At 54.6% G+C, this 57,393-nt stretch carries 52 protein-coding genes (1 of these 52 running past the window's edge); 26 read left to right on the top strand and 26 right to left on the bottom strand.

Translation table 11 applies throughout. The features are described 5' to 3' along the window. The 3 genes from nuoL to nuoN form a co-directional block, all read left to right on the top strand. Positions 1 to 850: the final stretch of an NADH-quinone oxidoreductase subunit L gene (gene nuoL / locus ACJ9N4_RS06360; RefSeq protein WP_182272125.1), read on the top strand. It extends 992 nt beyond the left edge of the window; only the last 850 of its 1,842 coding nucleotides appear in the window; the start codon falls outside the window, past its left edge; the stop codon is at positions 848 to 850. Positions 851 to 926: 76 nt separating this feature from the next. Further along, positions 927 to 2,456 (top strand): NADH-quinone oxidoreductase subunit M, encoded by a 1,530-nt coding sequence (gene nuoM, locus ACJ9N4_RS06355; protein ID WP_182272124.1) that lies wholly within the window; start codon positions 927 to 929, stop codon positions 2,454 to 2,456. 7 nt (positions 2,457 to 2,463) lie between these two features. After that, complete coding sequence (gene nuoN, locus ACJ9N4_RS06350; protein ID WP_182272123.1) at positions 2,464 to 3,921, top strand: NADH-quinone oxidoreductase subunit NuoN; 1,458 nt, start codon at positions 2,464 to 2,466, stop codon at positions 3,919 to 3,921. 96 nt (positions 3,922 to 4,017) lie between these two features. Here nuoN and ACJ9N4_RS06345 read toward each other — a convergent pair whose 3' ends face one another. Together ACJ9N4_RS06345 and rnz are read right to left on the bottom strand one after the other, a co-directional pair. Next, a complete protein-coding gene (locus ACJ9N4_RS06345) occupies positions 4,018 to 5,022 on the bottom strand; it encodes a chemotaxis protein (protein ID WP_182272122.1) in 1,005 nt (334 codons plus the stop codon). A gap of 64 nt (positions 5,023 to 5,086) precedes the next feature. Then, a complete protein-coding gene (gene rnz, locus ACJ9N4_RS06340) occupies positions 5,087 to 6,004 on the bottom strand; it encodes a ribonuclease Z (protein WP_182918707.1) in 918 nt (305 codons plus the stop codon). A gap of 71 nt (positions 6,005 to 6,075) precedes the next feature. Here rnz and ACJ9N4_RS06335 point away from each other — a divergent pair, with 71 nt between their 5' ends. The 8 genes from ACJ9N4_RS06335 to menE all read left to right on the top strand — a co-directional run bounded on the left by ACJ9N4_RS06335 (position 6,076) and on the right by menE (position 13,999). Further along, the gene (locus ACJ9N4_RS06335) at positions 6,076 to 6,537 is read left to right on the top strand and encodes a GNAT family N-acetyltransferase (protein ID WP_182918706.1); all 462 of its coding nucleotides are present in this window, start codon (positions 6,076 to 6,078) and stop codon (positions 6,535 to 6,537) included. A gap of 53 nt (positions 6,538 to 6,590) precedes the next feature. Continuing rightward, positions 6,591 to 6,896, top strand: a complete 306-nt coding sequence (gene elaB, locus ACJ9N4_RS06330; protein ID WP_182272119.1) for a stress response protein ElaB — start codon at positions 6,591 to 6,593, stop codon at positions 6,894 to 6,896. Between the two features lie 98 nt (positions 6,897 to 6,994). Further along, positions 6,995 to 8,290 (top strand): isochorismate synthase MenF, encoded by a 1,296-nt coding sequence (menF, locus tag ACJ9N4_RS06325; protein WP_182918705.1) that lies wholly within the window; start codon positions 6,995 to 6,997, stop codon positions 8,288 to 8,290. 88 nt (positions 8,291 to 8,378) lie between these two features. Beyond that, positions 8,379 to 10,049 carry a 2-succinyl-5-enolpyruvyl-6-hydroxy-3-cyclohexene-1-carboxylic-acid synthase gene (gene menD, locus ACJ9N4_RS06320; protein ID WP_182272117.1) on the top strand — a complete coding sequence of 557 codons (1,671 nt, stop codon included), beginning with the start codon at positions 8,379 to 8,381 and terminating at the stop codon, positions 10,047 to 10,049. Beyond that, positions 10,046 to 10,822 (top strand): 2-succinyl-6-hydroxy-2,4-cyclohexadiene-1-carboxylate synthase, encoded by a 777-nt coding sequence (gene menH / locus ACJ9N4_RS06315; protein WP_182918704.1) that lies wholly within the window; start codon positions 10,046 to 10,048, stop codon positions 10,820 to 10,822. Before menD ends, menH begins: the two co-directional genes overlap by 4 nt. Beyond that, positions 10,819 to 11,676: a 1,4-dihydroxy-2-naphthoyl-CoA synthase gene (gene menB / locus ACJ9N4_RS06310; RefSeq protein ID WP_014071092.1), complete on the top strand. Its 858-nt coding sequence runs from the start codon at positions 10,819 to 10,821 to the stop codon at positions 11,674 to 11,676. Before menH ends, menB begins: the two co-directional genes overlap by 4 nt. Then, positions 11,676 to 12,641, top strand: a complete 966-nt coding sequence (gene menC, locus ACJ9N4_RS06305) for an o-succinylbenzoate synthase (protein WP_182918703.1) — start codon at positions 11,676 to 11,678, stop codon at positions 12,639 to 12,641. Before menB ends, menC begins: the two co-directional genes overlap by 1 nt. Next, on the top strand, positions 12,638 to 13,999 hold the full coding sequence (gene menE / locus ACJ9N4_RS06300; RefSeq protein ID WP_182920053.1) for an o-succinylbenzoate--CoA ligase: 1,362 nt from the start codon (positions 12,638 to 12,640) through the stop codon (positions 13,997 to 13,999). Before menC ends, menE begins: the two co-directional genes overlap by 4 nt. Here the strand turns inward: menE and ACJ9N4_RS06295 are convergent, their stop codons facing one another. The 3 genes from ACJ9N4_RS06295 to ACJ9N4_RS06285 are packed head-to-tail and all read right to left on the bottom strand — an operon-like array spanning position 14,000 to position 16,949. Next, positions 14,000 to 15,514: a tripartite tricarboxylate transporter permease gene (locus ACJ9N4_RS06295; RefSeq protein WP_182918702.1), complete on the bottom strand. Its 1,515-nt coding sequence runs from the start codon at positions 15,512 to 15,514 to the stop codon at positions 14,000 to 14,002. It abuts the gene before it with no gap. 11 nt (positions 15,515 to 15,525) lie between these two features. After that, on the bottom strand, positions 15,526 to 15,957 hold the full coding sequence (locus ACJ9N4_RS06290) for a tripartite tricarboxylate transporter TctB family protein (RefSeq protein ID WP_182272113.1): 432 nt from the start codon (positions 15,955 to 15,957) through the stop codon (positions 15,526 to 15,528). Positions 15,958 to 15,968: 11 nt separating this feature from the next. Continuing rightward, the gene (locus ACJ9N4_RS06285; protein WP_182918701.1) at positions 15,969 to 16,949 is read right to left on the bottom strand and encodes a Bug family tripartite tricarboxylate transporter substrate binding protein; all 981 of its coding nucleotides are present in this window, start codon (positions 16,947 to 16,949) and stop codon (positions 15,969 to 15,971) included. Positions 16,950 to 17,090: 141 nt separating this feature from the next. On the opposite strand from ACJ9N4_RS06285, the gene tctD reads away from it, so the two are divergent. From tctD to ACJ9N4_RS06265, 4 genes are all read left to right on the top strand, one after another. Then, positions 17,091 to 17,765 (top strand): transcriptional regulator TctD, encoded by a 675-nt coding sequence (gene tctD / locus ACJ9N4_RS06280; protein WP_182272111.1) that lies wholly within the window; start codon positions 17,091 to 17,093, stop codon positions 17,763 to 17,765. Next, on the top strand, positions 17,752 to 19,161 hold the full coding sequence (locus ACJ9N4_RS06275) for a sensor histidine kinase (protein ID WP_182918699.1): 1,410 nt from the start codon (positions 17,752 to 17,754) through the stop codon (positions 19,159 to 19,161). Before tctD ends, ACJ9N4_RS06275 begins: the two co-directional genes overlap by 14 nt. Before the next feature lie 131 nt (positions 19,162 to 19,292). After that, entirely contained in the window at positions 19,293 to 19,835 is a 543-nt protein-coding gene (locus tag ACJ9N4_RS06270; RefSeq protein ID WP_182272109.1) for a YfaZ family outer membrane protein, read from the top strand. A 94-nt stretch (positions 19,836 to 19,929) separates the two neighbouring features. After that, entirely contained in the window at positions 19,930 to 21,129 is a 1,200-nt protein-coding gene (locus tag ACJ9N4_RS06265) for a nicotinamide mononucleotide deamidase-related protein YfaY (RefSeq protein WP_182272108.1), read from the top strand. 34 nt (positions 21,130 to 21,163) lie between these two features. Here the strand turns inward: ACJ9N4_RS06265 and glpC are convergent, their stop codons facing one another. Genes glpC through glpA form a run of 3 tightly spaced genes read right to left on the bottom strand, consistent with a single transcriptional unit; the run spans position 21,164 to position 25,186 of the window. Further along, entirely contained in the window at positions 21,164 to 22,354 is a 1,191-nt protein-coding gene (glpC, locus tag ACJ9N4_RS06260; RefSeq protein WP_182272107.1) for an anaerobic glycerol-3-phosphate dehydrogenase subunit GlpC, read from the bottom strand. Continuing rightward, the gene (glpB, locus tag ACJ9N4_RS06255) at positions 22,351 to 23,568 is read right to left on the bottom strand and encodes a glycerol-3-phosphate dehydrogenase subunit GlpB (protein WP_182272106.1); all 1,218 of its coding nucleotides are present in this window, start codon (positions 23,566 to 23,568) and stop codon (positions 22,351 to 22,353) included. Before glpB ends, glpC begins: the two co-directional genes overlap by 4 nt. Next, entirely contained in the window at positions 23,558 to 25,186 is a 1,629-nt protein-coding gene (gene glpA / locus ACJ9N4_RS06250; protein WP_411500351.1) for an anaerobic glycerol-3-phosphate dehydrogenase subunit A, read from the bottom strand. The genes glpB and glpA overlap by 11 nt, the downstream gene beginning before the upstream one ends. Before the next feature lie 257 nt (positions 25,187 to 25,443). Between glpA and glpT the strand changes: the two genes are divergently transcribed. Both glpT and glpQ read left to right on the top strand, forming a co-directional pair. Beyond that, positions 25,444 to 26,796 (top strand): glycerol-3-phosphate transporter, encoded by a 1,353-nt coding sequence (gene glpT / locus ACJ9N4_RS06245; protein ID WP_182272104.1) that lies wholly within the window; start codon positions 25,444 to 25,446, stop codon positions 26,794 to 26,796. A gap of 11 nt (positions 26,797 to 26,807) precedes the next feature. After that, positions 26,808 to 27,869 (top strand): glycerophosphodiester phosphodiesterase, encoded by a 1,062-nt coding sequence (gene glpQ, locus ACJ9N4_RS06240; RefSeq protein WP_182920052.1) that lies wholly within the window; start codon positions 26,808 to 26,810, stop codon positions 27,867 to 27,869. An 83-nt stretch (positions 27,870 to 27,952) separates the two neighbouring features. Here the strand turns inward: glpQ and yfaE are convergent, their stop codons facing one another. From yfaE to ubiG, 4 genes are all read right to left on the bottom strand, one after another. Next, a complete protein-coding gene (gene yfaE / locus ACJ9N4_RS06235; protein WP_182272103.1) occupies positions 27,953 to 28,207 on the bottom strand; it encodes a class I ribonucleotide reductase maintenance protein YfaE in 255 nt (84 codons plus the stop codon). Further along, entirely contained in the window at positions 28,207 to 29,337 is a 1,131-nt protein-coding gene (gene nrdB, locus ACJ9N4_RS06230) for a class Ia ribonucleoside-diphosphate reductase subunit beta (protein ID WP_182272102.1), read from the bottom strand. Before nrdB ends, yfaE begins: the two co-directional genes overlap by 1 nt. Before the next feature lie 51 nt (positions 29,338 to 29,388). Beyond that, positions 29,389 to 31,674 (bottom strand): class 1a ribonucleoside-diphosphate reductase subunit alpha, encoded by a 2,286-nt coding sequence (nrdA, locus tag ACJ9N4_RS06225; RefSeq protein ID WP_182272101.1) that lies wholly within the window; start codon positions 31,672 to 31,674, stop codon positions 29,389 to 29,391. A gap of 349 nt (positions 31,675 to 32,023) precedes the next feature. Next, positions 32,024 to 32,752, bottom strand: coding sequence for a bifunctional 2-polyprenyl-6-hydroxyphenol methylase/3-demethylubiquinol 3-O-methyltransferase UbiG (gene ubiG, locus ACJ9N4_RS06220; RefSeq protein WP_411500350.1), 729 nt, complete (start codon positions 32,750 to 32,752; stop codon positions 32,024 to 32,026). Between the two features lie 146 nt (positions 32,753 to 32,898). Between ubiG and gyrA the strand changes: the two genes are divergently transcribed. Beyond that, positions 32,899 to 35,535: a DNA topoisomerase (ATP-hydrolyzing) subunit A gene (gene gyrA, locus ACJ9N4_RS06215; protein WP_182272099.1), complete on the top strand. Its 2,637-nt coding sequence runs from the start codon at positions 32,899 to 32,901 to the stop codon at positions 35,533 to 35,535. A gap of 135 nt (positions 35,536 to 35,670) precedes the next feature. Beyond that, entirely contained in the window at positions 35,671 to 38,517 is a 2,847-nt protein-coding gene (gene rcsC / locus ACJ9N4_RS06210) for a two-component system sensor histidine kinase RcsC (RefSeq protein ID WP_411500349.1), read from the top strand. 91 nt (positions 38,518 to 38,608) lie between these two features. On the opposite strand, the gene rcsB is transcribed toward rcsC, so the two are convergent. Beyond that, positions 38,609 to 39,259, bottom strand: coding sequence for a response regulator transcription factor RcsB (rcsB, locus tag ACJ9N4_RS06205; protein WP_003859405.1), 651 nt, complete (start codon positions 39,257 to 39,259; stop codon positions 38,609 to 38,611). A gap of 16 nt (positions 39,260 to 39,275) precedes the next feature. After that, a complete protein-coding gene (gene rcsD / locus ACJ9N4_RS06200) occupies positions 39,276 to 41,948 on the bottom strand; it encodes a phosphotransferase RcsD (protein ID WP_182272097.1) in 2,673 nt (890 codons plus the stop codon). A 743-nt stretch (positions 41,949 to 42,691) separates the two neighbouring features. On the opposite strand from rcsD, the gene ACJ9N4_RS06195 reads away from it, so the two are divergent. The 5 genes from ACJ9N4_RS06195 (at position 42,692) to mqo (ending at position 48,575) form a co-directional block, all read left to right on the top strand. Next, positions 42,692 to 43,798, top strand: a complete 1,107-nt coding sequence (locus ACJ9N4_RS06195; protein ID WP_182272096.1) for a porin OmpC — start codon at positions 42,692 to 42,694, stop codon at positions 43,796 to 43,798. A 117-nt stretch (positions 43,799 to 43,915) separates the two neighbouring features. After that, positions 43,916 to 44,971, top strand: a complete 1,056-nt coding sequence (apbE, locus tag ACJ9N4_RS06190) for an FAD:protein FMN transferase ApbE (protein WP_182918695.1) — start codon at positions 43,916 to 43,918, stop codon at positions 44,969 to 44,971. A 72-nt stretch (positions 44,972 to 45,043) separates the two neighbouring features. Continuing rightward, positions 45,044 to 46,102 (top strand): bifunctional DNA-binding transcriptional regulator/O6-methylguanine-DNA methyltransferase Ada, encoded by a 1,059-nt coding sequence (ada, locus tag ACJ9N4_RS06185; RefSeq protein ID WP_182920051.1) that lies wholly within the window; start codon positions 45,044 to 45,046, stop codon positions 46,100 to 46,102. Further along, positions 46,102 to 46,755 carry a DNA oxidative demethylase AlkB gene (alkB, locus tag ACJ9N4_RS06180; RefSeq protein WP_182918694.1) on the top strand — a complete coding sequence of 218 codons (654 nt, stop codon included), beginning with the start codon at positions 46,102 to 46,104 and terminating at the stop codon, positions 46,753 to 46,755. The genes ada and alkB overlap by 1 nt, the downstream gene beginning before the upstream one ends. 170 nt (positions 46,756 to 46,925) lie before the next feature. Then, the gene (mqo, locus tag ACJ9N4_RS06175; RefSeq protein WP_182920050.1) at positions 46,926 to 48,575 is read left to right on the top strand and encodes a malate dehydrogenase (quinone); all 1,650 of its coding nucleotides are present in this window, start codon (positions 46,926 to 46,928) and stop codon (positions 48,573 to 48,575) included. 43 nt (positions 48,576 to 48,618) lie between these two features. On the opposite strand, the gene eco is transcribed toward mqo, so the two are convergent. Continuing rightward, on the bottom strand, positions 48,619 to 49,128 hold the full coding sequence (gene eco / locus ACJ9N4_RS06170; protein WP_182272092.1) for a serine protease inhibitor ecotin: 510 nt from the start codon (positions 49,126 to 49,128) through the stop codon (positions 48,619 to 48,621). 204 nt (positions 49,129 to 49,332) lie between these two features. Here eco and ACJ9N4_RS06165 point away from each other — a divergent pair, with 204 nt between their 5' ends. Continuing rightward, positions 49,333 to 49,596 carry a DUF2534 family protein gene (locus ACJ9N4_RS06165; RefSeq protein WP_182272091.1) on the top strand — a complete coding sequence of 88 codons (264 nt, stop codon included), beginning with the start codon at positions 49,333 to 49,335 and terminating at the stop codon, positions 49,594 to 49,596. 136 nt (positions 49,597 to 49,732) lie between these two features. Then, positions 49,733 to 50,938 (top strand): MFS transporter, encoded by a 1,206-nt coding sequence (locus tag ACJ9N4_RS06160; RefSeq protein WP_182918693.1) that lies wholly within the window; start codon positions 49,733 to 49,735, stop codon positions 50,936 to 50,938. Between the two features lie 217 nt (positions 50,939 to 51,155). Here ACJ9N4_RS06160 and ACJ9N4_RS06155 read toward each other — a convergent pair whose 3' ends face one another. From ACJ9N4_RS06155 to ACJ9N4_RS06105, 11 genes are read right to left on the bottom strand one after another with little or no spacing between them, the layout of a single operon-like run. Next, complete coding sequence (locus tag ACJ9N4_RS06155; RefSeq protein WP_411500348.1) at positions 51,156 to 52,334, bottom strand: phage integrase Arm DNA-binding domain-containing protein; 1,179 nt, start codon at positions 52,332 to 52,334, stop codon at positions 51,156 to 51,158. Position 52,335: 1 nt separating this feature from the next. Further along, complete coding sequence (locus ACJ9N4_RS06150) at positions 52,336 to 52,545, bottom strand: hypothetical protein (RefSeq protein ID WP_182061821.1); 210 nt, start codon at positions 52,543 to 52,545, stop codon at positions 52,336 to 52,338. Positions 52,546 to 52,580: 35 nt separating this feature from the next. Beyond that, positions 52,581 to 52,847, bottom strand: coding sequence for a hypothetical protein (locus ACJ9N4_RS06145; RefSeq protein WP_411500347.1), 267 nt, complete (start codon positions 52,845 to 52,847; stop codon positions 52,581 to 52,583). Continuing rightward, positions 52,844 to 53,152, bottom strand: coding sequence for a hypothetical protein (locus ACJ9N4_RS06140; RefSeq protein WP_411500346.1), 309 nt, complete (start codon positions 53,150 to 53,152; stop codon positions 52,844 to 52,846). The genes ACJ9N4_RS06145 and ACJ9N4_RS06140 overlap by 4 nt, the downstream gene beginning before the upstream one ends. Before the next feature lie 2 nt (positions 53,153 to 53,154). Next, positions 53,155 to 53,835: an ead/Ea22-like family protein gene (locus ACJ9N4_RS06135; protein WP_411500345.1), complete on the bottom strand. Its 681-nt coding sequence runs from the start codon at positions 53,833 to 53,835 to the stop codon at positions 53,155 to 53,157. Further along, positions 53,832 to 54,194: a DUF5448 family protein gene (locus tag ACJ9N4_RS06130; protein WP_411500344.1), complete on the bottom strand. Its 363-nt coding sequence runs from the start codon at positions 54,192 to 54,194 to the stop codon at positions 53,832 to 53,834. The genes ACJ9N4_RS06135 and ACJ9N4_RS06130 overlap by 4 nt, the downstream gene beginning before the upstream one ends. Continuing rightward, positions 54,191 to 54,394, bottom strand: coding sequence for a hypothetical protein (locus ACJ9N4_RS06125; RefSeq protein WP_411500343.1), 204 nt, complete (start codon positions 54,392 to 54,394; stop codon positions 54,191 to 54,193). The genes ACJ9N4_RS06130 and ACJ9N4_RS06125 overlap by 4 nt, the downstream gene beginning before the upstream one ends. Then, on the bottom strand, positions 54,391 to 55,116 hold the full coding sequence (locus ACJ9N4_RS06120; RefSeq protein ID WP_411500342.1) for a hypothetical protein: 726 nt from the start codon (positions 55,114 to 55,116) through the stop codon (positions 54,391 to 54,393). Before ACJ9N4_RS06120 ends, ACJ9N4_RS06125 begins: the two co-directional genes overlap by 4 nt. Beyond that, positions 55,103 to 56,137: a chromosome partitioning protein ParB gene (locus ACJ9N4_RS06115; RefSeq protein WP_411500341.1), complete on the bottom strand. Its 1,035-nt coding sequence runs from the start codon at positions 56,135 to 56,137 to the stop codon at positions 55,103 to 55,105. Before ACJ9N4_RS06115 ends, ACJ9N4_RS06120 begins: the two co-directional genes overlap by 14 nt. Further along, positions 56,137 to 56,496: a hypothetical protein gene (locus ACJ9N4_RS06110; RefSeq protein WP_411500340.1), complete on the bottom strand. Its 360-nt coding sequence runs from the start codon at positions 56,494 to 56,496 to the stop codon at positions 56,137 to 56,139. The genes ACJ9N4_RS06115 and ACJ9N4_RS06110 overlap by 1 nt, the downstream gene beginning before the upstream one ends. 58 nt (positions 56,497 to 56,554) lie before the next feature. Then, positions 56,555 to 56,809: a hypothetical protein gene (locus tag ACJ9N4_RS06105; protein ID WP_411500339.1), complete on the bottom strand. Its 255-nt coding sequence runs from the start codon at positions 56,807 to 56,809 to the stop codon at positions 56,555 to 56,557. Positions 56,810 to 57,393: the final 584 nt, after the last annotated feature.

Below are 57,393 nucleotides of genomic sequence, written 5' to 3'. Positions count from 1 at the left end.
GATTTTCCACCTGATGACGCATGCGTTCTTTAAAGCGCTGCTGTTCCTCTCATCCGGTTCCGTGATCCTGGCCTGCCATCACGAGCAGAACATCTTCAAAATGGGCGGACTGCGTAAGTCCATCCCGCTGGTGTATGTCTGCTTCCTGGTGGGCGGCGCGGCGCTGGCGGCATTGCCGCTGATTACCGCGGGCTTCTTCAGTAAGGACGAAATCCTTGCGGGTGCCATGGCGAATGGTCATATCAATCTGATGGTTGCGGGTCTGGTCGGTGCGTTCATGACCTCCCTGTATACCTTCCGTATGATTTTCATCGTATTCCACGGTAAAGAACAAATTCACGCTCACGCAGGGAAGGGGATTACCCACCACCTGCCGCTGATTGTGCTGCTGGTACTGTCCACCTTCGTTGGCGCGATGATTGTGCCACCGCTGCAGGGCGTACTGCCAGACACCACCGAGCTTGAGCACGGTCGCGTTCTGACGCTTGAAATCACCTCTGGTGTGGTCGCTCTTGCGGGCATCCTGATTGCAGCATGGCTGTGGCTGGGTAAACGTACGCTGGTGACATCTGTTGCCAACAGTGCGCCAGGCCGTCTGCTGGGCACCTGGTGGTACAACGCATGGGGCTTCGACTGGCTGTACGATATGATTTTCGTCAAGCCGTTCCTGGGTATTGCGTGGCTGCTGAAGCGCGACCCACTGAACGCCATGATGAATATTCCGGCGATCCTGTCCCGCTTTGCAGGTAAAGGCCTGCTGTTCAGCGAGAACGGTTATCTGCGCTGGTATGTGGCGTCTATGAGCATCGGTGCGGTTGTCGTGCTGGCGCTGCTGATGGTGTTGCGTTGATCGTTAAGTGAATTTTATTCGAATTCGTTGAAAATCAGGCCCCTGTTGGGGGCCTTAAAAAGGAATGTAAATCGCCATGTTACTACCCTGGCTAATATTAATTCCCTTCATCGGCGGCTTCCTGTGCTGGCAGACTGAACGCTTTGGCGTGAAGATGCCGCGCTGGATCGCGCTGATCACTATGGGATTGACGCTCGCGCTTGGTCTGCAACTGTGGTTGCAGGGTGGCTACTCTCTGACTCAGTCTGCGGGTATTCCGCAGTGGCAGTCTGAATTCGTTCTGCCGTGGATCCCACGTTTCGGCATTACGATTCACCTGGCCATTGACGGTCTGTCACTGCTGATGGTGGTGCTGACCGGTCTGCTCGGTGTTCTGGCGGTACTGTGCTCCTGGCGAGAAATCGAAAAATACCAGGGCTTCTTCCACCTGAACCTGATGTGGATCCTGGGCGGCGTTATCGGCGTGTTCCTTGCCATCGACATGTTCCTGTTCTTCTTCTTCTGGGAGATGATGCTGGTGCCGATGTACTTCCTGATCGCGCTGTGGGGCCACAAGGCATCCGACGGTAAAACGCGTATCACGGCGGCAACCAAGTTCTTCATCTATACCCAGGCGAGCGGTCTGGTGATGCTGATTGCGATCCTGGCGCTGGTATTTGTTCATCACAACGCCACCGGCGTCTGGACCTTCAACTATGAAGATCTGCTGAAGACTCCGATGTCTCACGGTGTTGAATACCTGCTGATGCTGGGCTTCTTCATCGCTTTCGCGGTGAAAATGCCGGTGGTTCCACTGCACGGCTGGCTGCCAGATGCGCACTCCCAGGCACCAACGGCGGGTTCCGTTGACCTGGCGGGCATTTTGCTGAAAACCGCGGCCTACGGTCTGCTGCGTTTCGCTCTGCCGCTGTTCCCGAACGCTTCCGCTGAGTTCGCTCCGATTGCCATGTGGCTGGGTGTGATTGGTATCTTCTACGGTGCCTGGATGGCGTTTACGCAGTACGACATCAAACGCCTTATCGCATACACCTCCGTTTCCCACATGGGCTTCGTGCTGATTGCTATCTACACCGGCAGCCAGCTGGCGTACCAGGGCGCGGTTATCCAGATGATTGCGCACGGTCTGTCTGCAGCCGGTCTCTTCATCCTGAGCGGTCAGCTGTACGAACGTCTGCACACCCGTGACATGCGTATGATGGGTGGCCTGTGGGGCAAAATGAAATGGCTGCCAGCGATGTCTATGTTCTTCGCGGTTGCCACTCTGGGTATGCCTGGCACCGGTAACTTCGTTGGCGAATTCATGATTCTGTTCGGCAGCTTCAAGGTTGTTCCGGCAATTACCGTGATCTCCACGTTTGGTCTGGTGTTCGCTTCCGTTTACTCGCTGGCGATGCTGCACCGTGCTTACTTCGGTAAAGCGAAGAGCGAAATTGCTGCACAAGAACTGCCGGGGATGTCGCTGCGTGAGCTGTTCATCATCCTGCTGCTGGTCGTACTGCTGGTGCTGTTGGGCTTCTTCCCGCAGCCGATTCTGGATACCTCGCATTCCGCGATGAGCAATATCCAGCAGTGGTTTGTTAATTCTGTTTCTACTACAAGGCAGTAATTCGCTCATGACTTTAACTCCACAACAACTGATCGCGCTGCTACCGCTGCTGATCGTCGGATTGACGGTGGTGGTTGTGATGCTCTCCATTGCGTGGCGACGCAATCACTTCCTGAATGCGACCCTGTCCGTTCTGGGCCTGAACGCTGCGTTGGTTTCTCTCTGGTTTGTTGGCCAGGCAGGGGCGATGGATGTCACCCCGCTGATGCGTGTTGACGGTTATGCCATGCTGTACACCGGTCTGGTGCTGCTGGCGAGCCTGGCAACCTGTACCTTCGCGTACCCGTGGCTCGAAGGCTACAACGACAACAAAGAAGAGTTTTACCTGCTGGTACTGATTGCCGCACTGGGCGGCATTCTGCTGGCGAATGCGAACCACCTGGCTGCGCTGTTCCTCGGTATTGAGCTTATCTCTCTGCCGCTGTTCGGCCTGATTGGTTACGCCTTCCGTCAGAAGCGTTCTCTGGAAGCGAGTATCAAGTACACGATCCTGTCTGCGGCTGCATCGTCCTTCCTGCTGTTCGGTATTGCGCTGCTGTATGCACAGTCCGGTAACCTCTCCTTCGTGGCGCTCGGTAAGAGCCTCGGCGACGGCATGCTGCACGAACCGCTGCTGCTGGCGGGTCTGGGCATGATGATTGTCGGTCTCGGCTTTAAACTGTCTCTGGTTCCGTTCCACCTGTGGACGCCAGACGTATACCAGGGTGCTCCGGCTCCGGTTTCCACCTTCCTGGCGACGGCGAGCAAAATCGCTATCTTCGGCGTGGTGATGCGTCTGTTCCTGTACGCTCCGGTGGGTGATAGCGAAGCGGTTCGCGTAGTGCTGGGCATTATCGCATTTGCTTCCATCATCTTCGGTAACCTGATGGCGCTGAGCCAGACCAACATCAAACGTCTGCTGGGCTACTCCTCTATCTCTCACCTGGGCTACCTGCTGGTGGCGTTGATTGCGCTGCAGAGCGGTGAGATGTCGATGGAAACCGTTGGTGTGTATCTGGCCGGTTATCTGTTCAGCAGCCTCGGCGCGTTCGGCGTAGTGAGCCTGATGTCCAGCCCGTACCGTGGTCCGGATGCGGATTCACTGTTCTCCTACCGTGGTCTGTTCTGGCACCGTCCGATTCTGTCCGCGGTAATGACCGTGATGATGCTCTCTCTGGCGGGTATCCCGATGACGCTGGGCTTTATCGGTAAGTTCTACGTGCTGGCTGTTGGTGTGCAGGCGCACCTGTGGTGGCTGACCGCTGCGGTGGTTATTGGCTCCGCGATTGGTCTGTACTACTACCTGCGCGTTGCCGTGAGCCTGTACCTGAGCGCGCCTCAGCAGCTCAACCGCGATGCACCAACCAACTGGCAGTACAGCGCCGGGGGGATTGTGGTGCTGATCTCCGCGCTGCTGGTGCTGATCTTCGGTATCTACCCGCAGCCGCTGATCACCATCGTGCAACACGCGATGCCGCTGATGTAAGGCGAAAGCAAAAAACCCGCCTCGGCGGGTTTTTTTATGCTTTTCGCCCTCTCCCTGTGGGAGAGGGCCGGGGGGAGGGCACCAGCCCGCACGAACTTAAGCCAGCTGCTTCCTGCTAATCAGCGGCCCGTCAATCTTCTTCATCGAACGGTCCAGCACTTCCTCAATCACCGATGACAGCTCGTTCAGCTCAAACTTCGCTACGTAACCGTCGGCCTTCACCTTACGAATATGGTCTTCGTTGGCGTTGCCAGACAGAGAAGAGTGGATCACCACCGGAATATCTTTCAGTACCGGGTCAGTTTTGATTTTGCGCGTCAGCGTAAAACCGTCCATCTCCGGCATTTCGAGGTCGGTCAGTACCAGGGCGATTTTATCGGTGATTGGCACACCTTCTGCCTGAGCCTGTGCCGCCAGGACACCGATTTTTTCCCACGCGTCTTTACCGGTGATATGCAGTTGCGCCGGGATTTCCATCGCTTCCAGACCTTTTTCCAGCATCGAGCGCGCCACTTTGGAATCTTCCGCGACAATCGCGACGGCACCTGGCTTAATGTTGAATTTGGTGGTCTTCAGATTGGTGGCGTGCAAATCGTGATTGGCCGGCGTGATGTCATACAGGATCTGCTCAACGTCCAGCACCATTGCCAGATCGTTGGTATCAGTCTTTTCGTCCAGGCAGGCAATACTGGTGATGTAACGTCCGCTGACGGCGGTTTCTGCGGCGTGAACCTGCTTCCAGTCCAGACGCATAATATTTTCGACAGACTCCACGGCAAACGCCTGTACGCTGCGGGCATATTCCGTGATCAGCAGAATGTTCAGTCCGGTTGTTGGCTTGCAACCGGCGACAGCGGCCAGGTCAATTACCGGGATCACTTGATCGCGAATATTGACCATCCCCATCAGCGGTGACTTCATGCCAGCGGGTTTTGTGAACTCCGGCATTGGCACAATTTCTCGCAGCTTAAAGACGTTAATGCCAAACAGTTCGGATTTGTTTTCGTTCAGAGAGGTGCCGAGGCGAAACAGCAACAGTTCAAAACGGTTCGACAGGGTGAGATTCGCCCTGTCATCAATATCTTTCTGGAAATTATCCATTCTACCCTCAAGTGAAATGCTGGCCTTTTAATCGTTATCGGCATCCTGAGGAAAAAATGAAGGACTAAACGCTGACCTGAGCGAAATCTTCGGCCAGCTCACATTCTGAGAACAGCTCCCGGCATTCCGCCAGCAGGCTTTCACAGCCCCGGGCGTCATAGCGCGAGCTGACGTGGGTGACGATCAATTTCCCGACGTCCGCTGCACGGGCAAGCTGTGCGGCCTGACGCGTTGAGCTATGACCGCGACCGTTAGCTTTCTCTTCCATCGCCGTTTCCAGCGTGGCTTCATGCACCATCACATCCACTCCCCGGGCCAGATGGAGGGCGGATGGGCAAGGTGCTGTGTCGCCGAAAATCGCCAGTTTCTTACCCGGCTGTGGCGCGGAAAGGTAATCCCGCCCGTTTACCCTTCGTCCGTCTTCCAGCGTGACGGTATCGCCCAGCTTCAGACGCTGGAACAGCGGTCCGGGCTTAACGCCATCGGCCATGAGCGCGGCAGCGTTAAGCGTACCTGGTTTGTCATATTCCTCTATGCGGTAGCCGTAGCACTCCACCGGGTGGTTAAGCGGCTGGACAGCGATTTTATAAAACCCATCGTCATAGACCCAGCCTTCGGCAATCTCAACCACTTCCAGCGGATAATCTGTCCACGAACCGCTCAGGCGCAGCGTGGTGTCAACAAATTCACGAATACCCGCAGGCCCGTAAATGGTCAGGGGGTTGGGGTTCCCGGCCATCGAGCGGCTGCACAGCAGGCCAGGCAGGCCGAACAGGTGATCGCCATGCAGATGGGTGATAAAGATTTTATCCAGCTTACCCGGGTGGTAAGTGGTGCGTAACAGCTGATGCTGTGTTCCTTCGCCGCAGTCAAATAGCCACAACCCGCCACGGGTTGGGTGCTGCAAATCCAGCAGGATCGCGGTCACATTCCGTGAGCGGGTTGGCACGCCAGCAGACGTACCCAGAAAAATCAGTTCCATAACGCAATCAGCCCTTTGCCGAATGGGGAGGGGTCTAGTATAACGTGAGGAAACCCAGGAAGGAGACAGACATGATCCAGTGGCAAGATTTACACCATAGTGAACTGACTATTCATTCCCTTTATGCGCTGCTCAAACTGCGTTGCGAAGTGTTTGTTGTCGAGCAAACCTGTCCGTACCAGGACATCGATGGTGATGACCTGCTCGGGGAAAACCGCCATATCCTCGGCTGGCGGGATAACGAACTGGTCGCGTATGCGAGGATCCTGAAAAGTGAGGACGATTTTGAGCCTGTCGTCATTGGCCGCGTCATCATCAGCGGCCACGCACGGGGTGAAAAACTGGGTTATCAGCTGATGGAGAAAACCCTGGATGCCTGCCAAAAACAGTGGCCGGACAAGGCGTTATATCTGGGGGCGCAGGCGCACCTACAGCCCTTCTATGGTCACTTCGGGTTTACTCCTGTGACGGACGTGTATGACGAAGATGGCATTCCACACATCGGAATGGCGCGGGAGATGAAGCAGGCGTAATGATGTGTGGTTGGCTATAGTTAGCGGACTGGTGTACTAACATGGAGAAAAATATGTCATTTCAATCCTGGGATACCCGTATCGATGACGACCTCGCCTTGCTGAGCGAAACCCTGGAAGAGGTGTTGCGTTCGTCGGGCGATCCGGCCGACCAGAAGTATATCGAGCTAAAAGAGCGCGCCGAAAAGGCACTGCATGAGGTGAAATCACGCGTCAGCCAGGCATCTGATACCTATTACTACCGTGCAAAACGTGCGGTTTACCGTACCGATGACTACGTACATGAAAACCCCTGGCATAGTATTGGCGTTGGTGCAGCCGTTGGGCTGGTGCTTGGGTTGCTTTTAGCTCGCCGCTAATGTGTTGATGCAAACCGTTAACCGCTCCCTATACATGGGTACTGCTATTTATGGTCAGTACCCCGTATAATATGAGGTTTTAACAGGGAGAGGTTCGCGTGCATTCGATTTCCATCGCGCTGGAACGTCTGCGCAGTCAGCTTGCGCATGCGTTACCTGCTACAGCGGGTTTATGCCATTTCGACGTCTCTTTCCCGTTAAACGACGCGTTTGACCCTCTGGCCTGGTTAGGCGTTCAGTCCTGTTACCCTCAGTTTTACTGGCAGCAGCGTAACGGTGATGAGGAACTGGCCGCACTCGGTGCCGTCACCCATTTTTCATCCCTGGCCTCTGCTTCGCGGTTTTTACACACGCACAATGCGGCACATGACACCCGAATCTGCGGCCTTAACGCCTTTAACCCGGAGCAGGGCAGTCTGTTTTTACCGCGTCTGCTCTGGCGGCGTTTTGCCGGGGTTGCCACCTTACGCCTTCAGCTGTGGAGCGACAGCTCGCTCCAGGGCGATGCCCGCGCCGCGCTGGACTTTTTACAACAGCTCCGTGATGCCAGACCGATTCGCCCGCTGTCGGTTCAGGTTATGCAGGAAACGCATCAGCCGCAAAAATCAGAATGGTTACGTCTTATCCGCCAGGCAACAGAGACCATCGCCCGCGGCGATTTTGAAAAGGTGGTGCTCGCCAGGGCAACCGATTTGCAGTTCAATCAGCCGGTTAACGCTGTCGCATTGATGGCGGCGAGTCGCGCCCTGAATTTAAACTGCTACCATTTCTGCATGGTATTCGATGCCGGTAACGCTTTTCTCGGCTCCACGCCCGAACGACTGTGGCGGCGTCGCGGTACGTTATTGCGTACCGAGGCTCTGGCGGGAACAGTGAGCAGCCATAGCGATGATAAACAGGCGCAGCGTCTGGGCGAATGGCTGATGAAAGACGACAAAAATCAGCGTGAAAATATGCTGGTCGTGGAGGATATCTGCGAGCGATTACAACACCATACCCATACGCTGGAGGTGTTGCCAGCTCAGGTTGTGCGGCTGCGTAAGGTGCAGCATTTGCGTCGCTGCATCTGGACTGAGCTAAAACATGCGGATGATGAACAATGTCTGCATGTTCTGCAGCCAACGGCTGCCGTCGCCGGGCTGCCGCGCCAGGCGGCGCGTGAGTTTATTCATCGCGTTGAACCCTTCGACCGCGAGTGGTACGCCGGATCTGCCGGGTATTTATCGCCCGACCAAAGTGAGTTCTGCGTGGCATTACGCTCTGCGCGCGTCCGCGATGCTGCGCTGCGGCTCTACGCCGGGGCGGGAATTGTCAGCGGGTCTGACCCGGAACAAGAGTGGCAGGAGATAGAAAACAAAGCCGCTGGGCTGCGTTCTCTGCTCCTTAGGGATTAATACTGATTCGTGCATTCCCGATTCATATCAAAATTCCAAATTTTTCTATTATTTATACTGTGTCGCATTCTTGATACCGGACAATCTCATGTCAGTAAGTTCTTTTAACCGACGCTGGGCGACGGTGATCCTTGAAGCCCTGACTCGCCGTGGCGTCAGGCACGTGTGTATTGCACCGGGCTCTCGCTCCACACCGCTGACGCTGGCGGCGGCTGAAAACCGGGCATTTATTCACCACACCCATTTTGATGAACGCGGCCTGGGCCATCTGGCGTTAGGCCTGGCGAAAGTCAGTAAAGAACCGGTGGCGGTGATTGTCACCTCCGGCACGGCGGTTGCGAACCTCTATCCGGCAATTATTGAAGCCGGGTTAACCGGTGAAAAACTGATCGTACTGACGGCTGACCGCCCACCAGAGCTTATCGACTGTGGTGCCAATCAGGCCATTCGTCAGCCGGGCATCTTTGCCTCGCACCCCTCACAGACGGTGTCGTTACCTCGCCCGACTCAGGACATTCCGGCACGCTGGCTGGTGTCGACGCTCGATCACGCAATGGAGACATTGCGCAGCGGTGCACTGCATATCAACTGTCCGTTTGCCGAGCCGCTGTACGGCGAAATGGACGACACAGGTCTTGACTGGCAGCACGCCCTCGGTGACTGGTGGCACGACGAAAAACCGTGGCTGCGCGAACAGACGCATCTGGAAAGTGCAAAACAACGCGACTGGTTCTTCTGGCGACAAAAGCGCGGCGTGATTATTGCCGGGCGTATGAGTGCTGCAGAAGGCAAGCTGGTTGCGGAATGGGCGCAAACCCTCGGCTGGCCACTGATTGGCGACGTCCTTTCCCAGACGGGTCAACCTCTGCCCTGCGCCGACCTCTGGTTGGGTAACATAAAAGCGGTGACAGAGCTTTCACAGGCACAGATTGTGGTTCAACTGGGGGCGAGTCTGACCGGTAAGCGGTTACTCCAGTGGCAGGCGGCCTGCGAGCCGGAGGAGTACTGGCTGGTCGATCCGCTGGAAGGGCGGCTCGATCCGGCGCACCACCGCGGTCGCCGTCTGGTCAGCGAGATTGATGCCTGGCTTGCCCTGCATCCGGCTGAAAAACGCAAACCCTGGGCGGTTGACGTCCCGGAACTTTCACGTCAGGCGTGGGAGCTCACCAAAGCGCAGTGCGAAGGTTTTGGTGAAGCAGAGCTGGCGCACCGAATTCGTCAGTATCTGCCAGAGCAAGGGCAGCTGTTTGTCGGCAATAGTCTGGTGGTGCGTCTGATTGATGCGTTCTCGAAGCTGCCTGCGGGTTATCCGGTTTACAGCAACCGTGGTGCCAGCGGCATTGACGGGCTGATCTCTACGGCGGCAGGTGTGCAGCGCGCCAGTGCGAAATCGACGCTGGCTGTCGTGGGCGATCTCTCCGCGCTGTATGACCTTAATGCGCTGGCGTTGCTGCGTCAGGTCTCGGCACCGTTTGTGCTGATAGTGGTCAACAACAATGGTGGGCAGATTTTCTCCCTGTTGCCAACGCCGCAGAGCGAACGTGAGCGCTTCTACCTGATGCCGCAGAACGTGCAGTTCGAACATGCTGCAGCGATGTTCAGCCTGAAATACCATCGCCCGGAAAACTGGGAAGCGCTGGATGCTGCACTGAGCACCGCCTGGCGACAGCCGGGGGCAACACTCATTGAGCTGGTGGTGAACGATTCAGACGGCGCACAACGGTTGCAAACCCTGCTGGCACAGGTAAGCCATCTGTGATCCTCTCTGGAGTGCAACAGCCCGGAAAGCCAGGCTACCCCTGGCTGGTCTTTTTGCACGGTTTTTCCGGGGATTGTCGTGAATGGCAGACCGTCGGGGAGACGCTCAGCGATTATCCCCGGTTATACCTCGATCTGCCTGGACACGGTGGCTCTGCCGGTATTGCTGTGACGGGGTTCGACGCGATGAGCAATGTACTCACCCGAACCCTGCTTAGTTACAACATACTTAACTACTGGCTGGTGGGGTACTCCCTCGGTGGCCGCATTGCGATGTTCCATGCCTGTCAGCAGCCAGCTGGGCTGTGCGGGGTGGCGGTGGAAGGCGGACATCCAGGCCTGCAGGATGCCGATGCGCGACGTATGCGGCTCGGCTCCGATCGGCACTGGGCAACGCGTTTTCGCACTGAAGCGCTGGGTAACGTCTTCACCGACTGGTATCAACAGTCCGTGTTTGCTTCCCTGACGGACATGCAGCGCAGGGCGCTTGTTACCCTGCGCAGCCAGAACAGCGGCACGATGCTGGCGATGATGCTTGAGGCTACCTCACTGGCCGTGCAGCCAGATTTACGTGCGGCGCTGAGCACGCGCGATTTCCCTTTTTACTATTTATATGGTGAACGTGATGAAAAGTTCGCGGCCATTGCTGCGGAACTGAACGCCATGCGCCATGTGATCCCTCATGCCGGACACAACGCCCACCGGGAAAATCCGGGGGCAGTTGCCGCGAGTCTGGCTCAGATACTGCGTCTTCGAATAAAGGACACTCTATGATCTATCCTGATGAACAAATGCTGTATGCACCGGTTGAATGGCAAGACTGCTCTGAAGGCTACACCGACATTCGTTACCATAAATCAGCGGACGGCATTGCCAAAATCACCATCAACCGTCCGCAGGTGCGTAACGCGTTTCGCCCGTTGACCGTAAAAGAGATGATTCAGGCGCTGGCAGATGCGCGCTACGACGACAACATTGGCGTGATCGTTCTGACCGGTGAAGGTGACAAAGCGTTCTGCTCCGGTGGCGATCAGAAAGTACGCGGCGACTACGGCGGATATCAGGATGACGCGGGTACGCATCACCTGAACGTGCTCGATTTCCAGCGCCAGATCCGCACCTGTCCAAAACCAGTTGTGGCGATGGTGGCTGGCTACTCCATTGGTGGCGGCCACGTGCTGCATATGATGTGTGACCTGACCATTGCCGCAGAAAACGCTATCTTCGGCCAGACCGGCCCGAAAGTGGGTTCCTTCGACGGCGGTTGGGGTGCCTCTTATATGGCGCGCATTGTCGGGCAGAAAAAAGCCCGTGAAATCTGGTTCCTGTGCCGTCAGTACAACGCCCAGGAAGCGCTGGACATGGGCCTGGTTAACACCGTGGTACCGATTGCCGACCTCGAAAAAGAGACCGTGCGCTGGTGTCGTGAGATGCTGCAAAACAGCCCAATGGCATTGCGTTGCCTGAAGGCCGCCCTGAACGCCGACTGCGATGGTCAGGCGGGTCTGCAGGAGCTGGCGGGTAATGCCACCATGCTGTTCTACATGACCGAAGAGGGTCAGGAAGGACGCAACGCGTTTAACGAAAAACGCCAGCCGGACTTCAGCAAATACAAACGGAACCCGTAATGCGTCGCGCGCAGGTTTACCGCTGGCAGATACCGATGGACGCGGGCGTGGTGCTGCGTGAACGGCGGTTAAAAACCCGTGACGGTGTGTTTATCCACCTGCAGCAGGATGGGCAGGAAGGGTGGGGGGAGATCTCGCCCCTGCCGGGCTTTAGCCTGGAGACACTGGAGGAGGCTCAGGCCGAACTGATGGCGTGGGTGAGCGAATGGCGCGAAGGGGCTAACCCAGCGCTGCCAGATGTGCCTTCTGTAGCTTTTGGCATCAGCTGCGCACTGGCGGAGCTTGACGGTAGTTTGCCTGAAAAGGCGAATTACCGTGCCGCACCGCTCTGTACCGGCGATCCGGATGAGCTGTTCGCGCTGCTTTCCGCCATGCCAGGTGAGAAAGTGGCGAAAATCAAAGTCGGCCTCTACGAGGCGGTGCGTGACGGCATGGTGGCGAACCTGCTGCTGGAAGCGATCCCTGACCTGCACCTGCGTCTGGATGCCAACCGCGCCTGGACGCCGCTCAAGGCGCAACAGTTCGCCAAATACGTCAATCCTGCATACCGCAACCGTATTGCGTTTCTGGAAGAACCGTGCAAAACCCGTGAGGACTCCCGCGCTTTTGCCCGTGAAACGGGTATTGCTATCGCCTGGGATGAAAGTCTGCGTGAGACTGATTTCGAGTTCGTCGCTGAACCGGGCGTCAGTGCGGTGGTCATTAAACCGACGCTGACCGGCAGTCTGGCGAAAGTGCGTGAGCAGGTGGCTGCAGCCCATGCGTTAGGGTTGACGGCGGTGATCAGTTCGTCCATCGAATCCAGCCTTGGGCTGACACAGCTGGCGCGCATTGCCGCCTGGCTGACGCCAGATACCCTTCCTGGCCTGGACACGCTGAACCTGATGCAAACCCAGCTTATCCGCCAGTGGCCGGACAGTACGCTGCCGTGTCCCGGCGTTGAGGCGCTGGAGCCGCTGTGGTGAGTTTTACCGACTGGCCGTGGCGGCACTGGCGCGCACAATGCCCAGGGAAACCGGCGCTGCGCCTGGACGAAGAGACGCTCACCTGGCAACAGCTGGGCGATCGCGTGGATGGCCTTGCAGCAGGTTTTCACCATCAGGGTGTGCAGGAAGGTGATGGTGTCATGCTGCTCGCCCACAACCACCCGCAGACGTTGCTCGCGTGGCTGGCACTGCTCCAGTGTGGGGCGCGTATTCTTCCGGTTAACCCGCAGCTGCCGCGTCCGTTGCTGGACGTGTTGCTGCCGCAGATGACGCTGCGCTTTGCGCTGGTGCTGGACGGCATCTACGAAGGGCTTACTGCGTTGCAGATGGCCGCACAGCCAGGCGAATATGTCGCGTCGTGGCAGCCGGAGCGGTTGGCCTCCATGACGCTGACGTCCGGCTCTACCGGGTTGCCTAAGGCGGCGGTGCATACCTGTGCAGCACACCTTGCCAGTGCCAAAGGTGTTCTGGCGCTGATGCCTTACCGTGATAACGATGACTGGCTGCTGTCACTGCCGCTTTTTCATGTCTCCGGTCAGGGCATTTTATGGCGCTGGCTGCAGGCTGGTGCGCGGTTAACCGTACGCGAAAAACAACCCCTGGAGCAGGCGCTGCAGGGGTGTACTCACGCCTCGCTGGTGCCGACGCAGCTCTGGCGTCTGCTCAATGCGAACCAGCGTATCGCGCTGAAAGCTGTGCTGCTTGGCGGCGCGGCGATCCCCGTTGAACTCACGCAAAAGGCCCGCGAGCAGGGCATTCGTACTTTCTGTGGCTACGGTCTGACGGAGTTTGCTTCCACCGTGTGTGCCAAAGAGGCAGACGGTGAGCCGGATGTCGGCTGTGCGCTACCGGGCAGAAATGTGCAGGTAGTGGAAGGGGAAATCTGGCTTAATGCGCAAAGCATGGCTGCAGGCTACTGGCGGGATGGGGCGTTGCTTCCGCTGACGAATGCGCAGGGCTGGTTTGCCACCCGCGATCGCGGTGAACTGCGCGATGGCCGCCTGACGATCCTCGGGCGTATGGATAATCTCTTTTTCAGCGGTGGGGAGGGGATCCAGCCAGAAACGCTTGAGCGTGTCATTGCCACCCATCCGCAGATAAACCAGGTGTTCATCGTCCCGCTGGACGACGCTGAATTCGGCCAGCGCCCTGTTGCGGTGGTGGAGTGTGAACCGGGAACGGACATTACGCTGTTTCCTGATTGGGTTCGGGATAAGCTGGCGCGTTTTCAGCAGCCGGTGCGCTGGCTGGCACTACCGGCCGGGCTAAAAAATGGCGGGATTAAAATATCCCGCCAGGCGTTAACACAGTGGGTGAATGATCAGTCGAAGGGGTAATCACCCCCCTTCCGGCTGCGGTTTGCGCTGGCGTCTGCGCAACAGGCGCAACACCGGCGGCACCACAATCACCATTATCGCCATCGCCAGCAGCACTTTCGCCACGCTACTGTCCCACAGAATCGACAGGTTGCCGTTGCTGATGGAGAGGGCGCGGCGCAGGTTTTGTTCCAGCATTTCCCCCAGCACAAAACCTAAAATCAGCGGTGACATCGGGAAGTGCATCTTGCGCAGGATGTAGCCCAGCACGCCAAGAAGCACCATCAGCACCAGATCGAACGTGGTGCTGTGTACCGCATATACCCCGACGGCAGAAACGGCTGCGATGGCGGGAACCAGGAACCACAGCGGAATGGTCAACATGCGGGTGAACAGGCCAATCAGCGGGATGTTCATCACCAGCAACATCACGTTGGCGATCAGCAACGCAGCAATCAGACCCCAGACAATATCCGGCTGTTCAGTAAACATCGCCGGGCCGGGGGTGATGTTATAGAGCGTCAGTGCGCCCATCATCACCGCTGTGGTACCAGAGCCCGGTACACCAAGCGTCAACATCGGAATAAATGAACCGCAGGCCGAGGCATTATTGGCCGCTTCCGGGGCGGCGACGCCACGAATATCCCCTTTGCCGAAGCTGTCGCTATTGCCGCTGAGCTTTTTCTCGGTCATGTAGGTGATGGCGCTGGCAATGGTGGCTCCGGCACCGGGTAAAATACCAACGAAGAAGCCAATGACTGACGAGCGCAGCGTCGTGGCAATGCACTGCGCTCCCTCTCTGGCATTAAAAAGCATCCGCCCGGTTTTACGTACCAGCGTTTGCCCGCTGCTGGTATGCTCCAGCATCAGTAAGATTTCCGAGACCGAGAACAAACCAATCACGACAACGATAAACTGCACGCCATCGGACAGGTGAACGCTGTCGAAGGTAAAACGATAAACCCCGGTGTTGGCATCCACTCCGACGGTGGCTAACCCTAAGCCAATCAGCGCAGATAAAAACGATTTCAGCGGGTTTTGCGCCATCATGCTGCCGAGACAGGCAATAGCGAACACCATCAGTGCAAAATATTCTGCAGGGCCAAACGCCAGTGACCACTGGGCCAGCGCAGGGGCGAACAGAATGATGCCGCCAATGGCAATAAGCGACCCGAAGAACGAGCTGACGGCAGAAATAGAGAGCGCCACGCCGCCGCGTCCCTGTTGCGCCATCGGGTAACCGTCCAGCGCGGTCATAATGGCCGCTGCATCGCCTGGCACGTTCAGCAGGATCGACGAGATGCGGCCACCGTATTCGCAGCCGATGTAGACCGTTGCCAGCAGGATCAGTGCGGATTCCGCAGGCAGGTGCAGGGCAAACGCCAGCGGCAGCAGGATCGCGACGCCGTTAATTGGCCCCAGGCCAGGCAACAGGCCCACAATCGTTCCGACAAAGCAGCCGATCAGGGCAATCACCAGGTTTTCCGGGGTCATCGCCACAGCGAACCCCTGAGAGAGATAAATCCAGGTATCCATAGCGAGCTCCGTTAGTTAAACCATGCCCCAAGGGGTAACGTCACGTCCAGCAGGCGGTCGAAGGCGTACCACAGTAAAATGCCCAGCATCGCCCCCGAAATTCCCGCCGCAGGCAGCGTGGCGTTAAACAACATGCCGATCACCATCGTCAGAATGGCGGTGGCAATCGGGAAGCCGAGCCACTCAAACCCCCACGCGTACATCAGCAGCACAACCACCATGACCAGCAGGCGTTGCAGAGTACGGCGTGGCGGCCAGTCCACGGTATCAGGATGGCGCAGTAACAGGGCCACCGAGCAGAGCAGCATCAGGCCGACAATGCCCATCGGAAAGGGGCGTGGCCCCACGGGTTCATAGCTGTATTCGCTGTGGATTTGCCAGGCAACGAATAACCCGCCAGTGCAGAGCAGCAGCCATATCCCGGCAAAAATACGATCGCTCATAGCGCCTCCGGTTATTTCGCCAGACCAAAGGCTTTCGCCTGCTCGCGGTAGTCATTCACCTGCTTTTTGACATACTCATCCAGCTGTTTGCCGTTCAGGTTGAACTCAAACAGCCCGCGCAAATCGCGCTGTTTTTTGAACTCCTCGGTTTGCTGGAGCTTGTTAAACTCGTCCACCCACCACTGGTATTCAGCGTCGGTGACGTTTGGCCCGACAAAGAAGCCACGGATAATCGGCCAGACCAGGTCATAGCCCTGCTCTTTTGCGGTAGGGACGTTTGCCAGCTGACCGGGCAGACGGTTGTCGGAGAAGACCGCCAGCACGCGAATTTTATCTCCGCTCAGGTAAGGCACCATTTCACTGAGATCGCCGGATACCGCCTGCACGTGGTTGCCCATCAGCGCCGTGACCGGTTCACCGCCGCCTTCAAATGCGACGTAGCGCATCTTGTGTGGGTCGACCTTTGCCTGTTGCGCCAGCAGTGCCGCTTTCATCCAGTCCTGGCTGCCAATAGACGCCCCTGCGCCAATCACCACGCTGTTGGGATCTTTTTCCATCGCGGTCAGCAAGTCTTTCAGCGATTTCCACGGGGAGTCTGCCCGCACGGCAATCATGCCGTAATCCGTGCCGACGGTAGACAGCCAGCGCACGTCATCGACGCCATAGCGGCCAAATTTACCCTGCGACAGGTTCAGCAGTGAACCACCGGAAAAGGCAACCACAGTGCCCGCTTCAGCCGGGCGTTGCGCCACGATGGCGTTATAGGCCACTGCCCCCACGCCGCCAGGCATATACGTTACGCGCATCGGCTTTTTGATAGCGCCAGTCTCCAGCAGGCTAACCTGGATGAGTTTGCAGGTGAGATCGAAACCGCCGCCGGGTTTGGCCGGAGCGATACACTCGGTACGGGACGGCGCATCCTGCGCCTGGACGACAGAGGCACTCATCATGAATACGCTTGCAGCAAAGGCCGAAAGTAATTGTTTTTTCATCGTTTATCCTCACGCAGGATGACGGGTACGGGTGTTTTTTCTGATTATGTGAACCGCCTTGTGGCGATTCCGTTGCGTGATTGTTAAAACATTAACCTTTCATTTCCCTTTCAATGCGACACGAACTTTACAGGATGTGATATGCGTCTCTTACTGGCAGAAGATAATCACGAGCTGGCTCACTGGCTGGAGAAGGCGCTGGTACAGGGAGGCTTTGCCGTGGACTGTGTGAGCGACGGGCGTGCGGCTGACCATCTCCTGCAGGGGGAACGCTATGCGGTGGCTATCCTCGATATCGGGATGCCTGGTTTTGACGGTCTGGAGGTAGTGCAACGTCTGCGAAAGCGCGGACAAACGCTGCCGGTGCTGTTCCTGACCGCCCGTAGCAACGTGGCGGACAGGGTGAAAGGACTCAATGCCGGGGCGGATGACTATTTGCCGAAACCTTTCGAACTGGAGGAGCTTGACGCGCGCCTGCGTGCGCTGCTGCGCAGAAGTGAAGGCCGAACCCTGGAGCGCCAGCGTCTGGGAGAGCTGGAGTACGATGACGACGGTTTCTTTCTGCTGCGCGATGAGCCGCTCTCGCTGACGCCGCGCGAGCTCTCTTTACTAAAAGTATTAATGTACCGCCGAACACGGCCCGTCTCCCGCCAACAGCTTTTTGATCAGGTGTTCAGCCTGAACGACGACGTGAGCCCGGAGAGTATTGATCTCTATATTCATCGCTTGCGTAAAAAACTGAGCGGCAGCGGGGTACGGATAATCACGCTGAGAGGGCTGGGTTACGTTCTGGAGTGTGGCGATGAAGTGGGTTAAACCGCAGTCTCTTTACCTGCAATTGCTGCTCTTTCTGGGGTTGCCACTGCTGTTGCTGTGGGGACTCTCGGCCTTTAACAGCTACGTCAGCGCACTACAGGCGGCTACTCAGGCTTACGATCGAACGCTGTTATCCTCTGCCCGCACGGTATCAGAGCGGCTGGTGGTGCATAACGGCAGGCTGGAGGTCAACGTTCCCTGGGTGGTGCTCGACAGTTTTGAACTCAATATGAATGACCGGCTTTACTACAAAGTGGTCGACCCTGACGGGCGGGTGATCTCCGGTTATGACGATTTGCCGAAGATGCCGCCCGCAACATCACGCACGACGCTTTATCCGGCGCTGGCATGGTTTTATCACACGGAGTATCGCGGGCAGGCCATCCGCGTCGCCCGGCTGCTTCAGCCTGTCAATGAGGGCAATATCATGGGGATGGCAGAGATCTACATCGCCGAAACGCTCCAGTCCCGTCGCTATCTTGCCAGCCAGTTGCTCTTTTCGTCCTGGGTCACTCAGGGTCTGTTGGTGCTCCTGACGCTCGTCCTTACCGCGTGGCTGTTGCGCCGCGTACTGCGTCCGATGCGTCAGCTTTCAACATTGATGGTACGGCGTGAACCTGGTCTGCTTGCGCCACTGCCGGAGCTGTTGCCCTGGTCAGAAACGCGTCTGCTGATTGTCGCGTTTAACCGTTATATCGACAGACTGCGCGGGGTGCTTTCACGGCAGGAACGCTTTAACGCCGATGCCTCTCATCAGCTCAAAACTCCACTGGCGGTGCTCAAAACGCAGGTTTCGGTTGCCCTGACGCGTGACGATCCGGCGTTGTGGCAGGAGAGTTTGCGGGCGATGAACGTTACGCTGGATAACACCATTCTGCTGACTGAGCGTTTGCTTCAGCTCTCTGCGGTGAAGTGTAAAGAGCAGGGGGAGCGCCAGTTTGCGCCTGTCGATCTGGTTCAGGTGGTACAGCATTGTTGCTTCTCCAGGCTGGCGCAGGCGCGGAGTAAGGCAATTGATCTCGGGTATGAGGGTGTTCAACAGCCGGTCATGATAGATGGCGATGAGGTGCTACTGGGGGAGCTTTGTGCCAACCTGCTGGAGAATGCCATCAAATACACCCCGGAACAGGGGATTGTGACGGTTTACCTGCGTGCAGATAACGGTGCGGTGGAACTGCGCGTGGAAGACAGTGGCCCGGGGATTGATGAACATCTGATGCACCAGGCGATGCAGCCATTTCACCGGCTGGACAACGTCGGAGAGGTGGCCGGGTCGGGGATTGGGCTGGCGTTGGCCGGTGATATTGCCCGGCTGCACAGGAGCCACCTTCAGCTTACGCGCAGTGAAACCCTGGGGGGACTGAGTGTGAAAATGCGGTTTTTACTGCTGATGTAAAAACCGGAAAGTATCATATCGTTACAATCTAATTGTCTGACGCACGCAGAGTACATTGATCCCGGGCTGACTCAGGTTAAAATCTCGCGGTTTTTGGGACATCTCTAAATAATTTGTGTGGGATCACGACAATGAAAAAAGTGGCATTACTGGGCCTCAGCGGCCTGATGTTTGTTTCTGCGGCGGCTAACGCCATTAGCATCAACGGCTCGGCTGGTCAGGATTACACCCACCTGGGCTTTGGCATGGGCACAGAAACCTCCGGTCTGGCGATGAGCGGCGGCTGGACGCATAACGATGACGACGGCGATGCAGCCAGCCTCGGTCTCGGTCTGAACATTCCTCTTGGCCCATTCCTGGCAACCGTGGGCGGTAAAGGCGTTTACACCAATCCGAATGACGGCGACGAAGGTTACGCGGCGGCAGTCGGTGGCGGCCTGCAGTGGAAAATTGGCGACAGCTTCGGTCTGTTTGGCGAGTATTACTATTCTCCGGATTCACTCTCCAGCGGCATTGAAAGCTATGAAGAAGCCAACGCCGGTGCGCGCTGGACTATCATGCGTCCAATCACCATTGAAGCAGGCTACCGCTATCTGAACCTGGCGGGTAAAGACGGTAACCGTGACAATGCGCTGGCAGATGGCCCGTATGTGGGTGTGAGCGCAGGTTTCTAACCACTCCGGCGCGGCGTTCTGTCGCGCCAGTTTCTCTCTTCTTCCCGCAATCAATTGCGCTATAGTGTTTTGACCATAGAAGTGGGAGAACACAATGATAAACGTGGAAATGTTATCCACCGGCGACGAAGTGCTGCATGGGCAAATTATTGATACCAATGCCGCCTGGCTTGCCGATTTATTCTTTGAGCAGGGATTACCGTTAACGCGTCGCAACACGGTGGGCGACAATCTTGATTCGCTGGTGAATATTCTGCGCGAACGCAGTGAGCACGCTGACGTGCTGATTGTGAACGGCGGACTTGGCCCCACCAGCGACGATCTCAGCGCGCTGGCTGCCGCGACGGCCAAAGGCGAAGAACTGGTGCTGCATGAAGCGTGGCTGGCGCAGATGGCGCGCTTCTTTTCGGAGCGTGGGCGCGTCATGGCCCCCAGCAACCGCAAACAGGCTGAAATTCCGGCCAGTGCGGAACTTATCGACAACCCCGTCGGTACCGCCTGCGGTTTTGCCGTTAAGCTGAATCGCTGTCTGATGTTCTTCACGCCGGGCGTGCCGTCTGAATTTAAAGTGATGGTCGAGCAGCAAATTCTGCCGCGTCTGCGCGAACGTTTTACCCTGCCGGAGCCACCGCTGTGCCTGCGTCTGACCACCTTTGGCCGCTCTGAAAGCGATCTGGCCCAAAGTCTTGACCACCTGCCGCTGCCGCCGGACGTATCGATGGGGTATCGCTCCTCCATGCCAATCATCGAGCTGAAGCTGACAGGCCCGGCAACGCAGAAGGCCGCTATGCTGGCGCTATGGCCAGAGGTGCAACGCGTGGCGGGTGAGAGTCTGATCTTTGAAGGGACGGAAGGGTTGCCTGCACAGATTGCCCGCCATCTGCAATCCCGCCAGCTGAGCGTGACCTTAAGTGAGCAGTTCACCGCAGGGCTGTTGGCGCTGCAGCTTTCGCGTGCCAGTGCGCCGTTGCTGGCCAGCGAAGTTGTACCGTTCCAGCAAGAGACGCTGGCACAGACGGCTCGCTGGGCGTCTGAGCGCAGGGTGAACCATTTCGCCGGGCTGGCGCTGGCCGTGGGCGGTGTCGATGATGAGCACCTTAATTTCGCCCTGGCGACGCCGGAAGGCACGCATGCACTGCGGGTGAAAATGGGGATCACCCGCCACAGTCTGGTGGTGCGTCAGGAGGTATGTGCCATGATGGCGCTGAACATGCTGCGCCGCTGGCTGAACGGCAAAGAGGTCGCCAGCGATCACGGCTGGATTAACATCGTTGAGTCATTGTTTGTCGAATAAGCGGTGTTGCCGGGGCATATTCCCCCGGCACCACTTAGCCCAGCGCTTTTGCCAGTAGGGTGATAGGGTGTTCGCAGCGCTTGCTGGTGGACATCTCTATCTGCCACTTGCAGGTTTCACAGTCTGTCACCACCAGGTCGGCTCCACTCTCTTCAATCTGGTGGAACAAGGGTGCGCCAATGGCCTGAGAGGTTTCGTAGTTTTCACGCTTAAAGCCGTAGGTTCCTGCAATTCCGCAACAGCGCGAATCCAGCACCGTCAGTTCAAGCCCCGGGATCATCCTCAGCAGCTCCAGCGTATAGAGCGCCCAGCCCATCTTTTCCATATGACACGGTGTGTGATACACCACTTTCAGCGGTAATTTCCTGAGCGGTAACGTTTGTCCGCTGTCCAGTTTGCGCCACAGGAAGCGTGTCGCCAGCTCAATGTGTTCCCGCAGGCCGCTGTTATCCACATCCAGCAGATGTGGGTACTCATCGCGTAGCGTGAAGGTACAGGTTGAGGAGGTCGCCAGTACCGGAATACCTTTGTCGACAATCGCCTCACGCAGGGATGTGACGTTGCTTTTGGCCTGTTTGCGTGCCTTGTCGGTAAAACCGTTGGCAATCAGCGGAACACCGCAGCACTTCTCCTTGTTAAGCAACTGCACGCCTGTTCCCATTGCGTTCAGCACTTTCAGCAGGTCTTTACCCAGCTGCGGATGGTTGTAGTTCACGTAGCAGCCGTGGAAGAAGGCAACCTGATCGGTAAACTGCGCCTGTTCTGTCGCCACGGACTTGTACCAGCGACGGAAGGTACCGTGAGAATATTTTGGCAGGCTGCGGTGATGGTCTATCTTAAGCGTCGCATCAAGCAACTGGCGCACCGGTTTCAGCGATGTGGCGGCATTCACCAATGGGGCGAAAGGTGTCGACACCGTGCCCATCAGGTCGGTATGGCTAAGAATGGCATCGCGCAGCGTCGGTTTTTGGCTGCTATAACGCGCGCGGGCGCGCTGGATGATATCGCCGATTTTGACATCCGACGGGCACGCAACTTCACAGCGTTTGCAGTTGATGCAGTATTTCAGCGCTTCATCATACAGCGCGCCGTCCTTCAGGCGCAGACGTTCCCCGTCCGGTCCGGCCTGTTTCGGGCCAGGATAATTCGGGTTCACGCCGCTGACCGGACAGACCGTCGTACAGACCGTGCATTTAATGCAGCTTTCAAAACGGGTATCGTTCATTGTTCCGCCTCCACGCGTTGGCAGATTTGTCCGGCAACATAGAGTGCCGTCACGGCGCAGACACCGCCGCCACAGCCCTGAGTGATGGGATCGTAACCCCCCAGAATCGAGCCGATGGCATAGAGATTATTGATGGGGGTGCCTGCGAGCTGCGGATGCAGATGTTCATCGACGATGACCCCAAACTGTTGCCAGGGCTGTGGGGCAAAGAAATCACTCTGATACCAGTCTGCACGGGAGGGGCTTTGCCGCACATCCAGTCCCAGAATGGCCTCCCGGATGCCCTCGCGGCTGCTCAGTAACCCGTTACTGAAGAAGCTGCCGCTGGCCAGCACTGCAAATCGTGTGCGAAGGGGGATATCACCGTGGTTGCGCGTCCAGATTTCGCTCACCGCATCCTCCGTGAGGGTGATTTTTTTCACTTCGTCACCCGCCATCCACACGCCGCCCTGAGCAATAAACTGGCGCTGAAGCTGGTTATGCAGGCGAATGCCGGGTACGGAAGGGGGAAGCGTTGGCAGTAAGCCGAGAGTGCAGGGCAGGCGATCCGACAGCCAGCGCCAGAGGCGGTTGTCCGTCAGACCAAAGCAGGCAGGCATAAACAGCGCGTCACATTTTTCACCGAGCGGCCTGAGCGCGTCATACAGCAGTGGCCATTTGTCCTCATTATCCAGCAGCCGGGCGATATTCACCGCCCGAAACTCGCTTGGGTTGTCGCGCAGGACATCAAGCTCAGGAAGGTCTATCTCCGCTGTCTCTGCATTAACGCCTTGTTGGCAGAGCGATGCCGCCGCGAGATGGGGCTGGAAATCAAGAAAACCGCTGATCCCAACCACCAGCACGCGCGCTGCGCTGACGGGCGCGACGGGAACCTCTTCCGGACTGAGCCAGGCGGATCGCAGGGTACCAAGCGGTGTGACGCGCTGATGATTTTGCCGGGCATTGCCCTGTAACCGCGCGCCACACTCCGCCAGAAGCCGTTCCGCTTCATGGGCGAAGTGGGGAATATTGTGCATGCCAGTCAGGCTATAGGGATGTTCTGGCGGCAGCGTGTCGTGGTATGCGGCGTCCAGCAGATCCAGAGAGCCAGACGAGAAATGCAGGGCGCTCTGACCCCGGGTGATAATGGCGCAGCGCAGCCCCTGTTTCGTGAGCCTGATGCCACAGAGTAAACCCGCCAGTCCGCCGCCGACGATCGTGGTATCAAATTTCATCGTGTTGTTCCTTCTCAAGACCGCAAAGTCCCTGATAGACCCAGCGGGTAAACTCGCTTTCGCGCAGGGCATCACCCCAGGCGACAGGCTGAATACCTTTCCAGCGCTCGTTTAAAAAATCGCTGAGTTGTGCAAGCGACTGGGTGGCGGTGGTGACGTGAAAACGTTGCAGCAGCCCGGCGGCGCGGCAGGCACACAGTTCGCCCTGACAGGTTCCCATTCCGACGCGGGTGCGGCGACGTAAATCGAGCAGATTATTGACAGTCAGGTTCTCCACGGCATATTGCACTTCACCGGCGGTAACGGCTTCACACTCGCACACCAGGCTGCGGCTAAGACGCCCTTCACCCAGCCACTGCGGCGTTCTGTCGCCGTGGCGATAGATGGCCGAGCCGCGCAGGGGGGCGGGCAGAGAGATGATCTTTTGCAACGTGGTTTCGGTCGTCTGGCGCGAACCGGGCAACGGTTGCTCCGCCGTTACGCAGGGCCCGGTGTTGCCAAGTTTGCGGCAGACGGCATCGGTGGCCCATTGCGCCATCAGGCGATAGGTCATCAGCTTGCCGCCCGTAATGGTGATAAAACCCTCCATGCCATCACGTTGTGCGTGATCGAGCAGCACGATACCGCGGCTGACGTTGCGTCCGCTTGGGTCGTTATCGCTGGCCACCAGCGGGCGCACGCCCGCGTAAGCGCGAAGAATGCGGGTCTGGGCCATCACGGGAGCCAGTTTTTCCCCTTCACGAAGCAGAATGTCAACCTCTTCAGCCGTTACCCGGTTGTCGTCGATCTCGCTGTAGTCGACGTGAGTTGAGGTGGTGCCGATGAGCGAAATGGTGTCGCCGGGCACCAGAATATCGGCGTCGGAGGGTTTACGGCAGCGGTTGATCACATGGTTATTAATACGGTGATCGAGGATCAGCAGTGAACCCTTGGCCGGGAACATGCGGATGGACAGTTCCGCGTATTCTGCAATGTGCTGCCCCCAGATCCCCGCGGCATTGACGACCACGCTGGCATACAACTCGCTGTGTTCCTGATATTGCGTGTCGAAAACGCGTACACCACGGACGGTATTTCCCTGGCGGATCAGTCCCGTTACCTGGTGTCCGGTCAGAATACGCGCCCCGTGCTCGCGGGCATCCAGCATATTGGCGGCGGTCAGGCGAAAGGGATCAACGGTACCGTCAGGGACTTTAACTGCACCGGTCAGCATCGGGTTAACGGAAGGCTCGATACGACGCGCGAGGGCAGGGTCGATAGCTTCAGCCTGAATACCCGCCGCGCGGCACGCGGTTATAAACGTCGACTGAAATGCCAGGTCGTCTTCGGGAAGCGTGATGAACAGACCGTCGGTCGGCTCGATGCAGTGGCGGGCGATGCGTCGGAGGATTTGGTTTTCGGCAATGCACTCGCGTGCGGATTCGCCATCGGTGACGGCATAGCGTGCGCCGCTGTGCAGCAGGCCATGATTGCGTCCGGTTGCACCCGTCGCAATATCATGACGTTCCAGAAGCGTAACGCTTAACCCGCGCAGTGCGCAATCACGCGCGATCCCGGCACCGGTCGCACCACCACCAATGATAATCACATCGCTGTAGCGAGGATCGTGAATTGTCATTGTCTTCCCTCGTGTTCGTTTTTTTACCATTTAGCCACATCAAAACTGTGGTTTGTTTGATTTCGAACATAATCGAGCGCAATTCGAAAGTGGAACGTGATTTCATGCGCTTTTTTGCGCGTATTGTCATATTTCTGTAACAATCTGTGCGTTGATTCACAGTAACAATCACTGTGATTTCTTAACATCGCCGCCTCTCTGGAGTCGTGGGGCAGTTAAACCCCCGAAAATTCAATACATAGGCCACGGAGGCTGTCATGCTCAGTATCTTCAAACCTGCGCCGCATCAGGCGCGTCTGCCAGAGGCAGAAATAGATCCGCTTTACCGCCGTCTGCGTTGGCAAATCTTTCTCGGGATTTTCTTCGGCTATGCGGCGTATTACCTCGTACGCAAAAACTTTACGCTTGCCATGCCGTATCTGGTGGAGCAGGGCTTTTCACGTGGCGATCTGGGGTTCGCGCTGTCGGGGATCTCTATCGCGTACGGTTTTTCTAAATTCATCATGGGCTCTGTGTCGGATCGCTCGAATCCGCGCGTGTTCCTGCCAGCCGGTCTGATTCTGGCGGCAGCGGTGATGCTGTTTATGGGCTTTGTGCCGTGGGCGACCTCCAGCATCGCCATTATGTTCGTGCTGTTGTTCTTATGCGGCTGGTTCCAGGGAATGGGATGGCCACCCTGCGGGCGTACGATGGTGCACTGGTGGTCGCAGAAAGAGCGTGGCGGCGTGGTGTCCGTGTGGAACTGTGCCCATAACGTGGGCGGGGGCATTCCGCCACTGCTGTTCCTGCTGGGGATGGCCTGGTTTAACGACTGGAAAGCCGCACTCTATATGCCAGCCTTTGGCGCGGTCGTGGTGGCGATTTTTGCCTTTGCGATGATGCGTGACACGCCGCAGTCCTGTGGCCTGCCGCCGATTGAAGAGTACAAAAACGACTACCCGGATGATTACAGCGAACAAAATGAAGAAGAGCTGACGGCAAAACAGATCTTCATGAAGTACGTGCTGCCAAACAAACTGCTGTGGTACATCGCAGTGGCTAACGTGTTCGTTTACCTGCTGCGTTACGGCATCCTCGACTGGTCGCCGACCTACCTGAAAGAAGTGAAACACTTCGCGCTGGATAAATCCTCCTGGGCCTATTTCCTGTATGAATATGCCGGTATTCCGGGCACGCTGATCTGCGGCTGGATGTCGGACAAAGTCTTCAAAGGCAACCGCGGTGCGACGGGCGTCTTCTTTATGACCCTGGTGACCATTGCCACCGTCGTTTACTGGCTCAACCCGGCGGGTAACCCGGGCGTGGACATGGCCTGTATGATTGTCATCGGCTTCCTGATTTACGGCCCGGTTATGCTGATTGGTCTGCACGCGCTGGAGCTGGCTCCGAAAAAAGCGGCTGGCACGGCGGCAGGTTTTACCGGCCTGTTCGGTTACCTGGGCGGCTCGGTCGCGGCAAGCGCCATCGTGGGCTATACCGTTGACTTCTTCGGCTGGGACGGCGGCTTTATGGTGATGATTGGCGGTAGCGTGCTGGCGGTACTGCTGCTGGTTGTCGTGATGATTGGGGAAAGACGTCACCACGCCGACGTGCAGGCGCGTCGTCAATAAGGAGAATTATGATGAAATTGACCCACCTGGCTACCGGCCTGCTGCTGGCAGGTTTGATGACGGGCTCTGCGCTGGCAGCCGATAAAATTGTGATCGCTCACCGTGGTGCGAGCGGTTATCTGCCGGAGCATACCCTGCCGGCAAAAGCGATGGCCTACGCGCAGGGCGCTGATTATCTGGAGCAGGATCTGGTGATGACCAGGGATGACCAGCTGGTCGTTCTGCATGACCACTACCTTGACCGCGTGACGGACGTGGCCGAACGTTTTCCGGATCGCGCCCGTAAAGATGGCCGCTACTATGCGATTGATTTCACACTGGCGGAAATCCGCTCGCTGAAGTTTACCGAAGGCTTCGAGATTAAAGACGGTAAGAAGGTGCAGGTCTATCCGGGACGTTTCCCGATGGGCAAGTCTGATTTCCGCATCCATACCTTCGAAGAGGAGATTGAGTTCGTTCAGGGACTGAACCACTCAACGGGCAAAAATATCGGTATCTACCCGGAAATCAAAGCGCCGTGGTTCCATCACCAGGAAGGCAAAGATATTGCCGCGAAAACGCTGGCAGTGCTGAAGCAGTATGGCTACACCAGCAAGAAGGACAAGGTCTACCTGCAGTGTTTTGATACCGCTGAACTGAAGCGCATCAAAACCGAGCTGGAGCCGAAGATGGGGATGAACCTCAATCTGGTGCAGTTGATTGCGTACACCGACTGGAATGAAACCCAGGAGAAGCAGCCGGACGGGAAGTGGGTGAATTACAATTACGACTGGATGTTTACGCCAGGCGCGATGAAGCAGATTGCGCAGTACGCGGATGGTATCGGCCCGGACTACCATATGCTGGTGGCGGAAGGTTCAACACCGGGTCACGTGAAGCTGACGGCAATGGTGAAAGAGGCGCATGCCAGCAAGATGCAGGTGCATCCGTATACGGTGCGTGCCGATAAGCTGCCGGACTATGCGACAAACGTGGATCAGCTTTATGACGTGTTGTATAACCAGGCAGGTGTGGACGGGTTGTTTACGGATTTCCCGGATAAAGCGGTGAGCTTTCTGAAGGATAAGCGCTGAAGTTGCCGGGTGGCGACTGCGCCTGACCCGGCCTACGAACTGCGGTTTTGTAGGTCGGGTAAGTGAAGCGCCACCCGACACAATCACATCTCGATCTCAATATCCCCTTTTGCCCGGCAGCAGCAGGGCAAAATTTCCCCTTCGTTGATAAAGGCCAGTGGTTCAGTCAGCCAGTCCACCTGGCCTGCAACCAGACGGCAGCGACAGGAGCCGCAATACCCGGCACGACACTGGTACTCTACCTCAACCTGATGGGCTTCAAGCGCCACCAGCAGAGAAGGGTGCTCTTCCCGGCACAGCACTTCTGTACCGGAAAGACTGAGCGTTACGCGTGTCATCAGAGTTGGAAGTTACTCAGGTCGTCAGTATCCACTTCCGCGTCAATCTGACCCACCAGGTAAGAACTCACTTCCACTTCCTGCGGTGCAACCTGCACGTTATCGGACACCAGCCAGGTGTTGATCCACGGGATTGGGTTAGAACGCGTCTGGAATGGCAGGTCAAGACCGACGGCCTGCATACGGATGTTGGTGATGTACTCAACATACTGGCACAGGATGTCTTTGTTCAGACCAATCATTGAACCGTCGCGGAACAGGTAGTCTGCCCACTCTTTCTCTTGCTGCGCGGCCAGCACGAACAGGTCGTAGCACTCCTGTTTGCACTCTTCGGCGATTTCCGCCATTTCCGGGTCGTCGGTGCCACTGCGCAGCAGGTTCAGCATGTGCTGAGTTCCGGTCAGGTGCAGGGCTTCGTCACGGGCAATCAGGCGAATGATCTTGGCATTGCCTTCCATCAGCTTGCGTTCGGCAAACGCGAAGGAGCAGGCGAAGCTGACGTAGAAGCGAATCGCTTCCAGCGCGTTCACGCTCATCAGGCAGAGATACAGCTGTTTTTTCAGCGCACGCAGGTTCACGGTGACGGTTTTACCGTTCACATTGTGGGTACCTTCACCCAGCAGATGCCAGTAGCTGGTCATCTCGATAAGTGTGTCGTAGTAGTGCGCAATACCTTCCGCACGCTTCTGGATCTGCTCGTTAGTGACGATATCGTCAAACACCACCGCCGGATCGTTCACGATGTTGCGGATGATATGGGTGTAAGAACGGGAGTGGATCGTCTCAGAAAACGCCCAGGTTTCCACCCAGGTTTCCAGTTCAGGAATGGAGATCAGCGGCAGCAGCGCTACGTTCGGACTACGTCCCTGAATGGAGTCCAGCAGCGTCTGATACTTCAGGTTGCTGATGAAGATATGCTTTTCGTGATCCGGCAGCGCCTGGAAATCAATACGATCGCGGGAAACGTCAACTTCTTCCGGACGCCAGAAGAAGGAGAGTTGCTTTTCAATCAGCTTTTCGAAAATGTCATACTTTTGCTGATCGTAGCGTGCCACGTTGACCGGCTGGCCGAAGAACATCGGCTCTTTGAGCTGGTCGTTTTTCGTCTGTGAAAAGGTGGTGTATGCCATGAATTGGGGTCCTGTCTTACGAAATAAAGGCGGGGATATCCCCGCCCTTCATTAGATCTTACATGCGCCGCTTTCGCAGCCATCGTCCTGGATAGAAGGTGCCAGGTCGTCCTGCGCGTCTTCCGCACCATCACGGGTGTTGTGATAGTACAGCGTTTTCACGCCAAATTTATAGGCGGTGAGCAGGTCTTTCAGCAGTTGTTGCATCGGAACCTTGCCTGACGGGAAGCGCGTCGGGTCATAGTTGGTATTGGCAGAGATCGACTGGTCGATAAACTTCTGCATGATACCCACCAGCTGCAGGTAACCGTCGTTGTTCGGCATTTCCCACAGCAGCTCGTAGTTGTCTTTCAGCAACTCGTAGTCTGGCACCACCTGACGCAGGATACCGTCTTTCGACGCTTTGATGCTGACGTGGCCGCGCGGTGGCTCGATACCGTTGGTGGCGTTAGAGATCTGTGAAGAGGTCTCAGACGGCATCAGGGCAGAGAGCGTGGAGTTACGCAGGCCGTGCGTCTTGATGGACTCACGCAGGGCTTCCCAGTCCAGGTGCAGCGGCTCGTTAGCAATCGCATCCAGGTCTTTTTTATAGGTATCGATCGGCAGAATGCCTTTCGCATAGGTGGTTTCGTTGAACCACGGGCACGCGCCTTGCTCTTTTGCCAGCTCGTTGGAGGCTTTCAGCAGGTAATACTGAATAGCTTCAAACGTTTCATGGGTCAGGTTGTTCGCGCTGCCGTCGGAGTAACGCTTACCGTGTTTCGCCAGCCAGTACGCAAAGTTGATCACGCCAATACCCAGGGTACGACGGCCCATTGCACCGCGTTTTGCCGCCGGGATTGGGTAATCCTGGTAGTCCAGCAGGGCATCAAGCGCGCGAACGGCCAGCACGGCCAGCTCTTCCAGCTCGTCCAGGCTCTTAATCGCACCCAGGTTGAACGCAGACAGTGTACACAGGGCGATTTCACCGTTCTGGTCGTTCACGTCTTCCAGCGGTTTGGTCGGCAGGGCAATTTCCAGGCACAGGTTAGACTGGCGCACTGGCGCAACCACTGGATCGAACGGGCTGTGGGTGTTGCAGTGGTCAACGTTCTGGATGTAGATACGGCCAGTAGAAGCACGTTCCTGCATCATCAGGGAGAACAGTTCCACCGCTTTCACGCGCTGCTTGCGGATGCTGTCGTCTTTTTCGTATTGGGTGTACAGGCGCTCGAATTCGTCCTGATCGGCGAAGAACGCATCGTACAGACCCGGGACGTCGGACGGGCTGAACAGAGTGATCTCTTCACCTTTCAGCAGACGGGTGTACATCAGCTTGTTGATCTGCACACCGTAGTCCATGTGACGCACGCGGTTGCCTTCAACGCCACGGTTGTTTTTCAGTACCAGCAGGCTTTCGACTTCCAGGTGCCACATTGGGTAGAACAGGGTCGCAGCACCGCCACGCACGCCGCCCTGAGAGCAGGATTTCACCGCTGTCTGGAAGTGCTTGTAGAACGGGATACAGCCGGTGTGGAACGCTTCACCGCCGCGAATTGGGCTGCCCAGCGCACGGATACGGCCCGCGTTGATGCCGATACCGGCACGCTGGGAGACGTATTTCACAATCGCGCTGGACGTGGCATTGATGGAATCCAGGCTGTCACCACACTCGATCAGTACGCAGGAGCTGAACTGACGGGTAGGGGTACGCACGCCAGACATAATTGGCGTTGGCAGAGAAATTTTGAACGTGGAAACCGCATCGTAGAAACGCTTCACGTATTCCAGACGGGTGTCACGCGGGTAGTTTGAGAACAGGCAGGCGGCTACCAGAATATAGAGGAACTGAGCGCTCTCGTAGATTTCGCCGGTCACACGGTTCTGAACCAGGTATTTACCTTCGAGCTGCTTCACCGCCGCGTAGGAGAAGTTCATGTCGCGCCAGTGATCGATAAACCCGTTCATCTGCTCGAACTCTTCTTCCGTATAGTCTTCCAGCAGATGCGTGTCGTATTTGCCCAGCTCAACCATTTTCACCACGTGAGCGTAAAGCTTTGGCGGCTCGAACTGGCCGTAGGCTTTTTTACGCAGGTGGAAAATCGCCAGACGTGCAGCGAGGTACTGATAATCCGGTGCTTCGCGGGAGATCAGATCCGCCGCAGCCTTGATGATGGTTTCATGGATATCAGACGTTTTGATGCCATCGTAGAACTGGATATGGGAACGCAGTTCAACCTGGGAGATAGATACGTTGTTCAGTCCTTCTGCTGCCCAGTCGAGAACTCGATGGATTTTGTCCAGATTGATACGCTCGGTAGTACCGTCGCGCTTTGTCACCAGCAGACTCTGATTCATGTGGGTTTTTACCTGTCCGTGAAATAAAAAATATCCCCCCGTTTATCCACAGGTCCGTCTTGTGACTAACTCTGTGGATAAATACTACATGTAGGGGTTTTGCGATAAGAAAAACGCTATATGGTGAGTATTCTAGTAAGGATTCTTTTCAGCACAAGGGTTGATTTTGACGTTAAATTGAGGTTGTGAAAGGGTAAAAAAGGCTAAGTCCTCGTACCGTAAGGCCTGGAAGACATGTCAATAATTAAGAAAAAAAATTCAAAATTTGATCGAGTGCTGATTTCTTCAACGAGAGGTCAAAATTGCGCAACATGATGTCGCGCAATCTTTATAAGAATATTTGATGACGTTAGTCGTTTTTGGCTGTTGTGTGCAACATATAATTAACATCCACACCCGGCGCGAGCTTAAATTTGTCCGTTAATGGATTGTAATGCAGCCCGGTTATGTGCTGCTCTTTGAGCCACGTCTGGTCAACCCAGCTCAATAACTCAGCAGGCTTAATGAATTTCTTCACGTCGTGTGTACCTTTTGGCACCATGCGCAGCACATACTCCGCACCCACCACGGCCATCAGCCAGGCTTTGCCATTACGGTTGATCGTAGAGAAGAAGACCTGACCGCCAGGCTTAATCAGTTTTGCACAGGCATTGACCACGGACTGCGGGTCGGGTACGTGTTCCAGCATCTCCATGCAGGTCACCACATCGTATTGATGTGCGTGCTTTGCCGCGTGTGCTTCAACGGTTTCCTGCACATATTCCACCTGGACGCCGGATTCCAGCGCATGCAGACGCGCCACCTGCAGCGGTTCAAACCCCATGTCCAGGCCGGTGACGGTTGCCCCTTCACGCGCCATGCTTTCTGCCAGGATGCCGCCGCCGCAGCCAACGTCGAGGACTTTCTTACCGAATAGTCCGCCGGAACGCTCCGCGATATAGCCCAGACGCAGCGGGTTAATGCGGTGCAGAGGTTTAAACTCACCTTCGAGATCCCACCAGCGGGACGCCACCGCTTCGAATTTGGCAATCTCTTCATGGTCAACGTTGTGAGCCACCGGGGATTTTTCGGCATTCATGGACGCTTTTACTCCTTATTTAGCAAGACTTCGGAGTATATCAGCCCGCGCGGGTGAATAAAGCTTATTGGTTTACCTCAATCACCGCGGCTGTGTTATAATTTGCGACCTTTGAATCCGGGATACAGTAGAGGGATAGCGGTTAGATGAGCGACCTTGCGAGAGAAATTACACCGGTTAACATCGAGGAAGAGCTGAAGAGCTCCTATCTGGACTATGCGATGTCGGTCATTGTTGGCCGTGCGCTGCCGGACGTCCGCGATGGCCTGAAGCCGGTACACCGTCGCGTACTATACGCCATGAACGTATTGGGCAATGACTGGAATAAAGCCTACAAAAAATCTGCCCGTGTCGTGGGTGACGTCATCGGTAAATATCACCCGCATGGTGATATTGCCGTGTATGACACCATCGTCCGTATGGCACAGCCATTCTCCTTGCGTTACATGCTGGTAGATGGTCAGGGTAACTTTGGTTCTGTTGATGGCGACTCCGCGGCGGCGATGCGTTATACGGAAATCCGTATGTCGAAAATCGCTCACGAGCTGATGGCCGACCTGGAAAAAGAGACCGTTGATTTCGTCGATAACTACGACGGCACCGAGCGAATCCCTGATGTCATGCCTACCAAGATCCCGAACCTGTTGGTTAACGGTTCGTCAGGTATCGCCGTCGGTATGGCAACCAACATTCCGCCGCACAACATTACGGAAGTGATTAACGGCTGCCTGGCCTATATCGACGATGAAGACATCAGCATTGAAGGGCTGATGGAACACATCCCGGGGCCGGACTTCCCGACGGCGGCGATCATCAACGGTCGTCGTGGTATTGAAGAAGCGTACCGCACCGGTCGCGGCAAGATTTACATCCGTGCCCGCGCTGAAGTGGAAGCGGACGCCAAAACCGGCCGTGAAACCATCATTGTTCACGAGATCCCGTATCAGGTGAACAAGGCGCGTCTGATTGAAAAAATCGCCGAGCTGGTAAAAGAAAAACGTGTTGAAGGTATCAGCGCGCTGCGTGACGAGTCTGACAAAGACGGTATGCGCATCGTGATTGAAATCAAACGCGACGCGGTGGGTGAAGTTGTTCTGAACAACCTGTACTCCCAGACTCAGCTTCAGGTCTCCTTCGGTATCAACATGGTGGCGCTGCACCACGGTCAGCCGAAGATCATGAACCTGAAAGAGATCCTGAGCGCGTTTGTGCGTCACCGCCGTGAAGTGGTGACCCGTCGTACCATCTTCGAACTGCGCAAAGCGCGTGACCGTGCGCATATCCTTGAAGCACTGGCCGTTGCACTGGCAAACATCGACCCAATCATCGAGCTGATTCGCCGTGCGCCAACGCCGGCTGAAGCAAAAGCAGCCCTGATTGCGCGTTCGTGGGATCTGGGCAACGTGGCGGCGATGCTGGAACGTGCGGGCGATAACGCTGCGCGTCCTGAGTGGCTGGAGCCGGAATTCGGCGTGCGTGACGGTCAGTACTACCTGACTGAACAGCAAGCCCAGGCGATTCTGGATCTGCGTCTGCAGAAACTGACCGGCCTTGAGCATGAAAAACTGCTCGACGAATACAAAGAACTGCTGGAGCAGATTGCTGAGTTGCTGCATATCCTCGGTAGCGCAGAGCGCCTGATGGAAGTGATCCGCGAAGAGCTGGAACTGGTACGTGAACAGTTCGGCGATGAGCGTCGCACCGAAATCACCGCGAACAGCTCTGATATCAACATTGAAGATCTGATCAACCGCGAAGATGTGGTGGTCACCCTGTCTCACCAGGGCTATGTGAAGTATCAGCCATTGACCGACTACGAAGCACAGCGTCGTGGCGGTAAAGGCAAATCTGCGGCACGTATTAAAGAAGAAGACTTTATTGACCGTCTGCTGGTGGCGAACACCCATGACACGATCCTCTGCTTCTCAAGCCGTGGTCGTCTGTACTGGATGAAAGTCTATCAGCTGCCGGAAGCGAGCCGTGGCGCGCGTGGTCGTCCAATCGTTAACCTGCTGCCGCTGGAAGCGAACGAACGTATCACCGCCATCCTGCCAGTACGCGAGTACGAAGAAGGCGTAAACGTCTTTATGGCAACCGCCAGCGGTACCGTGAAGAAAACTGCGCTGACCGAGTTCAGCCGTCCACGTTCTGCCGGTATTATCGCGGTGAACCTGAACGAAGGCGACGAGCTGATTGGCGTGGATCTGACCTCCGGTTCTGATGAGGTGATGCTGTTCTCTGCCGCCGGTAAAGTGGTGCGCTTTAAAGAGAACGCAGTGCGCGCAATGGGGCGTACTGCGACCGGCGTTCGCGGCATCAAACTGGCGGGTGAAGACTCTGTTGTTTCCCTGATCGTTCCGCGTGGCGAAGGTGCCATCCTGACCGTGACGCAGAATGGCTACGGTAAACGTACGGCAGAAAGCGAATACCCGACCAAGTCTCGTGGCACGCAAGGCGTTATCTCTATCAAGGTTACCGAGCGCAACGGTTCTGTTGTGGGCGCGGTGCAGGTAGATGATACCGACCAGATTATGATGATCACTGATGCCGGTACGCTGGTGCGTACGCGCGTTTCCGAGATCAGCGTGGTTGGTCGTAACACCCAGGGTGTTATTCTCATCCGTACTGCGGAAGATGAAAACGTCGTGGGTCTGCAACGTGTTGCTGAGCCAGTGGATGACGAAGAGCTCGATTCCATCGACGGTAGCGTAGCGGAAGGTGATGATGACATCGCGCCGGAAGCGGACACTGACGATGATGCAGCGGATGACGCTGACGAGTAATGTCTCCTGATGTAAAAAGGGCCGGATTCCGGCCCTTTTCTTTTGCAGATGCAGATAAGTGAACGTTGCGACCTGGCGCGTTTACCGCTACCTTAACCACATTCTTGTTGACCCCGACGGCGGAGCCTCGCCCCTTTGAAATACCTCGTCTCCTTTCGTACCACGCTGAAAGTCTCTCGCTATCTGTTTCGGGCGCTGGCGCTATTGCTTTGGTTGCTGGTGGCGTTGTTCTCGGTGTTTTACATCGTTAATGCGTTGCACCAGAAAGAATCGGAGATCCGTCAGGAGTTCAACTTAAGCTCCGATCAGGCTCAGCGCTATATTCAGCGAACGTCTGACGTGATGAAGGAACTGAAGTACATTGCCGAAAACCGCCTGACGGCAGAGAACGGCATCCTTGCCATCCGTGGGCGTGATGACAAAACGGAAGTCCCGGATTTCGAGCCGCTGTTCCCGGATTCGGATTGTTCGGCGATGGGCAATGCCTGGCGCGGCTCGCTGGAATCACTCGCGTGGTTTATGCGCTACTGGCGTGACAACTTTTCTGCGGCCTATGACCTGAACCGCGTTTTCCTGATTGGCAGTGAAAACCTCTGTATGGCCGATTTTGGCCTGCGCGATATGCCCGTCGAGCGCGATGATGCGCTAAAGAGCCTGCACGAGCGCATAGTGAAATACCGTAATGCCCCTCAGGATGAACGCAGTAATAATATCTTCTGGATAAGCCAGGGGCCACGCATGGGCGTCGGGTATTTCTATGCCCTGACGCCGGTGTATTTGGGTAATCGCCTGCAGGCATTGATGGGCATTGAACAGACCATCCGCATGGAAAACTTCTTCACGCCGGGCAGCCTGCCGATGGGCGTGACTATTCTGGATGAAAACGGTCATCCCCTGATTTCACTCACCGGGCCAGAGAACCGTTTGCAAGTCGATCCACACTGGATGCAGGAGCGTTCGTGGTTTGGCTACACCTCGGGCTTCCGTGAGCTGGTGTTGAAGAAAAGCTTACCGCCATCGTCGCTGAGTATTGTCTATTCGCTGCCTGTCGATATGGTGCTGGAGCGCATTCGCATTCTGATCCTGAACGCCATTTTGCTGAATGTGCTGGTGGGTATCGTGTTGTTTACACTGGCTCGCATGTACGAGCGGAAGATCTTTATCCCCGCCGAAAATGACGCCCAGAGAATGGAGGAGCACGAGCAGTTTAACCGTAAAATTGTCGCCTCCGCCCCGGTGGGGATCTGTATCCTGCGCACGCAGGACGGCACGAACATCCTCAGTAACGAGCTGGCACATAACTACCTGAACATGCTGACGCATGAAGACAGACAGCGGTTGACGCAGATTATCTGCGGGCAGCAGGTTAACTTTGTGGACGTACTCACCAGCACCCACACTAACCTGCAAATTAGCTTTGTTCACTCGCGTTATCGTAACGAAAACGTGGCGATTTGCGTGCTGGTGGATGTTTCTGCGCGCGTGAAGATGGAGGAGTCATTACAGGATATGGCGCAGGCGGCGGAACAAGCCAGCCAGTCGAAATCCATGTTCCTTGCCACCGTCAGCCACGAATTACGTACTCCGCTGTACGGGATTATCGGTAACCTCGATCTGCTGCAGACCAAAGAACTGCCGAAAGGGGTCGACAGGCTGGTGACGGCGATGAACAACTCCTCAAGCCTGCTGCTGAAAATCATCAGCGATATTCTCGACTTCTCTAAAATTGAGTCCGAGCAGCTGAAAATTGAGCCGCGTGAGTTCTCTCCACGCGAGGTGATGAACCATATCAGCGCCAACTATATGCCGCTGGTGGTGCGTAAGCAGCTGGGACTTTACTGCTTTATCGAACCGGATGTGCCGCTGACGCTACAGGGCGATCCGATGCGCCTGCAACAAGTCATCTCTAACCTGCTCAGCAACGCCATCAAATTTACCGACGTCGGCTGTATTGTGTTGCACGTGTGTCGGGCAGGGGACTACCTGAGTATTCGCGTGCGGGATACGGGAGTGGGTATTCCGGCGAAGGAAGTGGTTCGTCTGTTTGATCCGTTCTTCCAGGTGGGGACCGGTGTGCAGCGTAACTTCCAGGGCACCGGGCTGGGTCTGGCGATCTGTGAGAAGCTGATCAGCATGATGGACGGAGATATCTCCGTGGATACTGAGCCAGGTATGGGAAGCCAGTTCACCATCCGTATTCCGCTCTATTCGGCGCAGTATCCGGCTAAAACAACGGTCGATGGGTTGAGAGGTAAACACTGCTGGCTGGCGGTGCATAACGCATCGCTGAATGATTACCTGACGGCACTGCTCATTCAGAGTGGTGTGGGGGTATCCCGTTATGAAGGTCAGACGCCGGATGCGGATGATATGCTCATCACGGATGGCATGCAGAAACAGACATGGCAGGGACGAGGGACGGTGATCTTCTGTCGTCGTCACATCGGCATTCCGCTTGAGCATGTTCCGGGGGAATGGTTGCATAGTGTGGCAACGCCGCATGAGCTGTTAGGTTTGCTGGCGCACATTTACAGCGTGCAGCTGGAAGACGGCGAGGGCACGGCCGCATTGCCGTCACCGGACTCTCTGACACCGGCGAACGACGATATGATGATTCTGGTGGTGGACGACCATCCTATCAACCGTCGTCTGCTGGCCGACCAGCTTGGTTCATTGGGTTACCAGTGTAAAACCGCCAATGACGGCGTGGATGCGCTGAATGTGCTGAGTAAGAACCATATTGATATTGTGCTCAGCGACGTCAACATGCCGAATATGGACGGTTATCGCCTGACGCAGCGCATTCGTCAGCTTGGGCTGACGCTGCCCGTTGTGGGCGTGACGGCAAATGCTCTGGCGGAAGAGAAACAGCGGTGTCTGGAATCAGGCATGGACAGTTGTCTGTCGAAGCCGGTTACGCTGGACGTTCTCAAACAGACGCTGTCAATTTATGCCGATCGCGTAAGAAAAACGCGGACATAAAAAAGGCCCATAAGGGCCTTTTTTGTTTGTTCTCCCTCTCCCTGTGGGAGAGGGCCGGGGTGAGGGCATCAGGCCGCTCACTCGCTGACGATCAATCCTTGTCCGTTGCACTCAGCGTCACGGAGGAGAGATAGTTCAGCAGGGCAATATCGTTGTCCACACCCAGTTTCATCATCGCGGATTTCTTCTGGCTGCTGATAGTCTTAATGCTGCGGTTCAGTTTCTTGGCAATCTCGGTGACCAGGAAACCTTCAGCGAACAGGCGCAGCACTTCGCTCTCTTTTGGTGACAGGCGTTTGTCACCGTAGCCACCCGCGCTGATTTTTTCCAGCAGACGTGAAACGCTTTCAGGGGTGAACTTCTTGCCTTTCTGCAGTGCTGCAAGTGCTTTTGGCAGATCGGTTGGAGCACCCTGCTTAAGGACAATCCCTTCAATATCCAGATCCAGTACGGCACTCAGGATCGCCGGGTTGTTGTTCATGGTCAGAACGATGATCGAGATGTCCGGGAAATGGCGTTTAATGTATTTGATGAGCGTGATCCCATCACCGTATTTATCCCCGGGCATGGAGAGATCGGTAATGAGAACGTGTGCATCAAGTTTCGGCAGGTTATTGATGAGCGCTGTAGAGTCTTCAAATTCACCGACTACATTCACCCACTCGATCTGTTCAAGTGATTTGCGAATACCGAACAGTACAATCGGATGGTCATCGGCAATAATTACGTTCATATTGTTCATGTATAAGGCTACCTTGCTACAGCAAGCTGTTGACGTAGGCGTCAATGTCGCTGATGTATTTTTCAATGCCAGAGGCATCTTTCTCACGAATTAGATGTTCCAGCGTTTCACATAACTGCTTGCCGGGAACCAGATTAAGCATGGCAAACACCCCTTTAAGCCGGTGTGCTGTCTGTGCCAGCGCCGCGAAATCATTCGCAGCGGACTCAGTATACAACCGCTTAACATCATCTGGTACTGTATCAACAAAGAGTGAATAGTAACCGCTGGCATGCAGTTCGGCGTTTTCATCACCGCCTAACGGGGATTCCGGTATCTCTTCCTGCGCCAGTTGCTCTTCTATAAGTTGTAGTACAGCTTCCTGCATCGCATTGCTCATATTAAAGTTGACGCGCATCTGGCCAGGGCCGATTTTTCGCACGCCTGGCTCATCATCGCTTAAAAGCAAGCCGGAGGCAGTAAGATTAGACGGATTATCAGTTAAAAACAGATCAAATTCTTGACTTGAGAGTCTTTCATCCGGCGTGATGCAGGCTGCGCCCCAGTTTTCTAACTGGCGAACCACGATATTGCGGATCTCATTTGAGGTCACATCGACCATCACCACCACGTCATCCAGCAGGCGTTCTTCATCTTCTTCCTGCGGATTGGCGGTCATTTTAACGTGCAGAGAGTAGCGTGTGCCAAGCGATTCGCGCGCCTTGATGTTCAGGTGGCCACCAAGCTTACGCGCCAGCTGATCGCACAGCCAGAAGGTCAGCGCATTGGCTTTGCCATAATGATCGCTCTGGGTATCGTTCAGGAACGGGAAGTGCAGGTTATCGATCTCACTGACCGTGACGCCTTCGCCAGTGTCCAGAATGCGGAACGTCAGGCGGTCGTCCGTAGATTCGTCGGTGCTGACTTCCAGGGTGATTTTGCCAATCTGGGTGGTGGTTACCGCGTACTGGATCAGCATCAGCAGGATCCGACGAAGGGCTTCGCGATCGCCATGACGTTCGTCATTCGCCGGTAAGGCGTTGTTGATCAGCAGCTGTAGCCCTTTGCGCTTAATGATGGGCAGTACATCCGGAACCACTTCATCGATCAGATTCTGGATGGAGAAGAGCGTTGGGGTGCCTTTCCAGATGTCATTCTCCAGCATGTTCGCAAGCTGGATTTCGTCAACCAGACGAACCAGTGAGTCGGCCTGGCTGGCAAGCTGATGGCTTTCAGCTGTGCTCAACGCCGCCGCCTGTGTGGCCAGCGTTTTAAGCGGTTGCTTGAAAGCATCGCCAATATTTTGCATAAACGCGGCACGGCCCTGCTGGTTTTTCTCATACAGCCTTTGTGCCTGTTTGAGCTTTTTATTCACCAGCACTTCCCTGTCCTGATCGCGGATAACGAAGATTTGTGTGCGGGAAGCCACCTGGCTGCGGAACTGGCGGATTTCATACAGTTCATTATTAATGGTCGCCTGAATCACCCCCTGATGCTGATCCGCCATCGTGGTGATGTTCTGCAGGTTCAGATGTGGCAACAGGTGATCGGCAATTTTATTGCTCATCACCGTACGGTTCGCTTCCTGATCGTGCACGAGCACCCCAAGCGGCAGCACGGAAATAATCTCTTCGTTCAGTGCGCGTAACACGCGTAATTCATTGCTGGTTCCTGCCGGAACTGAAGAGGCGTCACTCTGACGCCCTGGCTGAAAACGGAAGGTGCTGTAGCCAAACAGCGCCAGCGCCAGAAGACCGATATTCAGTAACAGCGGTAACAGGATGTTTTGCAGCGTATCGAGCAGCAATGTACCAAACGGCACTTGCCACACCAGGCGCATGCCGGTTGAGTTCAGCGAAGACGCAATTTCAATCTTCGAGCCGTTAAAGGAGATGGATACACTCTCTACAGCCTCTTTGTCCGGCGTAGTGCGCATATTCTGTGTATTGCTGTCTGGATCAAGGCGGAAACTGTCCAGCGGCATATCCGGGGGGATCAAATCGTTGATGGGCAAGTCGAAGGCCACCACGGTCGCCAGGTGTCCTGGCTGGTTAAACGTGGTGCGTAGGGTAAAGTAATGCCCATTTTGCCAGGCCAGACGGCGCAGCGAAGAGAAGCTCTCGCGTTCATCAAGGGCGTTAGCCTGCTGCAACATTTCTGCCCGGCGGGAGTCGACAATGCTGCCCACTGTGGTTTCTTTAAAGCCGGACGAGAGATCTTTTAGCGGCAACGTGGAGATCAGGATCATGCTGTTGTCCTGACCGTTTAAATAGTACATCGACCACGGCACGGTCTCAGCGCCCCAGAGGGTATCAAGATAGGTTGAAATGCGCTGCGTCATCTCAAGTGTTGCGCTGTCGTGAGAGCCAAAAATGAGGGCCTCCGTCTTACGCTGGGGCTTTTCGAGGTAATAGACATCTTGCTTAAGACGTGTCTCCTGCAGGCCTTCCCCTGAAGATGTCGCCGGGGCCGCAGCGATATTGTCGTAAATCTGCCATGTCGCATAGCGCCAGGTATCAATACGTTTGTGCACGGCATGCGTGATATCAACGATCTGGTAGCTTTTATCCTTCAGCCAGGCGTTAACCGCGCTCTGAACCATAACCCCCATCGTGACTAACAGCACAATGATCAACAGAAGAAAGAAACGGGTGATGCTCCCGGGAAGAAGAGAGAACTTACTTGAGGCGGTGGTTTCAGACTGACTCATTGATATGTTTAACCCGTGATGGCCACGCTTTAAGGGGATAGGGCAGTATAAAGGGTAATAACTGAATTTCCAGCGTCACTGTCTGAGAACAAGCGACTTTTTCCGCCGAGAATATCGGGAGTGCACCTTGCTTTAAACGTGTACAAGCAGGCGGGAGATGTACAAATAAAGGACGATATCAGTCAGGAAATAGCACGAATAAACAAGAAATTAAGTTTGTAGTAATGACGGGCATACGGAAATGATTTCGGCGTAATTTAGTTAATAGTCGTTATTATTTCCATGTGGTAGCACAAAAAAAAGGTATTTACGTAAAGAAAGGTAAAAAAAAAACCGAATGCTCAGCATCCGGTTGAATTAGGGATAAACAGACATTCAAAACTGAATGACGGTAATAAATAAAGTTAATGATGATAGCGGGAGTTATTTTAGAGATGTCAGGTGGTTTTGTTTTGTCATTCAGTGCTGTAAAGATTGTTTTGTTAACTCATTGATTTTTAATGGTGTTTGTTTATTTTTGATTATAAGTGCTATATTTTCAAGCTCTTTGTGCTTTGTAAAAGTTCCCTCAAATTTACAAAATGAAACATCTTTGTTGAAAAATGAAACACCTTCAAAGTTTTCGTATCATATTCGTGTTGGATTATTCTGTAATTTTGAGGAAAATGAACTTGCCGACTGGTTAAGAATGTTTAACCAGTAAGCAGTGGTAATAATAAGGCATATAACAGAGGGTTAATAACATGAAAGTTAAAGTACTGTCCCTCCTGGTACCAGCACTGCTGGTAGCAGGCGCAGCAAATGCGGCTGAAATTTATAACAAAGATGGCAACAAATTAGATCTGTACGGTAAAGTTGATGGTCTGCACTATTTCTCCGACGACAAGAGTGCTGACGGAGATCAGACCTACATGCGTATCGGCTTCAAAGGCGAAACCCAGGTTAACGATCAACTGACGGGTTACGGTCAGTGGGAATACCAGATCCAGGGTAATACGGCTGAAAGCGAAAACAAATCCTGGACTCGTGTGGCGTTTGCGGGTCTGAAATTCGCTGAAGCAGGTTCCTTCGATTACGGCCGTAACTACGGTGTGATCTACGACGTAACGTCCTGGACTGACGTTCTGCCAGAGTTTGGTGGCGATACTTACGGTGCAGATAACTTCCTGCAATCCCGTGCGAACGGCGTAGCGACCTACCGTAACCAGGACTTCTTCGGTCTGGTTGATGGCCTGAACTTTGCTCTGCAGTATCAGGGCAAAAACGGCAGCGTAGATGGTGAAAACAATACGGGTCGTAGCACCCTGAAACAGAACGGTGATGGTTATGGCGCGTCCGTGACCTACAACCTGGGTGCTGGCTTCAGCATTGGTGGTGCGATGGCATCTTCCAAACGTACCTACGATCAGAACAACACTGCAGCACTGGGTAATGGCGACCACGCTGAAGTTTACTCCGGTGGCCTGAAATATGATGCTAACAACATCTATCTGGCAACGCAGTACTCTCAGACCTATAACGCAACCCGTTTCGGTGACTCTCAGAGCAGCAGCGACATCTACGGTTTTGCTAACAAAGCGCAGAACTTCGAAGTGGTTGCTCAGTACCAGTTCGACTTCGGCCTGCGTCCGTCCGTGGCTTACCTGCAGTCTAAAGGTAAAGACATCGAAGGTTACGGCGATCAGGATCTGCTGAAATATGTTGATGTGGGTGCGACTTACTACTTCAACAAAAACATGTCCACCTATGTGGACTACAAAATCAACCTGCTGGATGACAACTCCTTCACCAAACAGGCTGGTATCGGTACTGATGACATCGTAGCGCTGGGTCTGGTTTACCAGTTCTAATTCGCTTCTCAGTATGACAAAGGGGCCGTCTGGCCCCTTTTTTCGTGTCTTTTTTAGGGTCTTACAATTCCCCCGTTTTGGTGTACTCTTGCCGCCCAGGCATGAGGATAATAACGAATGGATATGACTTTTTTACGCGCCAGCTTTCTGGCTACCTTTTTTTTCCTGACAGCATGTGACTCTTCCACACCACCGGCGAAAACGGACGCGCCAGCGGCGACGGTTCTGGAAGGCAAAACGATGGGCACATTCTGGCGCGTCAGCGTGATGAATCTCGATGAGAAACGCGCTGAAGAACTGCGCGGCAAAATTCAGTCGCAACTGGATGCTGACGATCAGCTGCTCTCGACCTATAAAAACGACTCGGCACTGATGCGTTTTAATCTGTCTAAAAGCACCTCCCTCTGGCCGGTGAGCGAAGCGATGGCCGATATCGTGACCGAAGCAATGCGCGTGGGCTACAAAACCAACGGTGCAATGGATGTCACCGTGGGGCCGTTAGTTAACCTGTGGGGGTTTGGCCCCAACAAGCAGCCGCTCACTACACCCGCCCAGGCGGCCATTGACGATGCCCGTGCCCGCACAGGGTTACAGCATCTGACGGTGATCAATCAGTACGGGCAGCAGTATCTGCAAAAAGATATTCCCGATCTGTTTGTCGATCTGTCGACGGTGGGGGAAGGATACGCGGCGGATCACCTTGCGGCGCTGATGACCCAGGAAGGGATCGCGCGTTATCTGGTTTCTGTCGGGGGGGCGTTAGTCAGCCGTGGCATGAACGCCAGTGATAAACCCTGGCGGGTCGCTATTCAAAAACCAACCGACCAGCAAAACGCCGTGCAGGCGATTGTGGATATCAATGGTCATGGTATCAGCACCTCCGGGAGCTACCGTAACTATTACGAACTCGACGGTAAGCGCATTTCGCATGTTATCGATCCGCAAACAGGGCGTCCGATCGAGCATAATCTGGTGTCCGTTACGGTGATTGCCCCAACAGCACTGGAAGCCGATGCCTGGGATACCGGATTGATGGTGCTCGGCACGGAAAAAGCCAAAGAGGTGGTACGCCAGGAAGGACTGGCAGTCTACATGATCACCAAAGAGGCCGACGGCTTTAAAACCTGGAGTTCACCGCAGTTCAACAGCTTCCTGGTGAGCGAAAAAAATTAAAAAGCAAGGTTGCGGGTTTTTCTTCGCTGGCACTCAGGCACGCTGTATGTATGCTTGTAAAAGGAGCTGATGATGAAAAATCCAACCTTTAATACCGATGAGGATCGCTGGCAGGCAGTTCTGGCCCGCGATCTGCGTGCTGATAACCAGTTTGTCTTTGCCGTACAGACGACGGGTATCTTTTGTCGCCCGTCCTGTCGCGCCCGCCACGCGCTGCGTAAAAATGTCCGCTTTTACCCTGATGCTCAACACGCTGTTCTGGCCGGATTCCGCCCGTGTAAGCGCTGTATGCCAGACAAACGTGACCCGCAGGAACAGAAGCTGGCAAAAGTTGAACTGGCCTGTCGTCTTCTGGAGCAGGAGCCCACGCTCACCCTGGAGGCGCTGGCGCAGCAGGTTGCCATCAGCCCATTCCATTTCCACCGCCTGTTTAAGTCCGTGACCGGCATGACGCCCAAAGCCTGGCAGCAGGCGGCGCGGGAGCAACGTCTGCGCCATGCACTGGCACAGGGCGACAACATTACCGAGGCTGTACTGGCAGCAGGGTTTCCTGATAGCAGCAGCTATTACCGTAAAGCCGATGTGGCGCTGGGTATGACGGCGAAACAGTACCGGAAAGGGGATGTTGCCGTGCGTTATGCTGTCAGCGGCTGTTCGCTAGGGCGTTGTCTGGTGGGGGAAAGTGAGCGGGGGATCTGCGCGATATTGCTGGGCGACGACGATGCGACCTTAACAGAGGAACTTCTGACGCTGTTTCCAAAGGCAGAGCAGGAACCACTGGAAGGCGCATTTGCGCAGCGTATCCGCCAGGTGATTGCCAGTATTGATGGCCGTGCGGTACCGCTGACACTTCCGCTGGATATTCGCGGAACCGCTTTTCAGCAACAGGTCTGGCAGGCACTTCGTACCATTCCCTGTGGTGAAACGGCAAGCTATCAGCAGGTCGCGCAGGCGATTGGCAAACCCGCTGCCGTTCGCGCGGTGGCGGGAGCCTGCGCCGCTAACAAACTGGCGATTGTGATCCCCTGTCATCGTGTTGTTCGTAACGACGGGGCACTTTCTGGCTACCGCTGGGGGACGGCGCGAAAGGCGTTATTGCTAACACGTGAGGCGAAGAGCCGGGAGGGGTAATGCTCGATCTTTTTGCAGAGGCTGACCCCTGGCTGGAACCGCTTGCCCCAGGGGCCATGATCCTGCGCCGTTTTGCGCTCTCGCGCGCGGCGGCGCTGCTTGCCGGGATTGATGAGGTTGCGGCTGTCTCGCCATTCCGTCAGATGGTCACGCCGGGCGGTTACACCATGTCGGTGGCGATGACCAACTGCGGTAAGCTGGGCTGGACGACGGACGATCGCGGCTATCTGTACGCCCCCGTTGACCCAATGACCGGCAGCGCCTGGCCTTCTATGCCTGCGGTCTTTCAGGCGCTATGCCACGACGCTGCCGTTGCAGCCGGTTACGCTGACTTTACACCCGATGCGTGCCTGGTGAACCGCTATGCCGTCGGCGCGAAACTCTCGCTGCACCAGGATAAAGATGAACCAGACCTGCGCGCACCTATCATCTCCGTCTCTTTAGGCCTTCCTGCGGTTTTCCAGTTTGGTGGATTGCGTCGCAATGACCCGCTCAAACGTCTGATGCTGGAGCATGGCGATGTGGTGGTGTGGGGCAGGGAATCGAGGCTGTTTTATCACGGCATTCAGCCGCTTAAACCGGGTGTTCATCCGCAGACAGGCGAATTCCGTTTTAACCTGACTTTTCGGCAGGCTGCAGAGAGCACAAAGTGATCCGCGATGCCGTTGCAAGGTCGTCGGCACAAACAACACTCCTCATTAAATTTCACAATTACAATAATTTCGTAACCTTTAAACAATATTTAAAAGTTGTTACCGTTCCCCCGCAGTTTTTTCACCTGCAATTTCTACGCATCAAGCACTATTAAACTAAGGCATAAATGATGAAAAAAATGACTGCCATGCTCTTTTCTCTGGCCGTGGGGCTGAACGCCGTCTCAATGGCGGCGAAAGCAGAGACGCCTAAAGAGCAGGAAACGGACGTCCTTTTAATTGGTGGCGGCATCATGAGCGCCACGCTGGGAACTTATCTGCAAGAACTGCAGCCGGACTGGTCAATGACGATGGTCGAGCGCCTCGATGGCGTGGCACAGGAGAGCTCTAACGGCTGGAACAACGCCGGTACGGGACATTCGGCACTTATGGAACTGAACTATACGCCGCAGAAAAAGGACGGTTCCATTAGTATCGAGAAGGCGGTAGAGATCAACGAAGCATTCCAGGTCTCGCGCCAGTTCTGGTCTCACCAGGTAAACAGCGGCGTGATGCACGATCCGCACTCCTTTATCAACACCGTGCCGCACATGAGCTTTGTGTGGGGCGAACAGAACGTGAACTTCCTGCGCGCCCGTTATGCGGCCCTGCAGCAAAGCACGCTGTTCCGTGGCATGAAATACTCTGAAGATCACGCTCAGATCAAAGAGTGGGCACCGCTGGTGATGGAAGGGCGTGACCCGAATCAGAAAGTGGCGGCGACCCGTACTGAAATCGGTACTGACGTCAACTACGGCGAAATCACCCGTCAGCTGGTGGGTTCTCTGAAGAAAAAAGAGAACTTTAATCTGCAGCTCAGCACCGAAGTCCGTGGCTTCAAGCGTAACGCGGACAACAGCTGGAGCGTGACTGTTGCTGACCTGAAAAACAATGATGCTGAACACGTTATCAAGGCGAAGTTCGTCTTTATTGGCGCGGGCGGTGCGGCACTGAAACTGCTGCAGGAGTCTGGTATTCCTGAAGCGGAAGACTATGCAGGCTTCCCGGTGGGTGGTCAGTTCCTGGTGTCTGACAACCCGGAAGTGGTGAACCGCCACCTGGCGAAAGTGTACGGCCAGGCCTCCGTAGGTGCGCCTCCGATGTCCGTTCCGCACATTGATACCCGTATTCTGGATGGTAAACGCGTGGTACTGTTCGGGCCGTTCGCAACCTTCTCTACCAAGTTCCTGAAAAACGGTTCTCTGTTCGATCTGTTAAGCGCGACCACAACATCCAACTTTAAACCGATGGTTGATGTCGGTCTGGATAACTTCGATCTGGTGAAATACCTGATTAGCCAGGTGATGCTCTCTGATGAAGAACGCTTTGAGGCGCTGAAAGAGTATTACCCGCAGGCGAAGAAAGAAGACTGGCGTTTGTGGCAGGCTGGTCAGCGCGTGCAGATCATCAAACGCGATCCGAAAGAGGGCGGTGTGCTGCGTCTGGGTACCGAAGTGGTGAGCGATAAAGAAGGTACTATCGCCGCGCTGTTGGGGGCTTCACCGGGCGCATCTACTGCGGCACCGATCATGCTGCACCTGATGGAAAAAGTGTTTAAAGATAAAGTTTCCAGCCCGGAATGGCAGGCGAAACTGAAAACCATCATTCCATCCTATGGGACGAAGCTGAATGGTAACGTTGATGCGACGGAACAGGAGCTGGAATACACCAGCCGTGTTCTGCAACTGCAATACGTAAAACCGCAGGCCGCTGATGCGGCACCAAAAGCAGAGCTGAAACCTCAGGCCGTGAACAAACCGGTCGCAGATATCGCGCTGTAATGTAAAAAAAGCCGGGTAAGCGTTAGCGCCACCCGGCTTATTATTAACGCACTACAGCGTGTTCAACGTTTTCTTCCGCCTTCCACACGCGATATTTCACATCGACGTTTTCAGGGGTATAAACCACAATAGGCAGCTTGCTGTTGTAGCGCAGAAGGCTATGATCGCCCAGATACGCGGTCACAAATTTCTTCTCTTTCTTACCGTCCGGGCAAGCCATCATGGTGGAAACCGGAGACATCACTTTATCAAAGACGTAGTAGTCGTAACCCCAACCTTGCAGGGTTTTGCTTTCCAGTTGACCACCCAGGCGATGCTGGTTGCAGTCCACTTCCAGTGTCTGTCCAATTAACAGTTCCACTTTGAAATTCGCTTCATCCTGCTGAGCAGGTAATTGAATCACCTGACGCTTCATGCCTTTTTCTGCTTGCGGATAAGGTGCCACTTTTTCCAGTGGCTGCGCTTTTGAGGTATCGCTGGCGAAAGCACTGGTGCTGGCGCACGCTGCGGCGATCAGGGCAAGGGCAAATTTAGGTGCGTTTTTCACAGTCATTCCTTTATGTCAAAACGATCTTGTTCAGCCTATCATAACGTTGATGAATAAATGGGGTAATTTACTTACATTTTCAAAATGAAAGGTGTAATAAACTGCCTTATTGCTATTGTTTTGGTGTTTTGTTCTGAATTGGAGTCTGGCGGCAGATCGTGTTAGTGTAAGCGATAAATAATGTTATTTATCTGTAAAGGAATGAGAGACATGGTTCGCGCAAAACTGAAGACACCTGAAGGCCGGAAATTTTTACTGGCACTGTTCGTTGTGTTTATGATTGCCGCTGCGGGTGTTGGGCGGGCAACCATTGTCGGCGTCATTGAGCAGTACAACATTCCGCTCTCACAGTGGACTACCAGTATGTATGTCCTGCAGTCGGCGATGATCTTTGTTTACAGCCTGGTATTCACCGTCCTGCTGGCTATTCCGTTGGGGATCTTCTTCCTCGGTGGGCGTGATAACCACCATTAGGCGTGTAGATGCGATAATCAAGCCAGCCTGCGGGTTGGCTTTTTTTTGTCTCAAAGACTGTATTCAGGTTTTTTTAATTCTCCATATCCTATTCTGTAATCAGTTAAGCAACTGTTTTCTGAGCAGGAGTCATTGAATGCTTTCCAGGTTTCCGGTACTCAGCCGGATCCCAAAAGGGGTCTGGGTTGTGGGGGGTGTAAGCATGTTGATGGATATCTCCTCGGAGAGCATTCACAGTCTGCTGCCGCTTTTTATGGTGACAACGCTTGGGACAAGCGTGCTGTTTATTGGTCTGATTGAAGGACTCGCGGAAGCAACTGCACTTTTTATCAAGGTTTTCTCCGGGGCTATCAGCGACTATCTTGGCCAACGCAAAGGTCTGGCGGTGTTGGGATATGGTCTGGGTGCGTTGAGTAAGCCGCTTTTCGCGTTGGCATCCTCTTCTGGTATGGTTTTAAGCGCGCGGCTGATAGACCGTGTAGGGAAGGGGATCCGTGGAGCTCCCCGTGATGCGCTGGTTGCGGACTTTACGCCACCGGATATGCGTGGTGCGGCATTTGGCCTGCGTCAGTCTATGGATACCACGGGCGCATTTCTCGGCCCTCTGCTGGCCGTGAGTTTGATGTTGCTGCTGAACAATGATTTCCGCATTATTTTCTGGATCGCCCTGATCCCCGGCCTGCTTTCCGTCGCACTTCTGTACTTTGGTTTGCAGGAACCGAGATCCCCCATTGAACACAAGCGCACTAACCCCATAAAAAAAGAGAATTTAAAGCGGCTGGGTAAAGATTGCTGGTGGGTGATTGGTCTTGGTGCAGTGTTCACCCTGGCACGCTTTAGCGAGGCTTTTCTCGTCCTTCGCGCGCAACAGTCCGGTGTCCCCCTGGCCCTTATTCCGCTGGTCATGGTGGTAATGAACGTGCTCTATTCTCTGTCGGCGTACCCGTTCGGCAAACTCTCCGATGGCATGAGTCATACCCGGCTACTGCAGTGGGGATTGGTGGTATTGATTGGTGCAGATATTGTGCTGGCGCTGAGCACCCACTGGGTTGGCATTATTGTGGGGGTTGCACTGTGGGGCGTCCATATGGGCATGACGCAGGGGCTTCTGGCGGCAATGGTTGCCAAAACTGCGCCTGCCGACTTACGCGGTACGGCTTTCGGTATTTTTAGTCTGCTCAGTGGTGGTGGATTATTAATTGCCAGCGTTGGTGCCGGGGCAATCTGGGAAACATGGGGGGCAGAATACACGTTTTATGCAGGGGCTGCGATTTGTGTGGCGACGTTGGTTTACCTGCGTAAAACACCGGATCGGCAAGGGGATGTCGATTCTGGGAAATAAAAAAACCAACCATAAAGGTTGGTTTTTTCAGGATTTTTTGGTCGGCACGAGAGGATTTGAACCTCCGACCCCCGACACCCCATGACACCAGTTTAAATCACTTTAAACCCGCATGGTTTCTGGCTTGCAGCTAATTTAACTGTATAAACAAACAGTGTGTTTTATGCATTTTACGCGCTATATACATCAATGAGTTAAGGGGTGGTTTCACCATTTCTTACCCTGCCTTTATCTCACCATGAGGAACCATAACCCAGTCGATATGATTACTTGTATAGATCTTCGTTGATTTAGCATCGCTGTGTGCCATCCTGGCCTGAGGGTCGATTCCCTGACTATCAAATAGGTGTGCAGCAAGAGCCCTTATCTCGTGAAATGTTGGCCGTTCTTCCATTGGCAAATGGTCACATAACCCAAGCTTGTCACGTAGGGCGGAGAACGAACGGCTTAGATAATCTGGCGCTACTTGGGTAGGGTGCGAAACCTCTTTACTGCGTTTGTTATTTCTCTCCGGTATACGGTGCACAACGTAAGGGCTTGCGACACTATCTCTGCTGTCTTCAATAATTCTTTTCAACTCCTCCCCAATAGGGATCGCTACGTGTGATGCCTCTTTCTTCTGCACCTTTTGCCGGTGGATATATAACGTTCCGTAGATACCATTTTCAGGATGTTCAACCCATACACATCCACACACTCCGTTTTTTGGTTCTTTAATTGAATATTTAATTCTGGAAACCTCAAGGCGTGCATGTGTTGTTTGAAGCGCCAGATCCATTGCAGTTCTTAACCATGTTTCAGCTGCATTTCTAATAGCAATAAAAATATCGAATGCAAGGCGCTTACGTTTCTTCTCATCAACCCTTCGCATTTTTTTACGGCTTGCCGGGTTATCCATCATTAACGATTCATCTACTGCGTATGAGAATAGTTTTTTTAGAAAACTGACTTTGCGGTTCTGAACGTTAGCGGATGAGTCGGAATGGTACCGGTTAATAAACTGGTTAACATGCTCAAGTTCAATGTCACAGGAAGAGATATCAACGAAATATTCTTTCACCCTGATCGCGTCATTACGCCAGTCTTCCAGGGTGCTTTGTGATGGTTTTTCATCTGCAATAGCGCGAGACATTATTCTGTCAACATGCTCTGCAAACGGTTTAGCTTCACCATTAAAGCCGCCAGAGTCCCGGATTAAGCTCTCAACAGATGGTGCTGTCTCTGGGCGCATTCTCAGGTTGTACTCTTTTGCTATAGCTATGGCCATAACACGGTCGGTACCAATACTTTTACGTTTCCCAGTTATGAGGGTAAAGCGATACTGACCCGTAGCTTTATCGAAAAGCAGGAAGTCAGGGAGATTTCTATTCTCCCTTTTACGTGGTCTTGCGGCCATGTTAATCCTCTTGAATTAACCGACGAACCATCTCACTGACCATTGAATCAACTCCCCACTTTTCCGAAGAGCTGACCAGGATCGCGCCATCAACTATACGGCCCTGAAGTTTGCCGTTTTCTATCCAGCGCTTGATAGTTCTATTATCTGGTAATGAGCCTGCTTCAAACTCTCGTTTTTTCCACTGGCTCGCCTTCATCAACTTGGCCATGCGTTTCTCTCCACTTAACCGGCTGCACCCGGTATTTATTTATAGAACACACACGATGAACACCCACCTCTGAGTCCATCATTGCATGTGAGACATCTTTTTGTTTCAGTACGGTAAAGCTGGTTGACCATTTCCTTAGGCATAAGAACCGGCATCGGCACGCGGATAACCAGCTTACGGAGCCTGTCTATTTCGGCTGCGTGCTCCATCGCGATATCTTTCCAGTCCTGCGCTTCTGCTTTCCACCATGCTAAATCGACTTTGTGGCGGCGCGAGCGACGCTGTTTGAGTTTACTGGTCATGGTTGTGCCCAGTTATCTTCGATTGCCACCCCCAGACGATGAAGCCAGTCTGCAAGTTTCAACATAGACTCTCTGTCGCTCAGCCCACTGGGGAAATCGTCCAGTGCGACTACAGGTTTAAATGCTCCATGACGGTCGCGCTCTACGGTAACGTATTGTTCCAGGGTTGTTTTGCTAACGCTGGATGTGTGCCTTACGAGATACTTTGAGGACCTGTCATGCGCACCGGGGTCATATTTGTACTCAACAAGTGTCATGCTGCTGCGCCGTGAGTCTATGCCGAGGAAGTCGAGCAAGTTAGCCATGCTCACTCTCCTTTAGCTGTGCCGGCAGTAAGCATCGCCGCGCGCGCCTGAATGTCGTCTTTTGCTATGCTCTCCCACTTGTCACCATATTTCAGGTAAAGGTCGAGGAACCAATAGATAACGGCAGCCTGTTCGTGTTCAGCCTTTCTGCGGATATGCTGCCCGCCTTTACGAAGCAATTCAGCCAGGTGCGCGCAGGTGAAGTTAGGTCGCCCGAGGATGGAAACCAAATCATCATTAAGTGGTGGCAGAGCAAAAAATTCACCAGAAAGCTCAGCAATCCGCTTCTCTGCTGCGCCAAGCGCTTTGCCGAGTTCGCTGTTTTTCTTCTCCAGTGATTCGATGCGATCTTCTTGCTGGTTGATATGGTCGTCTTGGGCGGCGTTTGCGCGATTAGCCTTCTCCAGGCGATCCAGCAATGTGCGTATCTCACGCTGCTGAAATGCTATCGTGGCGTCTTTGGCTTCCAGCTCATCCAGCAGCGCACGAATTACATCAGCTGCTTTCTGGCACTGATCAACAATGCTCACGTCACAACCGGTATCGAAACCGTCTTCAGTTTCAAAGCGAAGCTCTACAGAGTCACCGTCGATATCTGAAGGTTCTAACCCGGCAATGTTTTCCAGAATGCCTATAGTGCTTTCTGCGCTATCACGCAAAGCCTGTTTGTCGATGTTGCTCATTGGGCAGCCTCCGGTGGATAACAATCATCATCGAAATATTTCTCTGCAACACGCATGTTGAAGTGGTCGACGTTCATCTCAGCCACCTGGAGTTTTGCTCCAACAATACCAGTGCAACGATTGACGTAATTCCGGTTTTCCTGGTCTTCCGCAACCCATTCAATAAGGTCCTCTGCCACGCGTTTTAAGCAGCGCAAAGCGCAGTCCATATCAGTAAAGTGCTGAGCGACTGTGACACAGGAGACAACGTAATACGTGGTAACTTTTGGCCCATCAGCGCGCCGTTTAAGCTCTCTTTCGACAGCGTTTTTCAGGTCAGTCAGCTGATGGTCATTGAGTTTCTCGACTTCTTTGCTCATGACTGCACTCCTTTTTTCTGCTTGTTGTATACAGCCCAACTCAGAGCATCGAGCTTGTCGCGTCCTGATTTGTCGTACATGTGGATGCCATCGCTACATGCATGTTCCTGCTTCACCTGCTCTTCGAGAGCGCTTATCTCTTCGTAAGACAGGGTTGCCAGTTTGAGGCGATTCCAGCCGAAGTTACGGATGCGCGTCATGCCGCACCGCCTTTGCGAAGCTGGGCGATGGATTCATTTAACTTGTCGCGAATAACCTCAAGCCCTTCAGCACTACTGCTGGCGATGACAAACACGGAATCAACCTGCTCAGCGGTCTTTCCACGAGTCCACTCGTAACTCGTGCCAACGCCACCAGTTTTCTCACGAACTGGAGCGAAATTAATTCCGGCATCACCATTTTCGAACGTCACCGCCCCAACCATCACATCACCATTGCCAAAATGGGCGTGAATGCTGCCGTGCTGGAAAGAGAATCCGCGCTTACTTGCGTACTCGGTAACACCCTGCGCCCGCACTTCAGCCAGGAAAGCGTCCGTCGCTGGGGTTTCCTTCATGACATAGACGGAATCCTCTCCAGCCTCATGACCGCAGATGTAACCGTGCAGCACTGGTTGATACGTCTCACGGCCAAACAGCCCGAGGCGCTCACCCAATTCCTGAATATCAGCGCCATCCAGAGATGCACCATCAGCCGCAGCACGAAAACAGGTTTTGACAAAATCCTTCAGCCCCGCATTCTCAGCAGCCAGCGCTGCCACATCCGAGCGAACCTTACGGAGTTCAAGAACAGCAACCTGAACTGCATAAGCGAACATAGCGGAAGGGCGGTTACAATCTGTCTCAGCATCGCGCTGCATTTTCACTGCAACCGTCATCAATTCATCCATCTGTTCGCCGGTCATTGGTTTATTGGCTGTCATGATTTTGCTCCTGCTGCAGTTTGTGCTGTTTAACGAAGTGGGCCACAGCCTTTGACTGGCTGGTGACAATGGTTTTGTCACCCATGTCCAGCCAGACGGTTTTACCGCGATACAGTGAGGCCCGACCAATGTCCTTACCATCGAGCATTACATACAGACTTCGTCCGCGAATTTCTGTTGTCGGGACTGGCTGTGAAAGGCGATATAGCTCACGTGCTTCAGTAATGGCTTTGTGCTCATCCATAATCGACAGCGCTTCAGCCAGGGCTGTACCTTCAAGAGTGAAAACACCTTCATCGCTGATTGCGGCCTGAGCCATCAGTTCGACGAAACGGCGTGCGTTCTTGATGCTGAGTTCTGGTGCGATAGAGCTGCGGGTAACTTTCGTTTTACCCTGGGCGGCTGCGACTGCTTTATCGTGCTGGAGAACCTCACCGGCCTGTTCGCCATACTCACGAACTCGGTCAACGGCTACATCAACAGACACCGCACCGGATTTAACTTCCTGCTGTACGTCATGGTTTGCTGTACTGAGGAGTAATAACTTCTCGACGGTGGCCACGGACTTATTAACCAGCTTCGCAATCTCGCTGGTGGTCTGGTTGAAAGCGTTATGCAGCTCCTGAATAACTGCAGCCTGCTCCATATCGGAGAGCGGGAGCTGGTTGTTACTGGTCATAATGCGAGCCAGGCGCTGAACATCGTTACCGTTGAACGGCATGATGTGGATGCGGTCTACTGGCTTACCAGCTTCAGCGCAGCGTGCATAGCAGCGACGGCGGCGGTGGCCTTCAACAACCCATACACCACCTTCATCACGGGCGATAACTTCCAGCGGTGGAACTGATCCTCCGTTCATCAGGTAGTTGAACAGGTCATCATCAGCCTGGCGGGTGCGCTCATCATCTTCACGCTTGTTGAAACCTTCACGAACGTGAATATCTGAAAGAGCGATAAACATCCCTGTATCGGTGCGTTTGATAGTCCCGTCACGGGTCATTTGCTTGAATGAGTTAGCCATTAGAGAGCAACCTCGTTTTTCAGGGAAATGACAACCGGGGACAGTTCACGTAGCTCTCTCTGAGCTTCCAGTAGATGCATATTGGTTCTGGCCTTAGTGTGACGTTCGACAATGCGGTCGCACTCTTTTGCCCAGCTCGCTACATCTTGACGAAGGGTAGTGTTCTGTTCAGCCAGTTCCTTACGCTGCGCCAACGCTTCACAGAGCGCGACGCTGGTAACATCAAGACGCGTAGCCAGTTCGTTAACCATCCAACCGTAAGCGGCTGGAAGGAGAGGGGCTGCTTTGCGAGCTGCGTCGATAAGCTGCTCTCTGGTCATGCGTGGTTGTAACTCGGTGACGTTCTGTGTGTTCGTCATGGATAGTTTCTCCGTGTTATATGCGCTCTGCACAGCGCTAAATTCTTGGCCTTACAACTTAGAAGAGGCCACCTTGGTCTTTAGGGGAGGTTCGTTTCCGCCTGGTAACTTCAGCCTTTGAAACCTGTTTGTCTGCCCAGGCTTTTGCATGCCTCATTACATCGTCGAAAATCGCACCCTTCTTACTGGCCTGTGACATACGCTTATATAAATCAAGTGCTTGCCATGCCCCCCCCTGAGCCACCGAAGAGGAAAAGCCTTGTTTCATAAGCTGTTCCCTCACGTTTTTCTCAATAAATTCGAGGTGGTTCATCGTTCCTCCAGTGGAAATATCCGCTGAATTTTGGTTGCACGAATCCCTCGCCAGATGGCGACAAAAAATAAATGGGTTTCGTTTTAGTAAGCACCCGAACTCGGGCACTTAGTGAAACGGGCGGCTGCAACCACCTGTTAGCTTCTCCACAATTGGGAGCGCGTTCTCCTGAGGTTGATTTAACGACTGAGGCCTCTCAAGGAACCGGCTGAACGCGCTTTCAGTTGTGAAAAGGGGCGGTCGACATTAAGGGATTTCAAACTGCCGACCGCCAAGACTACACACAGCATCTGGTACAGCTACTACGGGTCTACCACATCGAAAAGAGCACTACCGCGTTCTGCCGTTCCATCCTGGCTTTTGGTACTGCTACGGCTGCGAGATGTTTTTTGCATGCCAGCGCTCTTTTAGTTATGGCCTCGTCTCTTCCGAGTTGTCACACCGTATCGCCGCGATGGTGAATCGCTGGTTCGTGCATATGAAACGAGGCTTGCACATTCCGGCTACCCGCTGGATCGGGATACTGCCTAAGGAATCCCCGGACCGCTGCGGCACATGTGCCATATGCCGTACTGCTACTTCTT

The sequence above is a fragment of the Enterobacter sp. LM3 genome (assembly GCF_046622475.1).
Taxonomy (GTDB): Bacteria; Pseudomonadota; Gammaproteobacteria; order Enterobacterales; family Enterobacteriaceae; genus Enterobacter; species Enterobacter cloacae_P.
Note: the sequence above shows the minus strand (reverse complement) of the source record. Positions and strands in the feature narration are given on the sequence as shown.

Bases quoted from the DNA above. Each gene is read 5' to 3' on its own strand.
- ACJ9N4_RS06130 (WP_411500344.1), bottom strand. From the start codon at position 54,194: ATGAGCAAAGAAGTCGAGAAACTCAATGACCATCAGCTGACTGACCTG.
- ACJ9N4_RS06140 (WP_411500346.1), bottom strand. From the start codon at position 53,152: ATGGCTAACTTGCTCGACTTCCTCGGCATAGACTCACGGCGCAGCAGC.
- ACJ9N4_RS06150 (WP_182061821.1), bottom strand. From the start codon at position 52,545: ATGGCCAAGTTGATGAAGGCGAGCCAGTGGAAAAAACGAGAGTTTGAA.
- ACJ9N4_RS06110 (WP_411500340.1), bottom strand. From the start codon at position 56,496: ATGACGAACACACAGAACGTCACCGAGTTACAACCACGCATGACCAGA.
- ACJ9N4_RS06290 (WP_182272113.1), bottom strand. From the start codon at position 15,957: ATGAGCGATCGTATTTTTGCCGGGATATGGCTGCTGCTCTGCACTGGC.
- glpC (WP_182272107.1), bottom strand. From the start codon at position 22,354: ATGAACGATACCCGTTTTGAAAGCTGCATTAAATGCACGGTCTGTACG.
- ACJ9N4_RS06160 (WP_182918693.1), top strand. From the start codon at position 49,733: ATGCTTTCCAGGTTTCCGGTACTCAGCCGGATCCCAAAAGGGGTCTGG.
- ACJ9N4_RS06135 (WP_411500345.1), bottom strand. From the start codon at position 53,835: ATGAGCAACATCGACAAACAGGCTTTGCGTGATAGCGCAGAAAGCACT.
- ACJ9N4_RS06105 (WP_411500339.1), bottom strand. From the start codon at position 56,809: ATGAACCACCTCGAATTTATTGAGAAAAACGTGAGGGAACAGCTTATG.
- glpB (WP_182272106.1), bottom strand. From the start codon at position 23,568: ATGAAATTTGATACCACGATCGTCGGCGGCGGACTGGCGGGTTTACTC.
- ACJ9N4_RS06345 (WP_182272122.1), bottom strand. From the start codon at position 5,022: ATGGATAATTTCCAGAAAGATATTGATGACAGGGCGAATCTCACCCTG.
- menB (WP_014071092.1), top strand. From the start codon at position 10,819: ATGATCTATCCTGATGAACAAATGCTGTATGCACCGGTTGAATGGCAA.
- nuoM (WP_182272124.1), top strand. From the start codon at position 927: ATGTTACTACCCTGGCTAATATTAATTCCCTTCATCGGCGGCTTCCTG.
- ACJ9N4_RS06270 (WP_182272109.1), top strand. From the start codon at position 19,293: ATGAAAAAAGTGGCATTACTGGGCCTCAGCGGCCTGATGTTTGTTTCT.
- ACJ9N4_RS06295 (WP_182918702.1), bottom strand. From the start codon at position 15,514: ATGGATACCTGGATTTATCTCTCTCAGGGGTTCGCTGTGGCGATGACC.
- nuoN (WP_182272123.1), top strand. From the start codon at position 2,464: ATGACTTTAACTCCACAACAACTGATCGCGCTGCTACCGCTGCTGATC.
- rcsD (WP_182272097.1), bottom strand. From the start codon at position 41,948: ATGAGTCAGTCTGAAACCACCGCCTCAAGTAAGTTCTCTCTTCTTCCC.
- ACJ9N4_RS06120 (WP_411500342.1), bottom strand. From the start codon at position 55,116: ATGACAGCCAATAAACCAATGACCGGCGAACAGATGGATGAATTGATG.
- nrdA (WP_182272101.1), bottom strand. From the start codon at position 31,674: ATGAATCAGAGTCTGCTGGTGACAAAGCGCGACGGTACTACCGAGCGT.
- ubiG (WP_411500350.1), bottom strand. From the start codon at position 32,752: ATGAATGCCGAAAAATCCCCGGTGGCTCACAACGTTGACCATGAAGAG.
- ACJ9N4_RS06125 (WP_411500343.1), bottom strand. From the start codon at position 54,394: ATGACGCGCATCCGTAACTTCGGCTGGAATCGCCTCAAACTGGCAACC.
- mqo (WP_182920050.1), top strand. From the start codon at position 46,926: ATGAAAAAAATGACTGCCATGCTCTTTTCTCTGGCCGTGGGGCTGAAC.
- ACJ9N4_RS06155 (WP_411500348.1), bottom strand. From the start codon at position 52,334: ATGGCCGCAAGACCACGTAAAAGGGAGAATAGAAATCTCCCTGACTTC.
- ACJ9N4_RS06285 (WP_182918701.1), bottom strand. From the start codon at position 16,949: ATGAAAAAACAATTACTTTCGGCCTTTGCTGCAAGCGTATTCATGATG.
- glpA (WP_411500351.1), bottom strand. From the start codon at position 25,186: ATGACAATTCACGATCCTCGCTACAGCGATGTGATTATCATTGGTGGT.
- rcsB (WP_003859405.1), bottom strand. From the start codon at position 39,259: ATGAACAATATGAACGTAATTATTGCCGATGACCATCCGATTGTACTG.
- alkB (WP_182918694.1), top strand. From the start codon at position 46,102: ATGCTCGATCTTTTTGCAGAGGCTGACCCCTGGCTGGAACCGCTTGCC.
- menD (WP_182272117.1), top strand. From the start codon at position 8,379: ATGTCAGTAAGTTCTTTTAACCGACGCTGGGCGACGGTGATCCTTGAA.
- ACJ9N4_RS06165 (WP_182272091.1), top strand. From the start codon at position 49,333: ATGGTTCGCGCAAAACTGAAGACACCTGAAGGCCGGAAATTTTTACTG.
- ACJ9N4_RS06115 (WP_411500341.1), bottom strand. From the start codon at position 56,137: ATGGCTAACTCATTCAAGCAAATGACCCGTGACGGGACTATCAAACGC.
- nrdB (WP_182272102.1), bottom strand. From the start codon at position 29,337: ATGGCATACACCACCTTTTCACAGACGAAAAACGACCAGCTCAAAGAG.
- rnz (WP_182918707.1), bottom strand. From the start codon at position 6,004: ATGGAACTGATTTTTCTGGGTACGTCTGCTGGCGTGCCAACCCGCTCA.
- tctD (WP_182272111.1), top strand. From the start codon at position 17,091: ATGCGTCTCTTACTGGCAGAAGATAATCACGAGCTGGCTCACTGGCTG.
- yfaE (WP_182272103.1), bottom strand. From the start codon at position 28,207: ATGACACGCGTAACGCTCAGTCTTTCCGGTACAGAAGTGCTGTGCCGG.
- ACJ9N4_RS06275 (WP_182918699.1), top strand. From the start codon at position 17,752: ATGAAGTGGGTTAAACCGCAGTCTCTTTACCTGCAATTGCTGCTCTTT.
- glpT (WP_182272104.1), top strand. From the start codon at position 25,444: ATGCTCAGTATCTTCAAACCTGCGCCGCATCAGGCGCGTCTGCCAGAG.
- eco (WP_182272092.1), bottom strand. From the start codon at position 49,128: ATGACTGTGAAAAACGCACCTAAATTTGCCCTTGCCCTGATCGCCGCA.
- ada (WP_182920051.1), top strand. From the start codon at position 45,044: ATGAAAAATCCAACCTTTAATACCGATGAGGATCGCTGGCAGGCAGTT.
- glpQ (WP_182920052.1), top strand. From the start codon at position 26,808: ATGAAATTGACCCACCTGGCTACCGGCCTGCTGCTGGCAGGTTTGATG.
- ACJ9N4_RS06265 (WP_182272108.1), top strand. From the start codon at position 19,930: ATGATAAACGTGGAAATGTTATCCACCGGCGACGAAGTGCTGCATGGG.
- gyrA (WP_182272099.1), top strand. From the start codon at position 32,899: ATGAGCGACCTTGCGAGAGAAATTACACCGGTTAACATCGAGGAAGAG.
- elaB (WP_182272119.1), top strand. From the start codon at position 6,591: ATGTCATTTCAATCCTGGGATACCCGTATCGATGACGACCTCGCCTTG.
- apbE (WP_182918695.1), top strand. From the start codon at position 43,916: ATGGATATGACTTTTTTACGCGCCAGCTTTCTGGCTACCTTTTTTTTC.
- ACJ9N4_RS06145 (WP_411500347.1), bottom strand. From the start codon at position 52,847: ATGACCAGTAAACTCAAACAGCGTCGCTCGCGCCGCCACAAAGTCGAT.
- ACJ9N4_RS06335 (WP_182918706.1), top strand. From the start codon at position 6,076: ATGATCCAGTGGCAAGATTTACACCATAGTGAACTGACTATTCATTCC.
- menC (WP_182918703.1), top strand. From the start codon at position 11,676: ATGCGTCGCGCGCAGGTTTACCGCTGGCAGATACCGATGGACGCGGGC.
- ACJ9N4_RS06195 (WP_182272096.1), top strand. From the start codon at position 42,692: ATGAAAGTTAAAGTACTGTCCCTCCTGGTACCAGCACTGCTGGTAGCA.